At 62.9% G+C, this 55,017-nt stretch carries 59 protein-coding genes and 2 tRNA genes (1 of these 61 running past the window's edge); 35 read left to right on the top strand and 26 right to left on the bottom strand.

All coding sequences use genetic code 11. From position 1 onward, the window contains the following. Positions 1-119: 119 nt before the first annotated feature. Positions 120-1,691, bottom strand: a complete 1,572-nt coding sequence (locus EJ068_RS32765; RefSeq protein ID WP_189512549.1) for a tyrosine-type recombinase/integrase — start codon at positions 1,689-1,691, stop codon at positions 120-122. A 91-nt stretch (positions 1,692-1,782) separates the two neighbouring features. Then, positions 1,783-1,857: transfer RNA gene (locus tag EJ068_RS22850), tRNA-Thr, on the bottom strand. Between the two features lie 222 nt (positions 1,858-2,079). Here EJ068_RS22850 and EJ068_RS32760 point away from each other — a divergent pair. From EJ068_RS32760 to EJ068_RS22800, 11 genes are all read left to right on the top strand, one after another. Beyond that, positions 2,080-2,256 (top strand): hypothetical protein, encoded by a 177-nt coding sequence (locus tag EJ068_RS32760; RefSeq protein WP_189341867.1) that lies wholly within the window; start codon positions 2,080-2,082, stop codon positions 2,254-2,256. 138 nt (positions 2,257-2,394) lie between these two features. Further along, complete coding sequence (murA, locus tag EJ068_RS22845) at positions 2,395-3,687, top strand: UDP-N-acetylglucosamine 1-carboxyvinyltransferase (RefSeq protein ID WP_127251224.1); 1,293 nt, start codon at positions 2,395-2,397, stop codon at positions 3,685-3,687. Between the two features lie 91 nt (positions 3,688-3,778). Further along, the gene (locus tag EJ068_RS22840; RefSeq protein WP_127251225.1) at positions 3,779-4,210 is read left to right on the top strand and encodes a DUF2948 family protein; all 432 of its coding nucleotides are present in this window, start codon (positions 3,779-3,781) and stop codon (positions 4,208-4,210) included. Positions 4,211-4,212: 2 nt separating this feature from the next. Next, entirely contained in the window at positions 4,213-5,505 is a 1,293-nt protein-coding gene (gene hisD / locus EJ068_RS22835) for a histidinol dehydrogenase (RefSeq protein WP_127251226.1), read from the top strand. A 2-nt stretch (positions 5,506-5,507) separates the two neighbouring features. Continuing rightward, positions 5,508-5,993, top strand: a complete 486-nt coding sequence (locus EJ068_RS22830; protein WP_126079133.1) for a UPF0262 family protein — start codon at positions 5,508-5,510, stop codon at positions 5,991-5,993. 214 nt (positions 5,994-6,207) lie between these two features. Beyond that, positions 6,208-6,660, top strand: a complete 453-nt coding sequence (locus EJ068_RS22825) for a low molecular weight phosphatase family protein (protein WP_281058997.1) — start codon at positions 6,208-6,210, stop codon at positions 6,658-6,660. An 87-nt stretch (positions 6,661-6,747) separates the two neighbouring features. Then, complete coding sequence (infA, locus tag EJ068_RS22820; RefSeq protein WP_006200926.1) at positions 6,748-6,966, top strand: translation initiation factor IF-1; 219 nt, start codon at positions 6,748-6,750, stop codon at positions 6,964-6,966. Positions 6,967-6,985: 19 nt separating this feature from the next. Further along, entirely contained in the window at positions 6,986-7,612 is a 627-nt protein-coding gene (locus EJ068_RS22815) for a Maf-like protein (protein WP_126079134.1), read from the top strand. Then, positions 7,609-7,818: a DNA gyrase inhibitor YacG gene (gene yacG, locus EJ068_RS22810; protein WP_126079135.1), complete on the top strand. Its 210-nt coding sequence runs from the start codon at positions 7,609-7,611 to the stop codon at positions 7,816-7,818. Before EJ068_RS22815 ends, yacG begins: the two co-directional genes overlap by 4 nt. Positions 7,819-8,163: 345 nt before the next feature. Further along, a tRNA-Phe gene (locus EJ068_RS22805) sits at positions 8,164-8,239 on the top strand. A gap of 214 nt (positions 8,240-8,453) precedes the next feature. Continuing rightward, the gene (locus EJ068_RS22800; RefSeq protein WP_245463198.1) at positions 8,454-9,296 is read left to right on the top strand and encodes an integrase arm-type DNA-binding domain-containing protein; all 843 of its coding nucleotides are present in this window, start codon (positions 8,454-8,456) and stop codon (positions 9,294-9,296) included. Positions 9,297-9,728: 432 nt separating this feature from the next. Here the strand turns inward: EJ068_RS22800 and EJ068_RS22795 are convergent, their stop codons facing one another. Beyond that, complete coding sequence (locus EJ068_RS22795) at positions 9,729-10,388, bottom strand: TetR/AcrR family transcriptional regulator (protein WP_245463197.1); 660 nt, start codon at positions 10,386-10,388, stop codon at positions 9,729-9,731. A 242-nt stretch (positions 10,389-10,630) separates the two neighbouring features. Here EJ068_RS22795 and EJ068_RS22790 point away from each other — a divergent pair, with 242 nt between their 5' ends. The 7 genes from EJ068_RS22790 (at position 10,631) to EJ068_RS22760 (ending at position 19,453) form a co-directional block, all read left to right on the top strand. Beyond that, positions 10,631-11,743, top strand: coding sequence for a sugar ABC transporter substrate-binding protein (locus tag EJ068_RS22790; RefSeq protein ID WP_127251228.1), 1,113 nt, complete (start codon positions 10,631-10,633; stop codon positions 11,741-11,743). 73 nt (positions 11,744-11,816) lie between these two features. Further along, entirely contained in the window at positions 11,817-12,782 is a 966-nt protein-coding gene (locus tag EJ068_RS22785; protein WP_126079138.1) for an ABC transporter permease, read from the top strand. A gap of 7 nt (positions 12,783-12,789) precedes the next feature. Continuing rightward, entirely contained in the window at positions 12,790-14,295 is a 1,506-nt protein-coding gene (locus EJ068_RS22780) for a sugar ABC transporter ATP-binding protein (RefSeq protein WP_126079139.1), read from the top strand. A gap of 9 nt (positions 14,296-14,304) precedes the next feature. Beyond that, positions 14,305-15,246, top strand: a complete 942-nt coding sequence (locus EJ068_RS22775; RefSeq protein WP_112126082.1) for an ABC transporter permease — start codon at positions 14,305-14,307, stop codon at positions 15,244-15,246. A gap of 8 nt (positions 15,247-15,254) precedes the next feature. Further along, entirely contained in the window at positions 15,255-16,286 is a 1,032-nt protein-coding gene (locus EJ068_RS22770; RefSeq protein WP_127250857.1) for an alcohol dehydrogenase catalytic domain-containing protein, read from the top strand. A 156-nt stretch (positions 16,287-16,442) separates the two neighbouring features. Beyond that, positions 16,443-17,849 carry an aldehyde dehydrogenase family protein gene (locus tag EJ068_RS22765; protein ID WP_245463196.1) on the top strand — a complete coding sequence of 469 codons (1,407 nt, stop codon included), beginning with the start codon at positions 16,443-16,445 and terminating at the stop codon, positions 17,847-17,849. Then, positions 17,849-19,453 carry a GMC family oxidoreductase N-terminal domain-containing protein gene (locus EJ068_RS22760; protein WP_127250856.1) on the top strand — a complete coding sequence of 535 codons (1,605 nt, stop codon included), beginning with the start codon at positions 17,849-17,851 and terminating at the stop codon, positions 19,451-19,453. The genes EJ068_RS22765 and EJ068_RS22760 overlap by 1 nt, the downstream gene beginning before the upstream one ends. A gap of 46 nt (positions 19,454-19,499) precedes the next feature. Here the strand turns inward: EJ068_RS22760 and EJ068_RS22755 are convergent, their stop codons facing one another. After that, the gene (locus EJ068_RS22755) at positions 19,500-20,321 is read right to left on the bottom strand and encodes an aldo/keto reductase (RefSeq protein ID WP_127250855.1); all 822 of its coding nucleotides are present in this window, start codon (positions 20,319-20,321) and stop codon (positions 19,500-19,502) included. Positions 20,322-20,435: 114 nt separating this feature from the next. Here EJ068_RS22755 and EJ068_RS32975 point away from each other — a divergent pair, with 114 nt between their 5' ends. Both EJ068_RS32975 and EJ068_RS22745 read left to right on the top strand, forming a co-directional pair. Continuing rightward, a complete protein-coding gene (locus EJ068_RS32975; RefSeq protein ID WP_129554869.1) occupies positions 20,436-22,007 on the top strand; it encodes an acyl CoA:acetate/3-ketoacid CoA transferase in 1,572 nt (523 codons plus the stop codon). Further along, the gene (locus EJ068_RS22745) at positions 22,004-22,774 is read left to right on the top strand and encodes an enoyl-CoA hydratase/isomerase family protein (protein ID WP_127250853.1); all 771 of its coding nucleotides are present in this window, start codon (positions 22,004-22,006) and stop codon (positions 22,772-22,774) included. Before EJ068_RS32975 ends, EJ068_RS22745 begins: the two co-directional genes overlap by 4 nt. Positions 22,775-22,898: 124 nt before the next feature. On the opposite strand, the gene EJ068_RS22740 is transcribed toward EJ068_RS22745, so the two are convergent. From EJ068_RS22740 to EJ068_RS22725, 4 genes are read right to left on the bottom strand one after another with little or no spacing between them, the layout of a single operon-like run. Next, complete coding sequence (locus EJ068_RS22740) at positions 22,899-23,759, bottom strand: sugar phosphate isomerase/epimerase family protein (protein ID WP_127250852.1); 861 nt, start codon at positions 23,757-23,759, stop codon at positions 22,899-22,901. Positions 23,760-23,767: 8 nt separating this feature from the next. Next, positions 23,768-24,916: a dihydrodipicolinate synthase family protein gene (locus EJ068_RS22735; RefSeq protein WP_126079148.1), complete on the bottom strand. Its 1,149-nt coding sequence runs from the start codon at positions 24,914-24,916 to the stop codon at positions 23,768-23,770. 27 nt (positions 24,917-24,943) lie between these two features. Next, positions 24,944-25,726 (bottom strand): 3-ketoacyl-ACP reductase, encoded by a 783-nt coding sequence (locus tag EJ068_RS22730; protein ID WP_127250851.1) that lies wholly within the window; start codon positions 25,724-25,726, stop codon positions 24,944-24,946. Beyond that, the gene (locus EJ068_RS22725) at positions 25,723-26,868 is read right to left on the bottom strand and encodes an acyl-CoA dehydrogenase family protein (RefSeq protein WP_127250850.1); all 1,146 of its coding nucleotides are present in this window, start codon (positions 26,866-26,868) and stop codon (positions 25,723-25,725) included. The genes EJ068_RS22730 and EJ068_RS22725 overlap by 4 nt, the downstream gene beginning before the upstream one ends. Before the next feature lie 159 nt (positions 26,869-27,027). Here EJ068_RS22725 and EJ068_RS22720 point away from each other — a divergent pair, with 159 nt between their 5' ends. From EJ068_RS22720 to EJ068_RS22710, 3 genes are all read left to right on the top strand, one after another. After that, positions 27,028-28,044: an aldo/keto reductase gene (locus tag EJ068_RS22720; protein WP_127250849.1), complete on the top strand. Its 1,017-nt coding sequence runs from the start codon at positions 27,028-27,030 to the stop codon at positions 28,042-28,044. Then, on the top strand, positions 28,041-28,520 hold the full coding sequence (locus tag EJ068_RS22715; RefSeq protein WP_127250848.1) for a MaoC family dehydratase: 480 nt from the start codon (positions 28,041-28,043) through the stop codon (positions 28,518-28,520). The genes EJ068_RS22720 and EJ068_RS22715 overlap by 4 nt, the downstream gene beginning before the upstream one ends. Before the next feature lie 645 nt (positions 28,521-29,165). Then, positions 29,166-29,789 carry an NAD(P)H-dependent oxidoreductase gene (locus tag EJ068_RS22710; protein WP_127250847.1) on the top strand — a complete coding sequence of 208 codons (624 nt, stop codon included), beginning with the start codon at positions 29,166-29,168 and terminating at the stop codon, positions 29,787-29,789. 239 nt (positions 29,790-30,028) lie between these two features. Here the strand turns inward: EJ068_RS22710 and EJ068_RS22705 are convergent, their stop codons facing one another. From EJ068_RS22705 to EJ068_RS22695, 3 genes are read right to left on the bottom strand one after another with little or no spacing between them, the layout of a single operon-like run. Next, positions 30,029-32,308: a xanthine dehydrogenase family protein molybdopterin-binding subunit gene (locus EJ068_RS22705; RefSeq protein WP_129554868.1), complete on the bottom strand. Its 2,280-nt coding sequence runs from the start codon at positions 32,306-32,308 to the stop codon at positions 30,029-30,031. 2 nt (positions 32,309-32,310) lie between these two features. Beyond that, the gene (locus EJ068_RS22700) at positions 32,311-33,333 is read right to left on the bottom strand and encodes a xanthine dehydrogenase family protein subunit M (RefSeq protein WP_127250845.1); all 1,023 of its coding nucleotides are present in this window, start codon (positions 33,331-33,333) and stop codon (positions 32,311-32,313) included. Position 33,334: 1 nt separating this feature from the next. Beyond that, the gene (locus EJ068_RS22695) at positions 33,335-33,901 is read right to left on the bottom strand and encodes a (2Fe-2S)-binding protein (RefSeq protein WP_245463195.1); all 567 of its coding nucleotides are present in this window, start codon (positions 33,899-33,901) and stop codon (positions 33,335-33,337) included. Between the two features lie 241 nt (positions 33,902-34,142). On the opposite strand from EJ068_RS22695, the gene EJ068_RS22690 reads away from it, so the two are divergent. The 3 genes from EJ068_RS22690 to EJ068_RS22680 are packed head-to-tail and all read left to right on the top strand — an operon-like array spanning position 34,143 to position 36,069. Next, positions 34,143-34,583, top strand: coding sequence for a PPC domain-containing DNA-binding protein (locus EJ068_RS22690; protein WP_127250843.1), 441 nt, complete (start codon positions 34,143-34,145; stop codon positions 34,581-34,583). A 47-nt stretch (positions 34,584-34,630) separates the two neighbouring features. Then, on the top strand, positions 34,631-35,062 hold the full coding sequence (locus EJ068_RS22685) for a GFA family protein (RefSeq protein ID WP_127250842.1): 432 nt from the start codon (positions 34,631-34,633) through the stop codon (positions 35,060-35,062). Beyond that, positions 35,056-36,069 (top strand): ATP-dependent DNA ligase, encoded by a 1,014-nt coding sequence (locus EJ068_RS22680; RefSeq protein ID WP_127250841.1) that lies wholly within the window; start codon positions 35,056-35,058, stop codon positions 36,067-36,069. The genes EJ068_RS22685 and EJ068_RS22680 overlap by 7 nt, the downstream gene beginning before the upstream one ends. A 132-nt stretch (positions 36,070-36,201) precedes the next feature. Here the strand turns inward: EJ068_RS22680 and EJ068_RS22675 are convergent, their stop codons facing one another. Next, positions 36,202-37,413: an FAD-binding oxidoreductase gene (locus EJ068_RS22675; protein ID WP_127250840.1), complete on the bottom strand. Its 1,212-nt coding sequence runs from the start codon at positions 37,411-37,413 to the stop codon at positions 36,202-36,204. A gap of 143 nt (positions 37,414-37,556) precedes the next feature. Here EJ068_RS22675 and EJ068_RS22670 point away from each other — a divergent pair, with 143 nt between their 5' ends. Further along, positions 37,557-37,838 (top strand): hypothetical protein, encoded by a 282-nt coding sequence (locus EJ068_RS22670; protein ID WP_127250839.1) that lies wholly within the window; start codon positions 37,557-37,559, stop codon positions 37,836-37,838. Between the two features lie 3 nt (positions 37,839-37,841). Here EJ068_RS22670 and EJ068_RS22665 read toward each other — a convergent pair whose 3' ends face one another. From EJ068_RS22665 to EJ068_RS32755, 3 genes are all read right to left on the bottom strand, one after another. Next, the gene (locus tag EJ068_RS22665) at positions 37,842-38,591 is read right to left on the bottom strand and encodes a metallophosphoesterase (protein ID WP_127250838.1); all 750 of its coding nucleotides are present in this window, start codon (positions 38,589-38,591) and stop codon (positions 37,842-37,844) included. Continuing rightward, positions 38,584-39,390 (bottom strand): hypothetical protein, encoded by an 807-nt coding sequence (locus EJ068_RS22660; protein ID WP_127250837.1) that lies wholly within the window; start codon positions 39,388-39,390, stop codon positions 38,584-38,586. The genes EJ068_RS22665 and EJ068_RS22660 overlap by 8 nt, the downstream gene beginning before the upstream one ends. A gap of 113 nt (positions 39,391-39,503) precedes the next feature. Next, the gene (locus EJ068_RS32755; RefSeq protein ID WP_189341621.1) at positions 39,504-39,665 is read right to left on the bottom strand and encodes a hypothetical protein; all 162 of its coding nucleotides are present in this window, start codon (positions 39,663-39,665) and stop codon (positions 39,504-39,506) included. A 238-nt stretch (positions 39,666-39,903) separates the two neighbouring features. Here EJ068_RS32755 and EJ068_RS22655 point away from each other — a divergent pair, with 238 nt between their 5' ends. Beyond that, positions 39,904-40,266, top strand: a complete 363-nt coding sequence (locus EJ068_RS22655; RefSeq protein WP_245463193.1) for a DUF982 domain-containing protein — start codon at positions 39,904-39,906, stop codon at positions 40,264-40,266. A gap of 2 nt (positions 40,267-40,268) precedes the next feature. On the opposite strand, the gene EJ068_RS22650 is transcribed toward EJ068_RS22655, so the two are convergent. The 4 genes from EJ068_RS22650 to EJ068_RS22640 all read right to left on the bottom strand — a co-directional run bounded on the left by EJ068_RS22650 (position 40,269) and on the right by EJ068_RS22640 (position 41,921). After that, entirely contained in the window at positions 40,269-40,523 is a 255-nt protein-coding gene (locus EJ068_RS22650; RefSeq protein WP_127250836.1) for a hypothetical protein, read from the bottom strand. A gap of 87 nt (positions 40,524-40,610) precedes the next feature. After that, positions 40,611-40,826 (bottom strand): hypothetical protein, encoded by a 216-nt coding sequence (locus tag EJ068_RS22645; protein WP_127250835.1) that lies wholly within the window; start codon positions 40,824-40,826, stop codon positions 40,611-40,613. Positions 40,827-41,238: 412 nt separating this feature from the next. Continuing rightward, complete coding sequence (locus EJ068_RS32750) at positions 41,239-41,409, bottom strand: hypothetical protein (protein WP_189341984.1); 171 nt, start codon at positions 41,407-41,409, stop codon at positions 41,239-41,241. A gap of 122 nt (positions 41,410-41,531) precedes the next feature. Beyond that, complete coding sequence (locus EJ068_RS22640) at positions 41,532-41,921, bottom strand: response regulator (RefSeq protein WP_127250834.1); 390 nt, start codon at positions 41,919-41,921, stop codon at positions 41,532-41,534. A 107-nt stretch (positions 41,922-42,028) separates the two neighbouring features. Here EJ068_RS22640 and EJ068_RS22635 point away from each other — a divergent pair, with 107 nt between their 5' ends. Both EJ068_RS22635 and EJ068_RS22630 read left to right on the top strand, forming a co-directional pair. Continuing rightward, positions 42,029-42,772: a Crp/Fnr family transcriptional regulator gene (locus EJ068_RS22635; RefSeq protein ID WP_126079162.1), complete on the top strand. Its 744-nt coding sequence runs from the start codon at positions 42,029-42,031 to the stop codon at positions 42,770-42,772. Further along, a complete protein-coding gene (locus tag EJ068_RS22630) occupies positions 42,772-43,860 on the top strand; it encodes an HWE histidine kinase domain-containing protein (protein ID WP_127250833.1) in 1,089 nt (362 codons plus the stop codon). Before EJ068_RS22635 ends, EJ068_RS22630 begins: the two co-directional genes overlap by 1 nt. A gap of 176 nt (positions 43,861-44,036) precedes the next feature. On the opposite strand, the gene EJ068_RS22625 is transcribed toward EJ068_RS22630, so the two are convergent. From EJ068_RS22625 to EJ068_RS22615, 3 genes are all read right to left on the bottom strand, one after another. Next, entirely contained in the window at positions 44,037-44,972 is a 936-nt protein-coding gene (locus tag EJ068_RS22625) for a hypothetical protein (protein ID WP_127250832.1), read from the bottom strand. Positions 44,973-45,369: 397 nt separating this feature from the next. Further along, entirely contained in the window at positions 45,370-45,966 is a 597-nt protein-coding gene (locus EJ068_RS22620; RefSeq protein WP_245463192.1) for an isochorismatase family cysteine hydrolase, read from the bottom strand. A gap of 12 nt (positions 45,967-45,978) precedes the next feature. Then, the gene (locus tag EJ068_RS22615; protein WP_127250831.1) at positions 45,979-46,356 is read right to left on the bottom strand and encodes a hypothetical protein; all 378 of its coding nucleotides are present in this window, start codon (positions 46,354-46,356) and stop codon (positions 45,979-45,981) included. 230 nt (positions 46,357-46,586) lie between these two features. On the opposite strand from EJ068_RS22615, the gene EJ068_RS22610 reads away from it, so the two are divergent. Genes EJ068_RS22610 through EJ068_RS22600 form a run of 3 tightly spaced genes read left to right on the top strand, consistent with a single transcriptional unit; the run spans position 46,587 to position 48,200 of the window. Further along, positions 46,587-47,315, top strand: a complete 729-nt coding sequence (locus EJ068_RS22610) for a DUF4142 domain-containing protein (RefSeq protein WP_126079166.1) — start codon at positions 46,587-46,589, stop codon at positions 47,313-47,315. A gap of 14 nt (positions 47,316-47,329) precedes the next feature. Further along, a complete protein-coding gene (locus EJ068_RS22605) occupies positions 47,330-47,929 on the top strand; it encodes a hypothetical protein (RefSeq protein ID WP_127251942.1) in 600 nt (199 codons plus the stop codon). A 58-nt stretch (positions 47,930-47,987) separates the two neighbouring features. Next, the gene (locus tag EJ068_RS22600; protein ID WP_042647292.1) at positions 47,988-48,200 is read left to right on the top strand and encodes a hypothetical protein; all 213 of its coding nucleotides are present in this window, start codon (positions 47,988-47,990) and stop codon (positions 48,198-48,200) included. Between the two features lie 149 nt (positions 48,201-48,349). Here EJ068_RS22600 and EJ068_RS33905 read toward each other — a convergent pair whose 3' ends face one another. The 4 genes from EJ068_RS33905 to EJ068_RS22580 form a co-directional block, all read right to left on the bottom strand. Then, complete coding sequence (locus tag EJ068_RS33905) at positions 48,350-48,490, bottom strand: hypothetical protein (protein WP_348527533.1); 141 nt, start codon at positions 48,488-48,490, stop codon at positions 48,350-48,352. 229 nt (positions 48,491-48,719) lie between these two features. Continuing rightward, the gene (locus EJ068_RS22590; RefSeq protein ID WP_127251941.1) at positions 48,720-50,834 is read right to left on the bottom strand and encodes a catalase; all 2,115 of its coding nucleotides are present in this window, start codon (positions 50,832-50,834) and stop codon (positions 48,720-48,722) included. 350 nt (positions 50,835-51,184) lie between these two features. Further along, the gene (locus tag EJ068_RS22585; RefSeq protein WP_126079171.1) at positions 51,185-51,373 is read right to left on the bottom strand and encodes a hypothetical protein; all 189 of its coding nucleotides are present in this window, start codon (positions 51,371-51,373) and stop codon (positions 51,185-51,187) included. 235 nt (positions 51,374-51,608) lie between these two features. Next, positions 51,609-52,505 (bottom strand): alpha/beta hydrolase, encoded by an 897-nt coding sequence (locus tag EJ068_RS22580; RefSeq protein WP_127251940.1) that lies wholly within the window; start codon positions 52,503-52,505, stop codon positions 51,609-51,611. Positions 52,506-52,651: 146 nt separating this feature from the next. On the opposite strand from EJ068_RS22580, the gene EJ068_RS22575 reads away from it, so the two are divergent. Together EJ068_RS22575 and EJ068_RS22570 are read left to right on the top strand one after the other, a co-directional pair. Then, complete coding sequence (locus EJ068_RS22575; RefSeq protein WP_127251939.1) at positions 52,652-54,412, top strand: thiamine pyrophosphate-dependent enzyme; 1,761 nt, start codon at positions 52,652-52,654, stop codon at positions 54,410-54,412. Between the two features lie 12 nt (positions 54,413-54,424). Continuing rightward, positions 54,425-55,017, top strand: partial view of a protein-L-isoaspartate(D-aspartate) O-methyltransferase gene (locus tag EJ068_RS22570; RefSeq protein WP_127251938.1) — the start only. Its footprint extends 1,399 nt past the window's final position; 593 of the gene's 1,992 nt are visible here — the first part of the coding sequence; it begins with the start codon at positions 54,425-54,427; its stop codon lies beyond the right edge, outside the window.

Here is a 55,017-nt window from a genome sequence, read left to right as displayed (position 1 = left end):
TCGAGCACTTTCATCTTCTCTCAGCTATTTTTGGCTACGCGGCCGGTTTAACCTCTATTTGGTTCGAACGCGCCACGGGGCGAGCAGCTGTAAGGACCGACCATTACAGAGCTGTGATTTTAGAGTTCATACGGCGGCAACTGAGCCATCGCTGCCGCCTTCGCAGCAATCGTCACGTCTCCATACTCATCACCCGCGGTGCGTCCGGCATGCCCTTGGATTGCATCCAGCGTGCGGTCCGCAATGCCCACCTCGCGGCCGACCGTTTTGAACCGATGGCGCCAACCATGGCTGGGGCTTACGCCGTCAGGAATGACTTTCTGCGCCTGCAACCACTCGCTCACCCGACCGGCGACTGTTCGGGCCGGAAGCGATCCATCCTTCTTTTTCGTAGCGGGATAGAAAAGCGGCCCATCGGCAGCATCACTTACAAAGTCCATAAAGCCAAGGTCCACGAGCTGTTGGTGCAATGGAACGTCACGATAGTTGCCCGCCTTGACGGAACCAGCGTCAGGTGCGATCCGAACTACCGGAACGCCTTTCTCATAACGAAAGTCCTGCTTACGGAGCTGGGTGATTTCGGCAATTCGAGCGCCCGTATGCGCGCACAAGATCGGCGACCACCGTTTGGCTGCGGTCGTTTCGGGCGCTTCGCGCGTCCGCGGATTATCGGAGTGTTTTGGCTGGTAATCCCGAGCCAGCTTCAAAACGGCAACAGCCTCGTCCGTGGTGAAGCCTTGTTCGCGCGAGCGCTGTTTTTTCGAAACCTTGATGCGCACCTTCTCCGCGACGTTTGTTTCGAGCCGATCGTTGTTGACTGCCCACTTCAAGACCGTGCGAACGGAGGTCAGGTAGACGTCACTGACGGTCTTGCTCGCCAGGACTTTCAGGTTCGCATCCTTCCACTCCAGCAAGTTCTGCTTGGTGAGCCTGCGAGCGTCGTCGTGGCCGATGAACTTTGACAAGTTGGCGAAAACGGGTGACCACCGCTTACGTGCCTCCCTGCCCTTCCCGTCGGCAGCGCGCTCATTCAGGTAGTCAGCAAGCAAGCCTTTCAAGGAAACCGGCTCACGGTCATCGGTTGCTGGCTGCGCGGTCGTCAGCAGCGGATGCGAGGGGCTACCAGTGAAGTCTCCCTCGTTTCGCTCGCCACGCCTCGACAACGCCTCATAGCTCGAAACGCAAAGAGCTCTTGCGATTTGGCGCCATTCCGCGCTTCCCTTGGGCGCCGCGTGATTGCCTAAAGTTCGGTAGCGTTCGATTCGATCCCCGATTAGCAGTTCAAGCTGGTCATCAGAAAGCTTTCCTGAATAGCCGTCGCGGAAGGGCTGGCCCTCATCATATCCCACGTCGAAGGACGCATACTGGTGATGGTTTGCACGAATCTCTTCGTCAAAGGTCAGCTGCGCCTGGTAGTCTCGTATCGCGATTTGAGGTGCGGACAGCGGATAGCGCCCGGTGGTTATAGATCGCTCGCCAGCCTCAACTGCCCGGCGCTCGCCGAGTGCTATCTTGTGCTGTAGGGCTGCGACCGCCCCAGGGAGCGTCTTCAACGCCGTCCGGTAGTCAGGCCCGAGGGCCGTTCGCAGCTCCGTCTTGCCTTCCATGTAGGGACGCAGCTCGTTCGGAATGACGAGCCGAGCGAAATAGCGACCATCACGATTTAGGAGATTTCGAACGCGGCCAGCCACTGATCCATCCGGTTTGTTACGGTTTTTGTAACGCCATAATGGACACGAAGCCTTGCATGTCAAGGGCTTCAGCGATTTCAAAGGGATAGGCTGGTGCTGCGAGAGAGGATTGAACTCTCGACCTCTCCCTTACCAAGGGAGTGCTCTACCACTGAGCTACCGCAGCCTGCGATGGCGGCGCTTCTGCCATATCGAACCGGCAAGCGCAAGGCCAAGAAAAACCCAAAGCGTCGCATCTGATTCTTGGCCGCCATTAAGCGGTTTGGGGCGGTATGCGCGGCCGATCCACAGCGTGAAACCCGCCGGACGGCCTGCTTTCATGACATTGCCGGGCCAAAATGCTACCCATTGCGGAATAGCAGCCGGCTGACCGGTCAGGGATTGGACGATGGGCGAGAAGACAAATCCACCGAAAAAGGGCGAAGCCGTGCACAAGGAACGGCTGGCCGAAGCGTTGCGCGCCAATCTGCAGAAGCGCAAGGCGCAGGCCCGCTCGCGCCGCACCGGCAGTGCCGATCAGCGGCCGGAAGGCTTGCCGGCTGCTGGAAAAATGCACAAGGACTGACCAAATCAGCCATACTGCCCGGCCATGGTCGGTCCGGTTTCAGGAAAATCCTATTTCTTGAACCAAGCCGGCCAATGGTCTAAGCCGGGCGCATCAACCGATTGAACCGGCCTGTTCTGGCCGAGGGGACGTTTTCTAATGGATCGCATCAGAATTGTCGGCGGCAATGAGCTGGCCGGTACCATTCCGATCTCGGGCGCCAAGAACGCGGCGCTGCCGCTGATGATCGCCTCGCTGCTCACCGACGACACCCTGACGCTCGAAAACGTGCCGCATCTGGCCGATGTCGAGCAGCTGATCCGCATCCTCGGCAACCACGGCGTCGACTATTCCGTCAACGGCCGCCGCGAGAGCCAGCAGAAAGGCTATTCGCGCACGATCAATTTTTCCGCCCGCAACATCGTCGACACCACCGCTCCTTACGAGCTGGTGTCGAAGATGCGCGCCTCCTTCTGGGTTATCGGGCCGCTGCTTGCCCGCATGGGCGAGGCCAAGGTGTCGTTGCCCGGCGGCTGCGCCATCGGCACGCGCCCTGTCGACCTGTTCCTCGAGGGCCTGCAGGTCCTTGGCGCGGAACTCGACGTCGACAATGGCTATGTCCTGGCCAAGACCCGGAATGGCCGCCTGGTCGGCAATCGTTACGTCTTCCCGAAGGTTTCGGTCGGTGCCACCCATGTGCTGATGATGGCGGCCTCGCTCGCCAAGGGCGAGACGGTGCTCGAAAACGCCGCGCGCGAGCCGGAGATCGTCAATCTCGCCGAATGCCTGATCGCTATGGGCGCCAAGATCCACGGCGCCGGCACCTCCACCATCACCATCCAGGGCGTCGAGGCGCTGTCCGGCGCCCGTGTCCGCGTCATCCCCGATCGCATCGAGACCGGCACCTATGCCATGGCGGTGGCGATGACCGGCGGCGATGTGGTGCTGGAAGGCGCGCGGCCCGACCTGTTGCAGACGGCGCTCGACGTTCTCGTCGAGACCGGCGCCGAGATCACGCCGACCAACGAGGGCATCCGCGTCAAGCGCAACGGCGCCGGCATTGCGCCGGTCGACGTGACCACCGCGCCCTTCCCCGCCTTCCCGACCGACCTGCAGGCGCAGTTCATGGGCCTGATGACCATGGCCAAGGGCAAATCGCGCATCACCGAGACGATCTTCGAAAACCGCTTCATGCATGTGCAGGAGCTTGCCCGGCTCGGCGCCCACATCACGCTTTCCGGCCAGACGGCGATCGTCGACGGCGTCGCCAAGCTCAAGGGCGCTCCCGTCATGGCGACCGATTTGCGCGCCTCGGTGTCGCTGGTGATCGCCGGCCTTGCGGCCGAAGGCGAGACCACGGTCAACCGCGTCTACCACCTCGACCGCGGCTTCGAGCGGCTGGAAGAGAAGCTCTCGGGCTGCGGCGCGGTGATCGAGCGCATTTCGGGCTGACGTACCGCGGCATTCTTTCCCAGCGGTTGCGCCGAGCGGAAAGACCGCATAACAGAACGTTGCATTGTCAACGTTCAGGTGCGTATTCCGCATGGCTCTCAAGCTCATCGCGCTCGACGATCAGGATCTGAGCATCGTCTCGGCGCATGTCCAGGACGCCGTGATGAAGGTCTCCGACCTGGAGTACCTGCCGGCGGCCAAGCGCTTCGTGCTGACCATGAACCGCTTCGTCTGGGAGGCGAAATCGGGCCTCTTTCGCCAGCACAATGAACGGCGGCAGAGCGTTCTGCATTTCGACCGCGTGCTCGGCGTCAAGACCAGCGGCATTCAACGCGACAAGCCCGCCGAAGTGCTGTCGCTGCTGGCGATCAGCTTCATTGCCATCAGCAAGCCGGCCGGCATCGTCGAATTGGTGTTTTCGGGCGGCGGCACCATCATGCTCGACGTCGAATGCGTCGAGGCACGGCTTGCCGATGTCGGCGGCGCCTGGGAAGCCACCTCGCGACCTGTGCACAGAGGCTGACGATGGCCATCACGCTCCGCCAGACCGATACCGATTTCGAGCAGCGCTTTTCGGCCTTCCTCACCACCAAGCGGGAAGTGTCGGCCGATGTCGAGGCCGTGGTGCGCGACATCATCTCCCGCGTGCGCGCCGAAGGCGACAAGGCGCTGATCGACTACACGCTGAAATTCGACAAAGCCGATCTCGGCGCGCTCGGCATCGCCGTGTCGAAGGACGACATCGCCAAGGCCTATGAAGCGGCCGATCCGGCCACCGTCGAGGCGCTCAAATTCGCGCGCGACCGTATCCGTTCGCATCACGAGCGGCAAAAGCCGAAGGACGACCGCTACACGGATGCCGCTGGCGTCGAGCTGGGCTCGCGCTGGACGGCGATCGAGGCCGTCGGCCTTTATGTGCCCGGCGGCACGGCGAGCTATCCAAGCTCGGTGCTAATGAACGCCGTGCCGGCCAAGGTCGCCGGCGTCGAGCGCATCGTCATCGTCGTGCCGGCGTCGGGCGGCGTCATCAATCCGCTGGTGCTGGTGGCGGCCGACCTTGCCGGCGTTTCGGAGATCTACCGCGTCGGCGGCGCGCAGGCCGTTGCGGCGCTTGCCTATGGCACCCAGACGATCAGGCCGGTCGCCAAGATCGTCGGTCCCGGCAATGCCTATGTCGCGGCGGCCAAGCGCCAGGTGTTCGGCACGGTCGGCATCGACATGATCGCCGGACCGTCGGAAGTGCTGGTGGTGGCCCGTGCCGACAACGATCCGGACTGGATCGCGGCCGACCTTCTGGCGCAGGCCGAGCATGATGTCTCGGCGCAGTCGATCCTGATCACCGACAATGCCGAATTCGGCAGGGCGGTCGAGCAGGCGGTCGAACGCCAGTTGCAAGTCCTGCCGCGCGGCGAGACGGCGGCCGCCAGCTGGCGCGATTTCGGCGCGGTGATCCTGGTGCCGACGCTCGATGCCTCGCTGCCGCTGGTCGACAGGATCGCGGCGGAACATGTCGAGCTCGCCTTCGACGATGCCGAGGGCTTCCTTTCCAGGATGCGCAACGCGGGCGCCGTGTTCATTGGCCGGCACACTCCGGAAGTGATCGGCGACTATGTCGGCGGCTCCAACCACGTGTTGCCGACAGCACGTTCGGCGCGTTTCTCCTCGGGCCTGTCCGTGCTCGATTTCGTCAAGCGCACCTCGATCCTGAAGCTCGGGCCGCAGCAGCTCAAGGCGCTGGCGCCCGCCGCGATCGCGCTTGCCAAGGCGGAGGGGCTCGATGCGCATGCCCGCTCCGTCGCGATCCGGCTGAACATGTAGCGATGCCCGGCCGCGACCAAACCCGCCACAGGCTGACCGACGTCGAGCTCGACGAAACGATCGGACGTTCGACGCCCGACGTCGAGCACGAGCGGGCGGTGGCGATCTTCGATCTCATCGAGGAGAACAGTTTTCGGCCGGTCAACGACGACGGCGCGGGTCCTTACAGGCTCAAGCTTTCGCTGGCCGAGTCGCGCCTGGTCTTTGCCGTCAGCCGCGAGAACGGCGCCGAGGTGGTCACCCACATCCTGTCGCTGACGCCGCTCAGGCGCATCGTCAAGGACTATTATTTGATCTGCGAAAGCTATTACGAGGCCATCCGCTCCTCGACGCCCAGCCATATCGAGGCGATCGACATGGGGCGGCGCGGCCTGCACAATGAGGGCTCGCAGACCCTGATGGATCGGCTCGCCGGCAAGATCGAGATCGACTTCGACACGGCGCGGCGGCTGTTCACGCTGGTCTGCGTGCTGCACTGGCGGGGCTAGATCAGGATGACGTTTCGTTGAACCGCCGTCCTGGTCCAGCTCTTTGTTGGAGCATGATCTTTTCCAAAAACCGGTTCCCACTTTTTGGGATCATGGTCTTTTGTTGGCGCATGATCTCTTCCGAAAACCGGTTCCCACTTTTTGGGATCATGGTCTTTTGTTGGAGCATGATCTTTTCCAAAAACCGGTTCCCACTTTTTGGGATCATGCTCTAGTGCCGGCCGCCCTGCCCCACTCGATCCTGTTTTTGTGCGGCATGAACGCCGTGCGCTCGCCGATCGCGGAGCAGCTGGCGCGCCGCATGCTGCCTGCCACCACCTTCGTCGCTTCGGCCGGCGTGCGCGCCGGCGAGCGCGATCCGTTCGTCGATGCGGTGCTTGCCGAGGACGACCTGTCGCTTGGCGAGCGCCAACCCCGGACGCTGGAGGATCTGGAGGATGATTATTTCGACCTGATCGTGACGCTGGCGCCGGAGGCGCACCACGCCGCGCTCGAGCTCACCCGCTCACTCGCCGTCGAGGTCGAATACTGGCCGATGCCGGACCCGACCGACACCGGCGGGACGCGCGAGCACATCATGGCGGCCTATCGCGACGTGCGCGAGCGGCTGAAAACGCGCATAAGCCGACGTTTCCTGCTTCCAGAGGCAGCAAACGCCACGGATTAAGCGTGTTCACAAGCGCACGATTATCATATAGGTTCCGCCGCAATTTCCAGCCGGGTGCTGGAACTACCATCCAAGCAAAGGTATCGAATGCCGAAGGAAGAAGTCCTCGAGTTTCCAGGTGTGGTCACCGAACTGCTCCCCAATGCGATGTTCCGCGTGAAGCTCGAAAACGAACATGAAATCATCGCCCACACGGCCGGCCGCATGCGCAAGAACCGCATCCGCGTGCTGACCGGTGACAAGGTCCTGGTCGAGATGACGCCTTACGACCTGACCAAGGGCCGCATCACCTACCGTTTCAAGTAGCAAATCGGCGTTAAGCACGATGAGCATCCTGCAGAAGCTCGTGCTTGCCTCGGGTTCGCCGCGCCGCATCGAACTCTTGCAGCAGGCCGGCATCGAGCCGGACCGGGTGCTGCCCGCCGATGTCGACGAGACGCCGCAGCGCGCCGAGCATCCGCGTTCGCTGGCCAAGCGCCTGTCCAAGGACAAGGCCGAGAAGGCGCTGGCCTCGCTGAAAAGCGAGGAAGATTACGCGCCCGCCTTCATCCTCGCCGCCGACACGGTGGTGGCGGTGGGGCGGCGCATCCTGCCCAAGGCCGAGACGATCGACGACGCCATCAATTGCCTCGGCCTGCTCTCCGGCCGCTCGCACCGCGTCCATTCCGGCGTCTGCCTGATCACGCCCGGCGGCAAGCTGCGCCAGCGGCTGGTGGAGACCAGGGTGCGCTTCAAGCGGCTGCCGCGCGAGGAGATCGACGCCTATGTCGCCTCCGGCGAATGGCGTGGCAAGGCCGGCGGCTATGCCGTGCAAGGCCTGGCCGGCTCCTTCGTGGTCAAGCTGGTCGGCTCCTACACCAATGTGGTCGGCCTGCCGCTTTATGAGAGCGTGGCGCTGCTTTCCGGCGAAGGCTTCAAGGCGCACAAGAACTGGCACGTCGCGCGGCCATGAGCCTGGACGACAAGGTGACACCGCTTCGGCCGAAGCGGCCCTGCCCCGAATGCGGAAAACCGTCCTCGCGCGAGCACTATCCGTTCTGCTCCGCGCGCTGCAAGGACATCGACCTCAATCGCTGGCTGAAGGGCGCCTATGTCATCCCCGGCCGTGAAGAGGAAGACGAGGACAGCCCGAAGCCTGGCCCCAAGGACGAGGGCTAAGCGCCAGCGGCACGCCCCCTTCTAAACCGCGTCGCGATCTTTCAGATCGCTCCATGCGCTTTAGGTTTTGATTTTACGCATGTCTTTATCCCGAAACCGGTTTCCACTGCGGGAGACATGCTTAGGGTGGTTGCGGGCAATCAGATCCCGGCTTTGCCGGCAAGTGCGATTGCTCCTTTGCCGACATCGTTCGAACCCCATTGCGCGGCTGCGACAATTGCCCCGGAAAATCGCCCGTTAGGCGCTGGACAGCCAAGATTCCCGTGCTATAACCCACGCGCTTTCAAGGGGCGCCGCCTGGTGCCCTCGCGAAACCCGGTGGGCGCATCCCGTTAGCCGGCGCAGGCCCAGATAGCTCAGTTGGTAGAGCAGCGGACTGAAAATCCGCGTGTCGGTGGTTCGAATCCGCCTCTGGGCACCATCCCCTCTTCTCCCGACATTCCCTTTCGCCGAAGCTTCTACGCTGCGGATTCTGCAAGTGCCTGAAATCGTTGATACTTTTCTGTCAAATAGCGCATTTGAGCTGGGCCGGGAGCGCTTCGGGCGCATTTGGTCCAACGAGGCGGGGGGGGATGGTATTTCCGTTGGTATTCGACATCCTGATGGTATCGAAACAGCCAAGAGAGACCTGACAAATGGCCCTCTCCGACGTGAAATGCCGCAACGCCCGCCCCGCTTCCAAGCTTGTCAAATTATCAGACGGGGGCGCGCTGCAACTATGGGTGCAGCCCACAGGCGCTCGCCTCTGGAGGCTCGCCTACCGCTTTGACGGCAAGCAGAAACTGCTAGCACTGGGCGGCTATCCCCTTGTCTCCCTAGCCGAGGCGCGCCAGGCGCGCGATGACGCTAAACGGCTCCTGCTGGCTGGCATAGATCCTGGAAAGGAACGCAGCTTGCGGAAGGCCGATTCGGCAAAGGACTCCTTTCGCTCAATTGCGGACGAATATGTTGAGAAGCTGAAGAAGGAGGGACGTGCCGACCGGACGATCAGCAAGGTCAAAATGGCTCCTCGGCTTTGCCTATCCGACAATCGGCGACAAGTGCATTCGGGAAATCGATCCGGCCACCATCCTTACTGCCTTCGTCGCGTGGAGGTTCGCGGTCGATATGAATCGGCCAGGCGATTACGCTCCACCATCGGTACCGTGTTTCGATATGCAATCGCGACTGCGCGCGCCGAGGCAGATCCGACGATCGCTTTAAGGGGCGCGCTCATCAGTCCAACGGTGACTCCACGTGCCGCGATCACCGATCCTAAGGCCCTGGCCGGCTTGCTAAGGGCAGTCGATGCATTCGACGGACAACCAACAACCCGAGCCGCCCTGAAGCTGATGGCAATGCTGTTTCCCCGACCCGGCGAGCTGCGCGCGGCAGAATGGGAAGAGTTCGATTTCGAAAGCGCGGAGTGGATCATTCCTGAAGCACGCATGAAAAAATGGTTGGCCCGGAGGACGACGTCAAATATTTTATTTTGTTGAGTTTTTCGTGGGCAGAAATCGAGATCTTTCCCGTATCGTCCCGTATGGTTCCGGCGCTCATTCGCTCTAACCCAATTCTCAGACGAACCTACTGGTATCTGGCAGGGCGCCCAAGCCATCCTGACCGGGCCGCGTGCTGGTGCGGTAGCTGCCGCTGCTTGGTGCGGATGTCCGAATTGGGGCCGGAAGCGGAACGACTGTTTTTGGATGGCGGGGCAACGAAGCCGACCTGGCACTGGCCCAAGCAAACCACCGGGCCTGCGGAGTCGTCGTCTGTTTTTTGCCGGAACGCGTGCGCGGCATGTCGGGATACTCCGGATCTGCGCGGGCCGAGAAATATCGCGGTGGGAAGCAAAGTCCTGGAACGGGTGACGCGGTCGGCCGAAATGCGGATGACGCGGCCGTGGGGACGTCAGCGTCCCAAAGGCGATGTCATGTACTCACAAGTCTCAAAATGGTCTCGATGTTGAACTCCAGGCGTTCATTCAGAGCATCCTTATCCATCAGATCACGCTCGAAAATAATCGAACCAGTGAATCGGTTTGTCAGATAATAGTATCCGATCGCCGCGATAGTGATGTTCAACTGCACCGGGTCGATCCCCGCGCGAAAATCTCCGCTTCGAACTCCTCTTTCGAGTATGCCGGAGACCATGGCAACAAATTTTCGGGTCTCCGCCTTAATCAGCTCAGACCTCTTCACATGCTTGGCACGATGGAGGTTCTCGCTGTTTACCAAAGTGATAAACTCAGGATTCCTCAAATAGTATTGCCACGTGAACCGAACAAGGCGCTCTAGCGCATCCTTGGGTCTCAAATCGTCGAGATGAAGCTTCTGCTCGGCCGCCCGAATGTCATGGTAGGCATTCTCAATCACCGCTTGGAATAGATTATCTTTACTGCCGAAATAGTGGTAAATCATACGCTTGTTGGCGTTGGCCTTGGCCGCGATAACATCGACACGCGCGCCGCCGAGGCCGTTCTTGGCGAAATCGCTCTTCGCCGCTTCCAGAATACGAAGCTTGGTCGCTTCGGCATCCCGAAGCCGCTTCTTCTTGGCGACATTGCCTGATTTTCCGGACGTTGCGTCCACTTTGGCCGCTCCCTTGGTTCCAGTTCCAGCGTGCTGTCGACGATCGGTCATGCGCTGAAAGTCATTTCAATTGTCCAAGAAGTCAACAGGCCGTGCGCCGTGCCGCCGCTTGACTCTCACACATTCAGGAAGTAACTAGATGGTGCATTCTGCGACCAAGAGAGCGGTTTGGACGGCCTGGCTTCTCAAGGTTGCTCAATAGACGGCCCGCCCTTGCGGGCTGTCGCCAAATGGGAGGTAACATGTCGACTTTCATCAAGGATTTCATCGAGCGCGAGACCGTCAACCGACGCAATTTCCTGCTCGCCACGGCCACCGGCATGGGGGCGATGGCCGTGCCATTCGCCTTCGGCGGCGGCGCTGCCCGGGCGGCGATCAGTGACCCGGCGATCGCCTGGTCGTACCGCGACCGCGCCTCGGCTTACTGGAACTCGATCGTGTCGGGCGGCGAGGCATTCGTGGAGTCCCTCGGCACGCCCAAGAATTCCCTCGTCTCGCTGATCAACGAAGGGTCTTCCGAAAAGTCGCTGGCCGACATCAAGGCGTTCCTGGCCAAGACCGGCGGCAAGTGCGCTATCGCCTGCGACGCCAATGACAGCCCCAACGCCCGTCCGGTGGTCGAGGCTGTGCGCGATGCCGGCGCCTACATTTCCACCATCTGGAACAAGACCGACGACCTGCACCCGTGGGACATCGGCGACAATTACGTCTCGCACATGACCTGGTCGGACGAGAAGCCGGCCGAGCAGACGGCGCGGATCCTGTTCGACGCCATGGGCGGCAAGGGTGGCGTCGTGCATCTGGGTGGCATTGCCGCCAACAACCCGGCAATCGAGCGTCTGAACGGCTTGAAGAACGCCTTGAAGGACTTCCCCGATATCGAGCTTCTGGATGCTCAGCCCGCCGACTGGGACACGACCAAGGGCACGGAGCTGATGGCGTCTTTCCTGACGCGCTTCGGCGACAAGATCACCGGCGTACACTGCGCCAACGACAACATCGCCTATGGCGTGATCGAGGCGCTACGCGCCGAGGGGATCGAGAATATGCCGATCGTCGCCTATGACGGAAATCCGGAAGCCGTGAAGCTGGTGATGGATGGCAAGCTCCTGGCAACCGTCTTCACCAATCCGCACTGGGGCGGCGGCATCACGGCGGCGCTCGCCTATTACGCCGCGACCGGCGCCTTCAAGCCTTCGGAAGAACCGAAGGAGCACCGCGAATTCTACGGCCCGACGGTCCTGGTCACCAAGAAGGACGCGGCGGACTTCAAGGCCAAATATCTGGACGCCGTTCCTTCGTACAATTGGAAGGATTTCTGGGGACCGAGCAACGGCCAGATCAAGTACAAGTAATACGAAGCTCGATCGAGCGGCCCTGAAACGGGCCGCTCCTCCCTACACGGCACGCTTGGACGGGAGGCCGGAGTTGCCACGCATCCTCACGCGGGAGAACGCGATCCGCTGGGCGCCCTTCATGGTGCTTCTCGCGCTCATAGTGCTGTTCACGGCGATAAACCCCTCATTCCTGTCGCAACGCAACTTCGCGCGCATCGCGATCGCGGCGGCGCCCGCGCTCATGGTAGCGGTCGGGGTGACCTTCATCATCGTGATGGGTTCCATCGACCTTTCCATGGAGGGCGTCGTTTCCCTGACGGCCGTTCTTTTTTGCTTCCTGATGCTGGCGCTCGGCGGAACGCTCGCGTCGGGCGGCTGGATCGCAATCCCGGTCATTCTCGCCGTCGGGGCCGCGATCGGCCTGGTGAACGGTTTCATCCACGTCAAGCTGAAGATACCATCCTTCATGGCGAGCCTCGCGCTCGGATTCATCGGCACGGGCGCCGCGATCCTGCTGACCGGCGGCGACATCGTCAAATTCAACGATCCGACGTTCCGCGCCCTGCTGACCTGGCGCATCCTCGGCTTTCCGCTGATGGTCTATGTCGCGGGGCTCTGCCTCGTCCTCGCCTGGTTCATCCAATCTCAGACCCGCCTTGGGCGTTACTTTTATGCGGTCGGCGGCGGCGAGGAACTCGCCCATGCCTCGGGCGTGCGGGTGCAGCATGTGAGGATGGCCGGCTTCTCGCTTGCCGGCTTCTTTTACGCGATCGCGGCGATCCTGCAGGTGGCGAAGCTCGGCCAGGCCGAATCCGTCACCGGATCGAACTTCATGTTCATGTCCATCACTTCGGTGGTGGTCGGCGGCGTGGCGCTCTGGGGTGGCATCGGCGGCGTTTGGAACACGCTCGTCGGCGTCCTGATCGTCGCCGTCATCAACAACGGCATGGTGGTCATCGGCCTGCCCGATTTCCTGCAGGCCGCCGTTCTCGGGCTGCTGGTCATCATAGCGGTCATCCTGTCGACGGACCGGCGCGCGGTCGCGTTCGTCAAGTGAGGCCGCAATGTATGAATTGAAAGCCGTCGAAAAGAAGTTTCCGGGCGTCCATGCGCTGAAATCGGTCGACTTTTCCATCAGCCGGGGCGAGATCGTCGGGCTGGTGGGCGAGAATGGCGCTGGCAAATCCACGCTCATGAAGGTGATCTACGGCGCCTACCAGCCCGACGGCGGCGAGATGCTCATCGATGGCAAGCCTGTCCGGTTCGGCGGCCCGCGCGACGCCATGGAGCGAGGCATCGGCATGGTGTTTCAGGAGCAATCGCTGATCACCAACCTGTCCGTGATGGAAAACATCTTCCTGGGCTATGAAGACCAGTTCTCGCGCTTCGGCGTGGTCAACTGGAAGGCGATGGCCAAAGCCGCCGGGAAGCAGCTTGCAAAGGTCAAGCTCGATATCGATCCGCGCACCATCACCTCGAGCCTTTCCTTCGCGCAGCGCCAGCTTGTGGAACTGGCCAAGGTGCTGACGCTGGAGGAGCGGGTGCAGGGTCATCTGGTCGTCCTGCTCGACGAGCCCACCTCGGTGCTGGCCGAGGAAGAGGTGAAGCTATTGTTCAAGCTCGTGCGGGAGTTGACGACGCGCGCTTCATTCATCTTCGTGTCCCACCGCATGGACGAGGTGATGGAGCTCTCGGACCGAATCTACGTGATGAAGGACGGCCAGGTGGTCGATGTCGTCTCGCGCGGCGCAGCGACACCGGAGGCGATCCAGCACAAGATGGTCGGCCGCCATGTCGACAAGGAATATTACCGTGAGCAGCGGCAAAAGCCCTACGACGCGACGAGGCCGCTGGTGGAGCTGTCGGGCGTGGACCTGCCGGGACGGGTTCACGATATCTCGCTGACGCTGCATGCCGGCGAGGTCCTGTGCCTGGTCGGCACCGAGGGCTCCGGCCGCGAAGCGATCCTTCGAACAATCTACGGCATGCGCACGCCCACCAAGGGCACGCTGAAGATCAAGGGCGAGACCGTCTCCAGGCTGACCGCCCGCGCAGCGGTGGAGCGCGGCGTCGGCTATGTGCCGCGCGAGCGCAAGATCGAGGGCATCGTGGCCGGCATGAATGTCTACGAGAACATGACGCTCTCGCAAATGCCGCACTACGCGCGGATGGGCTGGCTCGACGTGGCCGACGAGCGTGCCCTTGCCCGGAAATGGATCGGCAAGCTCGCCATCAAGGCAAGCTCCGAATATGCCGACTGCGGCAACCTTTCCGGCGGCAACCAGCAGAAGGTCGTGCTTGCCAAATGGCGGTCGGGCGGCTCCGACATCATGCTGCTCGATCATCCGACCCGAGGCCTGGACATCGGCGCCAAGGAGGATGTGTACGACATGATCAGGGAGATGTGCGACGACGGGGTCGGCGTTGTCCTGGTCGCCGACACGCTCGAAGAGGCGATCGGCCTCTCCCACACCATCGTCGTCATCAAGGACGGTGAGATCCAGAAGCGCTTCGACTGCGTGCCCGGTTCCAAGCCGACGCTCTACGACCTTCTGCACTACATGATCTGAGGGGCCTCCATGGACATCCAACGCCTCAAGCCGCACTTCCCCTGGATTACCCTTCTGGTCCTGGTCACGATCGTCGGCATCGCCGATCCGAGCTTTCTCAAGCCCGCCAATCTGCTGAGCCTCGCAGGCGATATCGTGCCGCTGTTCATCATGGCGCTGGGACTGACCTTCGCGATCTACATCGGCGGCATCGACCTGTCGGCACAGTCGATGGCGAACATGATCACCGTCGTCGCCTCGGTCTATCTGGCGCCGTTGGGGATCTGGGTGGCGGCGCTCTGCATCCTTGCCGGATTCACGCTGGGAACGCTCTCCGGCTACCTGACCACCCGCATGTACGTCCCGTCCTTCATCTCCACGCTGGCCGTCGGCGGCATCTGCTTCTCGGTGGCGCAATGGCTTTCCGGCAACCGCGCCCTGAACATGGACGCCACCCAGCGCAACGAGACGTTCGGCTGGATGATCGGTCGAACCGGCATCGTGCCGCACGAGCTCTTCATCGCCATCGGCCTGCTGGCGATCTGCCTGCTCATAGAACGGCGCACGGTCCTCGGCCGGGCGCTGAAAGCCGTGGGCGCTGGCGAACTGGCTGCAGCCGCGTCCGGTCTCAACGTCGCCCGCTACAAAATCCTCGCCTTTGCGATATCCGGAGGGCTGGCCGCGGTGGCCGGGCTGCTGTTCTCCGTCAAGCTGTCGGGCGGCGCGCCGACGATCGCCAACGGCTTCCTGCTGCCGGCCATCGTCGCGGTGCTTGTCGGCGGAACGCCGCTGACGGGCGGCGTCGGCGGTGTGCTCAACACCGCGATCGGCACGCTGATCGTGGCGGTCATCCGCGCCTCGATGCTCTATTTCGGCATCGCGGCGACGCAGCAACAGATGGTGTTCGGCCTGGTGCTGATCGCAGCCATCGCCTTGACCATCGACCGCTCCAAGCTTCGCACGGTGAAGTGAGACAAGCCATGGCAACAATGCGCGCCGCCGTCCTGACCGCTCCGCACCGTTTCGATCTGCGCGAGGTCGCCGTTCCGGAAGTGGGATCCGACGATGCCTTGATCCGTGTCCAGCGGACCGGCATATGCGGCACGGACATTCACATGTTCAACGGTCACTATGCGGCCGATCGGCTGCCGTTGGTTCCGGGCCACGAGTTTGCCGGGACGGTCGCCGCGACAGGCGAGCGTGTGAAGCATATCAAGCCGGGCACGACCTGCGTTGCGGACATCAATATCGGCTGCGGCCAGTGCTATTGGTGCCGCCGCAACGAGATCCTCAACTGCCCCTCGATTACGCAGGTGGGCATCGGGCGCGACGGCGCCTTCGCCGAATATGTGTGCGTGCCGGCCAGGCTTGTCATACCGGCTCCGGACGATGTGCCGGTCGAGGTGCTTGCCCTGACGGAGCCGGTGTCCTGCGTGGTGCGCGCCGCGCGCAAGGCGCAGGCGAGTTTCGGCCAATCCGTGGTGATCCTCGGCGCCGGGCCGATCGGTAACCTTCACGTCCAGATGATGCGCCTGTGCGGCGCCGCGCCAATCATCGTCGCCGACCTGTCGGAAGACCGTTGCCGCCTTGCCCTTGAAGCCGGTGCGGACGCAGCCGTCGCCGATCCCGCCCGGCTTAAGGCGGAGGTGCTGAAAAGGACCGGCGGGCGCGGCGCGGATCTCGTGATCGAGAGCGTCGGTTCGCCGCGGCTTTACGCGCTCGCTTTCCAGCTCATCCGCAAGGGCGGTCATGTCGCTTTCTTCGGCCTCAGCGGACCCAACGACACAGTGCCGGTCGACATCCTTCGCACCATCCTCGAGGAGAACAGTCTCAAGGGCTCGGTCGCCGGCATGGGCGAAGACATGCACGATGCGCTGACGCTCTTGTCGCATGGCCGCTTCCGAACCGAGGCGTTCACACGCGCGACCTTTCCGCTCGACGACATCCAGCGCGCCTTCGAGACCCTGGCCGAGCGGCCCCGGGATCTCAAGACGCAAATCATATTGAACTAGGCGCCGGCGCGACCCGCTTGCCAAGAGCAGCGGGCGGCCGGCGCACCGCCAGAACGGAGGCATTCCATGCTCGATTTCACCGACCGCGCACCCCTGCCGGATGCACCACGCGAATTCGGGTTCTGGTCGGACGGGTCCTGGCGCTAGGGCGGCGCTTTGTTCGAGCGCCGGTCGCCGGGCCACGGTGTGCCGGTGACGCTCACGCCCAGATGCACGGTGGACGACCTCAATGCCGCCGTCGCGGCGGCGCGCCGCGCATTCGAGGATCGCCGGTGGGCCGGACTCTCAGGCGCCGACCGCGCGGCAGTGCTTCTGAGGACAGCCGAAATCCTGCGCCGCCGCCGCGACGAAATCGCCTATTGGGAAGTCCTCGAGAACGGCAAGCCGATCTCCCAGGCGCGCGGCGAGATCGATCACTGCATTGCCTGCTTCGAGGTCGGCGCGGGCGCCGCGAGGCTGTTGCATGGCGACAGCTTCAACAGTCTCGGCGACGGTCTCTTCGGCATGGTGCTGCGCGAGCCGGTCGGCGTGGTCGGGCTGATCACGCCCTGGAATTTCCCATTCCTGATCCTGTGCGAGCGCATTCCCTTCATCCTTGCCAGCGGGTGCACTGTCGTCGTCAAGCCTTCGGAGGTCACGTCGGCGACCACGCTGCTGCTCGGCGAGATCCTTTCCGAAGCCGGCGCGCCGGACGGCGTCTATAACGTCGTCACCGGATCTGGCCGGACGATTGGCCAGGCTCTGAGCGAGCATCCCGATGTCGACATGCTGTCCTTTACCGGTTCGACATCCGTCGGACGCTCATGCGTCCATGCGGCGGCCGATTCGAACTTCAAGAAACTCGGCCTGGAACTGGGCGGCAAAAATCCGATCATCGTCTTTGCGGACAGCGACCTCGAGGACGCGGCGGACGGCGCGGCCTTCGGCATAAGCTTCAACACGGGCCAGTGCTGCGTGTCGTCGAGTCGCGTCATCGTCGAGCGCTCGGTCGCCCGCGAGTTCGAGGAAATCCTTGCCGCCAAGATGGCCAGGATCGTCGTCGGCGATCCGCTGCAGACGAAGACGCAGGTGGGAGCCATCACCACCGATGCGCAGAATTCGACCATCCTGAGCTATATCGACAAGGGCAAGGCCGAAGGGGCAACGCTTGTCGCCGGCGGGCAAGCGCTGGATCTCGGCGGCGGTCAGTATATCGCGCCGACACTGTTTTCCGGGGTTAGGCCCGCAATGTCGATTGCCCGCGACGAAATCTTCGGGCCCGTCCTGTCGTCCTTCCATTTCGACACGGTCGAGGAAGCCATCGGCCTCGCCAACGACACGGTGTATGGCCTGGCTGCCAGCGTGTGGACAAAGAACATAGACAAGGCGCTGGTGGTGACGCGGCGCGTGCGCGCCGGGCGGTTCTGGGTGAACACGATCATGGCCGGAGGCCCGGAAATGCCGCTCGGCGGCTTCAAGCAGTCCGGCTGGGGAAGAGAGGCCGGAATGTACGGCGTGGAGGAGTACACACAGGTGAAGTCCGTCCACATCGAGATCGGCAAGCGTGCGCATTGGATCAAGTGATGACGACAGGTTTCGACTATGTGATCGTCGGCGCAGGCTCTTCGGGCTGCGTTCTTGCCGCGCGCCTGTCCGAGAATCCGGCAGTCCGCGTCTGCATAATCGAGGCCGGAGGCAAGGACAGCCATCCGCTGATCCATATGCCGGTCGGCTTCGCCAAAATGACCACCGGACCGCTCACCTGGGGCCTGGTGACGGCTCCGCAGAAGCACGCGGACAATCGCGAGATCCTCTACGCGCAGGCAAAGGTGCTGGGCGGCGGCTCGTCGGTCAATGCCGAGGTCTACACCCGGGGCCACGAGACCGACTACGACCGCTGGGCGAACGAGGAAGGCGCGGACGGCTGGGCGTTCAAGGACGTGCGCAAGTACTTCCTTCGTTCCGAGGGCAACAGCATATTCTCCGGCAGGCTCCACGGCACCGACGGACCGCTCGGGGTGTCGAACATACCCGATCCGAACGTCGTCTCGCGCGCCTTCGTCCAGAGCTGCCAGGAATACGGGCTGCCCTATAATCCGGACTTCAACGGCGCGAAGCAGGAAGGCGCCGGCATCTACCAGACCACGACGCGCAACGCCCGCCGCTGCTCGGCCGCCGTGGGCTATCTCAAGCCTGCCCTGGCGCGCCCGAACCTCACGCTGATCACGGGGGCGCTGGTCCACCGCGTCGTCTTCAAGGGCCGCCGCGCCGTTGGCGTCGAATGCTCGGTCGGCGGCTCGCTGAAGGTCATAAATGCCGACAGCGAAGTGCTGGTCACCTCGGGAGCGATCGGAACGCCGAAGCTGATGATGCTGTCCGGTGTCGGCCCTGCGGATCACCTGCGTCAACATGGTATCGAGACGATCCAGGACCTCCCGGGCGTCGGGCAGAACCTCCAGGATCATTTCGGCATCGACATCGTGGCCGAGCTGAAAGGCCACGATTCACTCGACAAGTACAACAAGACGCACTGGATGCTGTGGGCCGGCATTCAGTACATGCTGTTCAAGACCGGACCGATAACGTCGAACGTCGTCGAGGGCGGCGCCTTCTGGCATTCCTCGGGGAATCATGCCGGAGCGGTTCCCGATCTGCAGTTCCACTTCCTGGCCGGAGCCGGCGCGGAAGCGGGCGTTCCGTCGGTCCCGAAGGGATCGTCCGGCATCACGTTGAACAGCTACACGCTGCGCCCGAAATCGCGTGGGAGCGTGACGCTCCGTTCGCCGGATCCGCGCGACAATCCGGTTGTCGATCCCAATTTCCTCGCGGACCCGGACGACCTCAGAGTGTCGGTCGAAGGCATCAAGATCAGCCGGGAGATATTCAATCAGCCTTCGCTGCGAAAATTCATCAAGGAACTCCGTTTCCCTGACACAAATGTGCGCTCGCAGTCAGACTATGAAGCCTATGCGCGACGCTACGGCCGCACCTCGTATCACCCGACCTGCACCTGCAAGATGGGGAATGATGCGATGTCCGTGGTCGACCCTCAACTGCGCGTGCACGGGTTGGATGGCATCCGCATCTGCGATAGCTCGGCAATGCCGTCCCTGGTCGGCTCGAACACCAATGCGGCGACTATCATGATCGGCGAGCATGCGTCGGACCTGATCCGAGGCAACCGCTAGCATTTGCGGGTCACCTCGGATCTGCTCGCTCTTCCTGTTCGCGCGCTCAGGCGTCGAAATCCGGCGCATAGGGGATCAGCCGCTTGCCGACAACGCGATAACCGACGGCATTCATGGCGTCGATGCGCCCCATGTCGATACTCGACAAGGTGAAGTCCATCACGTCGAAATTGGAGCGGATGTTGTCCGGCTTGGTGGACATCGTGTTGATCGGCAAACCCTTCTGCAGGATCCAGCGCAGCACGACCTGGGCGGCCGACTTGCCGTATGCGGCGCCGATATCGGCGAAAAGCGGATGCTTGAAGACCTCGCCGCGCGCGACCGAGCAGTAGGACGACAAAGGGATACCCGTTTCACTCGCGGCCGCCAGCAGCTTGCGCTGGTCAAGCAGCGGATGGAATTCCACCTGATTGGTCACGAGCGGCACGCCGGTGATCTGCCTCGCCTGGCGCATCATCGCCGCTGTGTAATTCGAAACGCCGATGGTGCCGGCGAAACCCCGCTCCTGAGCTTCCTGAAGCAGTTCCAGGGAAAGCTCGATATCGCCTCCCGGCGTCGGCCAGTGAAGCAAAAGGATGTCGACGCGATCCAACCTCAGATCCCGCAAGGACTGTTCGACGGACGGCATGAACCGTTCCGGCGAGAAGTTCTCCACCGTGACCTTTGTCGTGATGCAGAGCTCGTCCCTGGCTATGCCGCTCTCGGCCAAGGCCAGGCCCGTGTCGGCTTCATTGCCATAGCCCTGAGCCGTGTCGAACGCGCGGTAACCCGCATCGATCGCAGCCGCGATCGCCGCGCGCAGCGTATCCCCCTTAAGAGGGAAAGTTCCAAACATCCGCTGGTTCGCCTTCTGGAACATGATGTTCATAAAAATCCTCCCGCTGGTTGCCGTCGGCGCGGAGCTTGCCTTGCAAGCCGCAGGCGGCTATATCACGTTTATAACTATCTAGTTACTTATTGCCAAGCCTTATGGAGAGGTAGCGTGAGCAAGGTCAGGTCCGCAGCGGAGGCTGTCGCCGCGATAGGCGACGGAGCGGTGGTAGCGGTCAATTCGTCGTCCGGTCTGCTTTGCCCGGATGCCGTGCTGGAAGCCCTTGGCAAACGTTTCGCGGCCGAAGGGGCGCCGCGCAACATCACCACCATCCATCCGATTGCCGCCGGCGACATGTTCGGCACCAAGGGGGTCGATCACATCGCCCTGCCGGGCTTGATCAGCCGCATCATCGGCGGCTCATATCCCTCAGGACCGACCAACGCCGAGCCGCCGCTGATCTGGCAGCGTATCCTTGCCGAGGATGTGGCGGCCTGGAACTTCCCCTCCGGGATCGTGTTCGACATGCTGCGCGAGGGCGCGGCGCAGCGTCCGGGTGTGTTGACCAAGGTCGGCATGGAGACATTTGTCGATCCGATGCTCGAGGGCGGAGCCATGAACGCTTCGGCCCGGAAGGCGCCGATCGTGCGGCGCGTCGAGTTCAACGGCGAGACCTGGCTTCACTTCCCTCCCCTCCGGCCGGATGTGGCGATCATCCGCGCGACTACCGCCGACGAGAAGGGAAACCTCACCTTCGAGCAGGAAGGCGCGACGCTTGGCGCCATGGAAATGGCGCTTGCGGCGCGCAACTGCGGCGGCATCGTCATTGCCCAGGTCAAGCGCGTCGCGGCTCAGGGCACGCTGCGGCCGCATGATGTGCATGTGCCCGGTATCCTGGTGGATTTCATCGTCGAGGCGCCGGACCAGCTGCAGACCACGGCGACCGCTTATGACCCGGCCATATCGGGAGAACTGTTCCGGCCGCTGCACACATTCCGTACCCCGGAATACAATGTCTCCAAGGTCATCGCGCGTCGCGTCGCGCAGGAGCTTCGAGCGGGCTGGGCAGTCAATATCGGCTTCGGAATCTCGGCCAACGTGCCTCGCATCCTGATCGAAGAGGGCCTGCACGGCGCCGTCACCTGGGTGATCGAGCAAGGGCCGGTGGGCGGCGTGCCGTTGCTCGACTTCAAGTTCGGCTGCGCCTCCAACGCGGAAGCCTTCGTCGCCTCCCCGCACCTTTTCACCTACTTCCAGGCCGGAGGCTTCGACTGCTCCTTGCTGTCGTTCCTCGAAATCGGCTCCGACGGATCCGTCAACGTCTCGCGGCTTTCCTCGACGCCGCATCGCACCGCCGGCGCCGGCGGCTTCGTGGACATCACCTCGCGGGCGCGCAAGATCGTGTTCTCCGGCAACTTCAACGCCGGCGCGAAGATGCGGCTGGAGAACGGCAAGCTGGTCATCGACAAGGAAGGCAAGGTCGCAAAGATCGTCCCGAAGGTGGACCAGGTCAGCTTCTCAGGCGCGCGCGCCGTCAGCCAGGGCCAGGACGTCACCTATGTGACGGAAAGATGCGTCATCCGCCTGACCGCCGACGGCCTGGTCGTCACCGAAATAGCCCCCGGGCTCGACCTCGAGCGCGATGTCCTGCGGCAGGCGGCGGCTCCTCTCGTGGTCTCGCCGGCACTGAAGCTGATGGAGGCGGCGCTGTTCCTCGACCAGCCGATCGGGTTGCGGCTGTGAGCGATCCCCGCCTCGACCTCAGCTTCGACGGAGCGGTCGCGCGAGTGACCATCCGCCGGCCTGAGAAGCTCAACGCCCTCGATGCCGCGATGGTCGATGCGCTCGTGCCGTTGTGCAGGGCGGTGGAGCGTTCCGCGGCGAAGGTGCTGATCCTGACCGGCGAGGGCGAGAAGTCGTTCTGCGCGGGCGGCGACGTCGCCGCCTGGAGCGCGCTCGATCCGGCGGAGTTCGCGCGCCATTGGATCCGCGACGGCCATGCCGGCTTCGACGCTCTCGCCAGGCTTTCGCAACCGGTCATTGCCGTCCTCAACGGCCATTGCCTTGGCGGAGGCCTGGAGCTTGCGGCCTGCGCCGACTATCGGATCGCCGAGGCCCACGCCCGCATCGGTCTGCCTGAAACCGGCCTTGGGATCACACCGGGCTGGTCGGGCACCCAGCGCACGGCTCGCCGTTTCGGCACCCAGTTGATCCGCCGCATGTCGCTCTTCGGCGAGGTCTATTCCGCCGACGAGGCCTTGAGATTGTCGCTTGTCGACAAGGTCGTCGGCAAGGGTGACGGCCTCGCGGCGGCCGAACAACTTGCCGCTATCGTCGCAGGCCGGTCCGCTACCGCCACGGAGCTCGCCAAGATGCTAATCAACGCTGCCGAAGGCGAGGAACGGGAGCGTGTCCTGGATGCGTTTGCCGGACGTATCGCCGCCGGCAGCGACGACCTACGGGCGGGCCTGGCTGCCTTCCGGGAAAAGGGCCTCCGGTCGAGAGATTGATCTCGAGCCCGATCTGAACGCAGTAGAAATCTGTTTCGCAGGGCGGCGGTTGACCACTCAACAGCCCTCGAACGTGGCATATCCGTACGGTTGCGAGCGATGCCCCGCTGTCCAGCTTCTGTCTTCAACAAACGGATCGGAAACGCTCCACGCAAGTGTCCAGCACGTCCCCGGGTTCACGCTTCCACCAGTTCTGCGCCGAGAACACCTCCACCTCGCACGGCCCGTCGTAGCCGGCCGCTTCCACCGCCGCGCGGATCGCCTTCAGGTCGGCCACGCCCTCTCCCATCATGCCGCGGTCGAGCAGCACGTCGCGTGTCTGAGCCAGCCAATCGCACAGGTGATAGCCAAAAATGCGTTTCGGCCCGGCCCGCAGCAATTCGCCGGCGAGCGCGCGATCCCACCAGACGTGGTAGACGTCGACCGCGACGCCAACGTTGGGCGCATCAATGGCAAGGCAAAGATCGACCGCGTCGCGCATCGTCACCAGGCAGGAGCGGTCGCCACCATAAACCGGATGCAGCGGCTCCAGAGCCAGGCGAACGTTGCTGGCCGCCGCGTAGGCTGCAGCTTCGGCGACACGGTCAGCGACCAGCTTGAGGCTTTCGCCGATGCCTTTCGTTCCCGGCTCGACCCCACCGCAAACGATGGTCAGAACAGGCGCGCCGAGACCGGCGGCCATGTCGATCGCGGCGCGGAAATCGTCCATGATCGCCGCGCGGCCGGGCAGCGCAAGCGGGCCGGTGAGGTAAGGCGCGCGGCACAGTCCGACGACACTCAGGCCGGCCGCGCGAACCCGCTCGCCGATCTCGACGGCGCGGTCGCCGATTTCGCGACGCCAGAAGACAATGCCGGGTATGCCGCGCTCAGCGCAGGCATCAAGCACACGCTCGATAGGCCAGCCCGCGCCGTGCCCGTCCAGATTATGGCCGAGCGTCGCCGTATTGAGCGCCAGCGCGGAATGGTTCGCCGTGAAGTCGCGCATGTTTCCGGTCAGAGCCCATAAAGGGCAAGCAGCTTGCGCATGCGTGCGGCCGCCAGCTCGGGATCCGCCAGGAGGCCGCAGCCGTCGGCCAGCTTGAACACTTCCACGAAATAGGGCAGCGGCCGCATCGACTGGGCGCCCCCGAGCATGACGAAATGATCCTGGAACCCGTTCAGCCAGGCGAGGAACACGACCCCCGTCTTGTAGTATTGGGTGGGCGCTCGAAAGATCAGGCGCGCGAGCGGCACGGTAGGATCCAGCGCGGCGTGGAACCCCTGGCTATCGCCCCGGCCGAGCCGATCGATGGCGTAGGCGGCGGCCGGCGCCAAGGGATCGAAGATACCAAGCAGAGCGTGCGAGAACCCCTGTTCGTCACCCGCGATCAGCTCCGGATAATTGAAGTCGTCGCCGGTATACATCTTCACGCCGGCGGGCAGACGGCGGCGCATCGCGATCTCCTTCTCCTTGTCGAGGAGGGAAATCTTGATGCCGTCGACCCTAGCGGTGTTGTTTCCGATGATCGCCAAGACCGTCTCGAGCGCGTCCTCGAAGCGGGCGGCTCCCCAATAACCCTTGAGGGCCGGATCGAACATCTCTCCCAGCCAGTGCAGGATCACCGGCCTGTCGCAGCGCGCGAGCACATCGCCATAGATCGAAACATAATCCTCGGGCGAACGCGCCACGGCCGCCAATGCCCGGCTGGCCATGACGATCAATCTGCCGCCGACCTTCTGGATGGCCTCGAGCTGCTCGAAATAGGCTCGGCGAACATCGTCGAGCGTGCGTGCATCGGCCGGTCCGAGCTGATCGGTGCCGGCGCCGTTGAAGACGAGCGCGTCGGGCAGCTCGCTCCTGGTCCTGCGGATCAGCTCCAAGGCCGAAGGCCAATCGAGGCCCATGCCACGCTGCGCGGTGTCCATCGCCTCGGCGATGCCGAGGCCGAGGCCGTGAAGATGGCACCTGAATGCCATCGTGGCCTTCCAGTCGATGGCGGCGGGACCGCCGGGATCGTTGAAGCTGAAAGGATCCGCCACAACATGGGCCGCCGACAGCACGGTACGTGGCGCATCAGAGGGCAATCGCGCGGCCGGAATCGTCTTGCCTTGAAGCCGGTAGTCGGAAAGTCTGCCCGTGTTATCCGGCAGTTGGATGATCATGGCGTTCTCCCTGACGATACGCCGCAGTCAGAACCGCGGCACCAGCATGCCCGCGTCGACGGCAATGACATGGCCGGTCGTATAGGGCAGCTCGCCCGTGGCGAGCGTCGCCATGACGCGACCGACATCTTCCGGCTTGCCGAGGCGGCGGATCAATGTCAGCCCCTCCTCGTCGATGCGGCGCTGATAAGTCTCGCTGACCGCCTTGGTCATGGCCGTTTCGATCAGGCCAGGCCTGATGTCGAAGACAGCGATGTTCTCGCGACCAAGGCGGACGGCGAAGACCTGGCTGACCATCGCGGACCCGGCCTTGGACACGCAATATTCGGCGCGCGGCTCCGCCACCGCCGTGGCATTGGAGGAAGAGACGTTGATCAGGCTGTAGAAGCGGCCGTCATCGCGCTCGCGGGCAAGCAGCCGCCTGGCCCAACGCTGCGACAGGAAGAACTGCGCCTTGGTGTTGATTGCCTGGCAGCGGTCGTAGCTCTCCTCCGTCACGTCGAGCGGGTCGCCGCGAGAAATGACCGACACGCCGGCATTGTTGATCAGCGTCGACAGGGGACCGATGGCGGCCTCGGCGGCTTCGAGCATGCTTTCGTGGCCGCCGAGATCGGCAACGTCGCCCGCGACACGCGCGACCGGGCGGCCGAGCGCAGCGACGGCGGCTTCGGCGGCTTTCAATTCCTCGTCATCGGACGGACCGTTGAGCGCCACGCCGAATCCGCGCCGGGCGAGCTCCAATGCCGTCGCAAGCCCGATGCCGCGGCTCGATCCCGTGACGAAGGCTGCATGACGCGATCCGGCACTCACGCCCGGGCTCCATGCTTGAGGAGCTCGCGGGCGATGATCATGCGCTGGATCTGGTTGGTGCCTTCATAGATCTGGGTGATCTTGGCATCCCGATAGAGGCGCTCGACCTCGAAGCCGCGTATGTAGCCGGAGCCGCCGAAGACCTGCACGGCATCGGCGGTGCGCGCCACGGCTATGTCTCCCGCGAAACATTTGGCGATCGAGCAGGCCTTGGTTGCATTCTCCCCCGCATCGATCTTCTCGGCGGCGCTGCGCACGAGCAGACGGGCCGCCTCGATGTCCTTCGCCATGTCGGCAAGCAGCCACTGCACGCCCTGGAAATCGGCAATCGGCTTGCCGAACTGACGCCGCTGCTGGGCATAGTCGACCGCTGCCTCGAGCCCGGCCTGCGCTATGCCGACGGCCAGCGAGGCGATGCCGACACGCCCCTTGTCCAGCACGCTCATCATCATGTGGAAACCGCGACCTTCTTCGCCCAGCAGCGCTTCGGGACCCAGGACGACATCGTTGAAATTGAGCGCGCCGACCTGGCTGGCCCGCTGACCCATCTTATGTTCCTTCGGACCGCGCTCTATTCCCTTGGCGTGCAGGTCGACGATGAAGATCGACATGCCGCGATGGCCCGCATCCTTGTCGGTGCGCGCCAGCACGAAACCGACGTCGGCGACCGGCGCGTTGTGGATCCAGATCTTGCCGCCGTTCAGCCGCCATCCGTCCCCGTCGCGCGTCGCGGTGGTGCGTATCCCGGAAACATCGGTCCCGGCTTCAGGCTCGGTGATGCAGTAGGCAGCCTTCTTCTCGGCGCGCATGGCCGGACCCAGCCACTGCTGCCGCTGCGCCTCGCTGCCATGCTGGACAAGCAAGGTGCTGATCAGCTCGACGAGGCCGCATTGATCGGCGACGGACGCATAGCCGCGCGACAGCTCTTCCATCACCAGCGCATAGGTAAGCGTGTCGAAGCCGGGACCGCCCATGGCCTCCGGAACGCCGATACCGAAGAGACCGAGCTCGCCCATCTGCTCATATATCTCGCCAGGAAAGCGCTCATCCCGATCAAGCGCCTCGGCAACTGGACGAATGACATCCTCGGCAAACTGGCGCGCCATCTCGCGCACCTGCTGCTGCGTTTCGCTCAGCGGCACGGCCGACCTCCCTATGTAACTATCTAGTTACTCCTACGCTGGAATCGTCGGCGGCGTCAAGCGGCGGACTTCGCATCGCCATGCGTTGCCGTTACAAGTGCTTGCGGCTTCGGTCGAACTTAACTAGAAATAACCAGATGGTTACTAATGGAGGATATCATGAAGCCATCTGACAAGCGCGTATTCGGCCGGTCCGGCCTCAACGTCACGGCCTTCGCGTTCGGAACCGCTCCCATCGGCAATTTCCTTCATCCCATAGACGAGCAGACTGCGGATGCCATGATTCAGACCGCATGGGACGCGGGCATACGCTTCTACGACACGGCGCCGATGTACGGCCACGGCCTCTCGGAACTGCGGGCCGGGCATTCGCTGCGCTGGAAGAAGCGCCACGAGTTCGTCCTCGCCAGCAAGGTGGGCCGGGTGCTGAAGCCCGCGAAGCGCTCCGAGATCGACTTCGCGCCGTGGTCAAACGCCGCGCCGAACACCATGAATTTCGATTACTCCTACGACGGCACAATGCGGTCGTTCGAGGATTCGCTGCAGCGCCTGGCGCTTGAACACATCGACATGCTGTTCATCCATGACATCGATCGGTTCACCCGTGGCGACGAGCAGCCGGAAGTTTTCCGGCAGGCGATGAATGGCTGCTGGCGGGCATTGGAGAAACTGCGCTCCGAAGGCGTCGTGAAGGCGATCGGCGTTGGGGTCAACGAATGGCAGGTTTGCCACGAGGCGCTGAAGCAGCGCGACTTCGACTGCTTCCTGCTGGCGGGCCGCTATACGCTGCTCGAACAGGAAGCCCTCGACGAGTTCCTGCCGCTTTGCGTCGAGCGCGGCGCGGCGGTGCTGGTCGGCGGGGGCTTCAATTCCGGCATCCTGGCCACGGGCGCCGTTCCCGGCGCCAAGTACAATTATTCACCGGCGCCAAAGCCCGTCATGGAGAAAGTGGCGAAGATCGAGGAGGTCTGCCGCGCGCATGGCGTGCCGCTGCCGGCCGCCGCCTTGCAGTTCGTGGTGGCGCATCCGGCCATCCCGTCCTTCTGCGCCGGCACTCGCACCGTCCAGCAACTCGAGCAGAACCTTGCCTGGTTCAGTTACCCGATCCCCGGCGAGTTCTGGCAAGACCTGAAGAAGAACGGGCTGTTGCGGGAAGACGCGCCGGTGCCGGCATGAGTGTCGACGTCCGAGGGAAACCGCTCACAGGCCTCGGGTTGAGCTACGAGGGCGTGGAGATCGGCGACCATTTCGAAACGCCTTCCACAGAAGTGACCGCGGCCATCATAGAAGCGTTCGCGGAAATGACCGGTGACCGGTTCGAAATCCATATGAGCGACGAGGCGGCACATCGGCACGGCTTCCCGGCGCGTGTAGCGCATGGTCTGCTTGTGCTGTCCCTTGTCGATGGTCTGAAGAACAATGCCGTCGCCCGGTTCCGAGCCGTGGCCTCGCTCGGCTGGAGCTGGAGGTTTTCAGCCCCGGTGCTCGCCGGCGACATCATCAAAGCCGAGGTGACGGTCGCGGAAAAGCGGGCCACTCGCAATCCGGCCCGCGCGATTGTTCGTCTGCGGTTCGTCGTTTGCAATCAGTGGGGACGGACCGTACAGGAAGGCGAGAACGAGTTGATGATTTATCGACGTGACATGGCTTGAGAGAATTCGCTCCTGCCTCCATAGAGGCAAAGCACGCGATCTGTTTTCAGGCAACGACGGAGCTTGACTCTACGCCTGAGATGAGGCGCAAGGCTGACATTCCTTGCGCATGACTTTCGAATATCGCCTAAGATTGAAGATGCTCACTCCGCCAGTCCCAAGATGATGACGGTTTCAATCTCCGATACGCTGCCTCCGCGTAGCGAACCCTGAGGCTCGATCACCGCGCCATCCGAGATACAGTGGCAAGGGACGCACAGGTTCTATTGGGGAACCGAACCTATCCATTTCTGTTGGTAGCAACTGCGGCTGACCTTCCCTACGCATCTGAAAGCAAACGAGGATTTTTTTCACTTAGATTCCGCCTCTGGCACCAGCGACTTAAGGTTGTGCGTATCTGCACCTAAACCTTTGTTTTTCAATGCGATGTTCTTTCGTTACTATCTTCAACAGCCTAACCGCAACATTCGGCTCCGTTAGCCGGAACCGAACTGGCGCTTGAGGCGCGTGAGGTCGCGACGGCATTCTGGCCACGCCCACCTTGCCAATGAAAACACCTGACTCTTTCCGGCTGGCTGTTGCGCAGAAAGAGGCAACCAGTGGCTGCCCTTCGCGTTGGTCATCATATTCAGCCGGGAACATTCGATGCCGCTCACCGCTTTTGCCTTGAATTGCACACTCAAGATTCCTCGGGACGATGACGAGTCCTCGACCGATCGAATGCTTGCCGAGTTGACCAACGCTTTGGCGGCACATGACGTCGGATGCGAAACGGCACGTGCGCTCGCCCACAATATCAAGCCCGGCGTGCTCTCCGACCTGGGCGAAGCCGACGACTGGCCGAAGCTGCGGGAAAAGATCCTGGCCGCCGACATCTTCATCCTTGGCCTGCCAATCTGGATGGGGCAGCCGTCGTCCGTTGCCAAGCGCGTGATGGAGCGGATGGACGCATTCCTGTCCGAGACCGACGACAGCGGACGCATGCCGGCGGCAGGCAAGGTCGCGTTGGTGGCGATCGTCGGCAATGAGGATGGCGCCCATCACTGCCATGCCGAGTGCTATCAGGCGCTCAACGATGTCGGCTTCACCGTTCCCGCCAATGGCGGCGTTTACTGGGTTGGAGAAGCGATGGGCGACGTCAACTTCGTCGATCTTCCCGGGACACCGGAGAAAGTCGTCAGCATGATCAAGATGGCGGCTTCCAATGCCGCTCATCTGGCCGGGCTCTTCAAGACCAAAAACTATGCCGGCGTGCCTGCCGGCGAGTGACATCGTACTCTTATCGCCCGGCCAGGACATCGGCATTTCCGCCGATGCCCGCACCGGCAAAGGAAGAATGGCGCTTGGACCGAAGGTGCGGGACAACGCCTATAGCGCCAACTGCCGGGGGCGTCGCCTATGTTGCCTCTCCAGGCGCTAATGCCGACCAAGTCCGCGTGCCGAGGATCATCTTCGGGAGCTGGACGCACGGCTGAGCGCCTTGCCCGTCCGAAGGAGTAGCAGGACTGTTAGACGAGCAGTTGCTCGATCCTGATCGGCAGGTCGCGGATACGCTTGCCGGTGGCGTGATAGACCGCGCTGGCGACGGCAGCGGCCGTGCCGACATTGCCGAGCTCGCCGAGGCCTTTCACGCCGGCGGGATTGACCGCATGGTCGACCTCCGGCACCAGGATCACCTGCAGGTCCTTGATGTCGGCATTGACGGGCACAAGGTAGTCTTGCAGGTCGCGATTCACATAGCGCGCGTAGCGCCTGTCGACCTCGGTCGCCTCATGCAACGCCTGACCGATGCCCCAGATCATGCCGCCCATCAACTGGCTGCGCGCCGTGCGGGTGTTCATGATGCGGCCGGCGGCAAAGGCGCCGACGATGCGCGGCACGCGGACTTCCCTGGTATAGCGGTTGATGCGGACTTCGACGAACTCGGCGCCGAAGGCGTATTTCACCGAATCCTCGTCCTGCTCGCCGCCATGGAACTCCGGCTTTCCGGCATAGAGCTTCTTCAGCGCCTCCGGCGTCGCGCCCTTGGGGGCGAACTCGGCATATTCCTCGATCGCGCCGACCTGCATGGCTTTCAGGACATCCCCGACCTTGGCCGAGGCGCCGCTCTTCGCCACGATCTTGCCGTCGGCAAGCTCGAATTTCTCATTATGGGAGCTGGCCAGCGGACCGCCTTCCGCGGTCGCTGCGGCGTAGAGCTTGGTGCGGATAGCGTCGCAGGCCATGAGCACCGCCGAGCAAACACTTGCCGTGGAGATCGACCCGCCCGAGACCGGAGCCGGAGGCAGGCTGCTGTCGCCCATTTCGACGCTGATCCTATCGATGCTCACGCCGAGACGCTCCGACGCCATCTGGCCGGCCACCGTGCGAACGCCTGTGCCGATCTCGTGCGAACCGCATTGCAGCCGCACATCGCCGTCGACCGTCAGGCGCACGCGCGCCGCGCATGGCGCGACGGCAGTGGGGTAAATCGCCGTTGCGCAACCCATGCCGACCAGCCAGTCCCCGTCGCGCATCGCGCCGACCTTCGGATCGCGCTTGGCCCAGCCGAAGGCCTCCGCAGCCTGGTCGTAGCACTGGATCAGCGAACGGCTGGAGAACGGCTTCTTGCCAATCGGCTCCGCCTTCGGTTCATTGATCCGACGGAATTGGACCGGATCCATGCCAAGCGCCACTGCCATCTCGTCCATAGCGTTTTCAAGCGCGTAAACATAAGGCGTCTCAGGCGGTGAGCGCATGTAGCCCGGCGTGTTGCGGTCCGCCTGCACCAGCGAGACATGGGTCAGCACCGAGCCGTAGCCGTACATGCGGCCGGTGGCCGACGTGCCGCCGACGACATAGGCGTCCGGGCGCGACGTCACCTCCCAGCCTTCATGCGCGAAGGCGGTGATGCGGCCGTCCTTGCCGGCGCCGATGCGGATGCGGTGCCGGGTTTCGGCCCGGTAGGTCTGCGTGCCGAATGCCTGCATGCGGCTGGTCACGCAGCGCACCGGACGTCCGAGGCGCTTGGCGGCCACCGCCACGATTGCCGTGCGCGGAGTCATCGGCCCCTTCGAGCCAAAGGCCCCGCCGATGAAGGGGCTGACGATGCGTACCTTCGCAGGATCAATCTTCAACTGCCTTGCCAGCTCGACCTTCCAGCCGGTCACATTCTGCGACGGCTCGTGAACGGTCAGTTGGTCGCCTTCCCAGAAGGCCGTCGTTGAAAACAGCTCGATCGGGTTGTGATGCTGCGTGGGTGTCGAATAGCGCTGGTCGATCTTGACCGCGGCATCGGCATAGGCCGCATCGAAGTCGCCCGCCTTAACATCTTCCTTGAACAGAGGGCTCTTTCCGGCGGCAGGGATGGTCGCCGTCCCCGGGCTGTCGAAAGTCGCAGTCGGCTTCTCTTCCTCGTATTCGGCGCGGATCAGCCGCCCCGCTTCTTCGGCCGCCTCGAATGTCTCAGCAACCGCGAGCGCGACGATCTGACCGTCATGGAAGATCGTCCGATCGTGCAGCGGTCCGATAGAAGTCGCGCCGGAATTGCCGAATTTCGGTTTGTCGACCTTGTCCATGTCGCCATAGGTGACGATGTCGAGCAGGCCGGGCACCGCGCGGGCGTCGTCGAGACGAAGCTTCGTCACTTTGCCCTTGGCAATGCTGCTGGTGGCCAGCGCGCCATAAGCAATGTTGGCGGTGGGCAGATCGGCGGGGTAGTGGGCTTGTCCGGTGACTTTCAACCGTGCATCGACGCGCGGCAGCGGTTCGCCCATGTTCTCCTTGGGTCTGGGAGCGGCAGCGTCCATGGTCACACCTTCATGTCTCGGGTTTCAAGCAGCGCCCGCACCAGCGTTCGTTTTCCAAGCTCGATCTTGAATGCGTTGTGCTGGCGCGGTTGGGCTTGGGCGAAGGCGGCGTCGGCCGCCGCTTCTGCCGATGTCTCGTCGAGTTTCTTTCCTTGCAGGCTTTGTTCGGCCGCGCCGGCACGCCAGGGCACGGTCGCCACACCGCCGAGCGCAATGCGTGCCTCGCGCACGGTCTCGCCGTCCAGGTCGAGCGCGACGGCCGCCGAAGCCAGCGCAAAGGCATAGGATTCGCGGTCGCGGATTTTCAGGTAAAGCGAGCGCCGTGCCCACGGCAGAGCCGGCACTTCGATGGCGGTGATGATCTCCTCGGCGGCGAGATCGGTCTCGATATGCGGGGTGTCGCCGGGCTGCCGATGCAGCTTGGCGAACGGGATCTTTCGTGCGCCGCGCGAGCCTTCGGCATGGACGACAGCATCGAGCACGATCAACGCCTGGGCGAAATCGCCATGGTAAGTGGCGATGCATGCATCGCTGTCCCCCAGAACCGCATGCTGCCGGTTGAAGCCTTCCATCGCCGCGCAGCCGGAGCCAGGCACACGCTTGTTGCATTGCCAAGACGTCTCGCGAAAATATTCGCAGCGCGTGCGTTGCAGGATGTTTCCGGCCAGGCTTGCCATGTTGCGGATCTGGCCGCTTGCCGCCAAACGCAAACTGTCGGCAATGACGGGATAGCGCTCCTTGACCTCTCGGTGATCCGCAGCCTCGCCCATACGCACCAGGGCGCCGAAGCGGATGCCGTCATCGGTTACCCGGATTTGCCTCAGTTCAGACTCCTTGAGCCGGTTGAGATCAAGCAGGCGGTTGGGTTCCGCCACGCCGAGTTTCATGTAGTCGGCAAGGTTGGTACCCCCCGCGATGAACTGCGCATTTGCTCGCGTGGGTTGATCGTCGTTGGTCGTGAACCGGGACGCGATCGCGACCGCCGCGGAGACGTCGGCAGGCTGTTCATAGACGAACGGACGCATGTCAGGCTCCCTTCGTCTCGTCGCGCGCCTGCAGGATGGCGGCGACGATGTTGGGATAGGCGGCGCAGCGGCAGATATTGCCGCTCATATATTCGCGGATGTCATTCTCGGATTCGGTGTGACCTTCATTGACGCAACCGATCGCCGACAGGATCTGGCCCGGCGTGCAATAGCCGCACTGGAAGGCATCGTGGTCGATGAAGGCCTGCTGCATCGGATGCAGCTTGCCGTCGCTGGAGGCGAGCCCTTCGACCGTCGTGATGTCCTTGCCTTCGTTCATCACGGCGAAGCTCAGGCAAGACAGCACCCGCTTGCCGTCGACCAGCACCGTGCAGGCGCCGCACTGGCCGTGGTCGCAGCCCTTTTTGGTGCCGGTAAGGCCGGCATGATCGCGGAGGGCGTCGAGCAGGCTGGTTCGGGTGTCGAGCGAAAGTTCATAGGGCTGCTCGTTGATCCTGAGCGACGTTACGACCGGCTGCCTCAATTTTGTTTGGGGGATGACTGGCGCCTCAGCCCGCGCGGTCGATGCTAGCAACGGTGCTGCCGCCGCCGAAACAGTACCTGCCATGAACCTTCTTCGACTGAACCCGTTGTTTGATGTGGAAGGCTGGGACATGGCTCGCTCCTGGCTGGCTGGTCTTGTGCGCTAACCTTTCGATGGTTCCATTGTTCCGGCGCTGAACGCAGAACCGCGACACTTCACCAAACTGTGAGGCTCCTGCTCAACCGGAGTGCCGCGAGGCTTCGCCGGGAACATGCAGCGTGGCGAGGCGTTCTGTGCCAGTCCATCTCTCCGTCAGTAGGGCATCATGAAATCGAAGCTGGTCACTGAAACCTCTGGACAACGAATATTTGTGGTCGTGCTCGATCCGGGCGAGGAAGCCTTCGCCTCCCTCACGGCTTTCGCGGGGCAGAAGGGAATTACCGGCGCCTCGCTGACGGCAATCGGCGCTTTCGAAAGAGCAACGGTCGGCTGGTTCGATTTCGGCTCGAAATCCTACCGCAAGCTACCGGTCGACGAGCAGTGTGAGGTGCTGAGCGCCATCGGCGACATCGCCGTCGACGACAGCGGCAAGCCAAGCCTGCATCTGCATGCGGTGCTGGGCCTGAGCGACGGATCCACCCGCGGTGGGCACCTGCTGGAAGGCGTGGTGAAGCCGACCCTCGAAGTCACGGTGACGGAATCCGTCCATCTGCGGCGTACGAAACGACCGGGCCTCGGCATCGCCCTGATCGATCTCGACGCGTAAAATCTCGCGCTATCGAAACCGCATCTTCGATCGAGCGTTCAAGCTTGATGGAACATGCGGACGTCTTTACGCGAAACGCAGCCCTCGAGCGATACGGCGGATGCCTGTGCGGCAACATCCGCTACCGCCTGACGGGGGAGCCGCGCGTGCATTACTGCCATTGCGATATGTGCCGGCGCACGACCGGGAGCGCCTTCGCCGTGCTTGGCTGGACGCCTGTCGCCGGCCTCTCGTGGCTGACCACGGAACCAACCTACCGCCGCTCCTCGCCGATTGCCCGCAGAAGCTTCTGCCAGTCCTGCGGTACGCCTCTTACCCTTGCCTATGACGCGAACCCGTACGAGGTCGCGATGCATATCGGGACCTTTGACGATCCGTCCGGGCTTGAGCCGCGTCACAATTACGGTTCCTCGCAACGGCTCGGCTGGGTCTGCTGCGGCATCGACCTGCCGCACCATGACACGGAAGAACGATGGTAGCGGCGCGCCGGAGCGACTTGCCGTTGCCATCGGAAACGCCGCCGATGGAAGCGCGAACGGCGGAAGCCTTGCCCGAGGGAAATGGTTCCTGGCAATACGAGCCGAAATGGGATGGCTTCCGCTGCCTTGCCTTCAAGGACGGCAAGGCCGTCGATCTCAGGGCGAAATCCGGAAAGCCGCTTGGCCGTTACTTTCCCGAATTGGTGGCGACGATGCAGAGCCTCGATGCGGAGGATTTCATCGTCGACGGCGAGATCGTCATCGAGATCGACGGTCGCGCTTCCTTCGATGCGCTGCAGATGCGGCTGCACCCCGCGGAGAGCCGTATCCGCAAGCTCAGCATCGAGACGCCGGCGCGGCTGATCCTGTTCGACATGCTGGTCTCCCCGGGAGGCAAGATCATGCTCGAACGACCCTTGCGGGCCCGGCGCGAGGCTTTGGAGGCCTTTCTGTCCAAGGCGACCAATCCCGGCCTCCAGCTGTCGCCATCGACCACCAATGTCGCCACCGCCAGGCAATGGCTGCAAGGCGCCGGCCACGGCCCGACCGATGGTGTCGTCGCCAAGATGCTCGACGAGCCATATCGGCCAGGCGAGCGCGCGATGGTCAAGGTCAAGCGGCTGCGCACCGCCGACTGCGTGGTCGGCGGTTTCCGCTATCTGAACGGCAAACGACAGGTCGGATCGCTTCTGCTCGGCCTCTACAACGACAATGGGCAGCTCGATCATGTCGGCTTCACATCGACCATCGCCAATGAAGACCGCGCGGCGCTCACGGCGAAGCTCGAGGCGTTGCGCGGAGGGCCGGGCTTCACCGGCAAGGCGCCGGGCGGTCCGAGCCGCTGGAGCACCGAGCGCAGCGGTGAATGGGAGCCGGTGAAGCCGGACCTGGTCGTCGAGGTTCGTTTCGACCATGTCACCGGTGAGCGCTTCCGGCATGGCACGAGGTTGCTGCGCTGGCGACCGGACAAGGCGCCGCGGCAGTGCACGTTCGAACAGATCGCGTAGCCTCTAAAGCGCGTCGCGTTAAACCGGATTCATGCGACGCGCTTTAGGTTTTTGTTTCATGCATGTCGTCTTCCCAAAACCGAGATCACTTTTGGGCGACATGCATTAATCTGTCGGAGACAGCCTGGAGGATCATCCCTTGAACTCGAAGAGGCTCGCATCCGCATCCTCCTTGCCGGCGATGGAAGCCGAGACGATCTCGGACGCGATCTGTGAAAACGTGATTCCGTTTCCGCCGTAGCCCATCACCGCATGAACGCGCGCGTGGCCGGACACACTGCCGATAGTCGGAAGTCCGGTGTCGGTGGCTCCGAACGAGCCGGTCCAGGCGAATTCCGCCGCGGTGTCGAGTCGCGGGAAGATTTTGCCGAGTTTCTCCTCAAGTCGGTCCCTCTTTTCCGCGATCAGGGCGTCACGCCTCTCCTCGTCGGTGAACTCCTCGTCTTCGCCGCCGCAGATCACGCGACCATCGGCTGTCGCCCTGAGATAGAGATAAGGGTCCGAAGCTTCCCAGATCAGGGCGGCGAGCGGCCAGATCTTCTCCGGCTGCGGCCGGGTGGCAATCGCCCATGTCGAGATGATGCGATGGCGTATCTTCGGCACGATATCGAGCAGCTCGTAGCCGGTCGTGAGCACAAGATGGCGAGCATGGATCCTCGGACCCTGGCGCGTCGCCACCGTCACGCCGAGGCGGGTATCTTCGATCGCCGTCGCTTCCGTCGGCGCATAGAACCGCGCTTTGCCTAGCAGCGCCCTCATCAGCAGTCCGGACGTCAATTTGCGTGGATCGAGCGCCAGATTGCCATGGCTCAGAATCGCTGCGGCGCGCTCTATCCCGAAATCTTCTCTCAGCTTCTTGCGTGGCAGGAAGGACGCTCCAATGCCTGCCTCACGACGCGCTTCGGCCTCGCTGTGCAGCTCCGGTGCATCGAGCCGATTGCCGGCCAAATAGAGCGACGGCGTCTCGGCCGACCGGCAGCGAATATCGAGTTCCGCGATGCGTCCGCGCAGGTTGAGCAGCGACAGCCGCGAGCGGATCCAGGCCTGCCGCGCGGCATCGCCTCCAATCATCCTGGACAGCCTTGTCAGCGGTTGATCGATCTCGAACGCGACGAGCGCCGTCGTGGCAGCCGTCGAGCCCTGCAACGGCCCACGCCTGTCGATGCAAATGACGGCGTGGCCGTCGCGGGTCAAAGCTTCGGCCATCATCGCGCCGCTAATGCCCATGCCGACGATCAGGACATCGGTCTTTGCATCTCGGGTCAGGCGTTCCGCCGGCACCGCGGGCGAGCGATAGGCAGACCAGACAGGTTTGCCGCTTCTGAGATCGAGCTGGCGAGGCATGAAAGTTCCCGGTTCCGCACGATAAGTCACAAGGCGCCGTGCTGTTCCCGGGCAACCGCGCCAACCATCCGTGATTGGATATGAAGCGGAACAACTGTTTCGGCGAGAGGTTCTTCAGTTGAAGCTCAGAAATGGAGAACCTCATGGACCCGCGCGACAAACAGCGGCCTGCAAAGACCGACGAAACCGAAGCGCCGACCATCGAACAGCAGGACTGGGACGCTCTGGAGGGCAGCAGGATCCTGCCTGACAGCGTCGCGGTGAACGGTGATCCGCAGGACGATGCCGAAGCCGAAGGGGACCTTCCGGAAGAGGATGACGACAACCCCTTCCAGGACAGCGACGAAGCCTTGCCCGACGATGAAGAGGAGCGTGTCCTGTCGAAGGACCCTTCCAAGGAGGGCAGCCGGTTCGACGAGGTGTAACGTTCAGATTTCGAGCAGCGCGTAGGGACGGCCCGTCGGCTTCGTGATGTGCATGGCGACGTTATAGACTTTGGCGCCACCGGGGGTCTGGCCTTCGAAGGTGCCACGATGGGCATGGCCGTGCACGACCGCGCTCACCTTGAACCTGTCGATCGTTTCGGCAAGCCGCGACGATCCGAGGAACGGAAAGATTTCCGGCGGCTCGCCGGCGACCGTCTCCGCGATCGGCGCATAGTGAAGCACCACCAGCGTGCGCTTGGCGCGGACCTGCCGCATGGCGTTCTCGAGCCGCATCGCCTCGTTGACGCTCTCGGCCACCATGGCCTTGATCGCCGGCTCGCCGAAAGAGCCAAGCATCCGCGAGCCGAAGCCGCCGACAAAACCCTTGACGCCGACAAAGCCGACTTCCATCAGCTCCGTCGCTTGCCCATCGAGGAGATAGACACCGGCCTGGCGGAGCGTCGCCGCGATCTGGTCGACGCAGCCGGATTCGTAATCGTGGTTGCCGAGCACCGCGACCACGGGAATGGAGCAGGCGCGCAAATCCTCCGCGAGGAGCTCGGCCTCCTTCGGCTTGCCGAGATTGGTGAGATCGCCGGTGAGCACCAGGACGTCTGCTTCTCGGGAAACCTCGCCGAACAGGTCGCGGTAGGAAGTCTGCGCATCTTCCTGAACATGCAGGTCGCCCATGGCGGCAATCTTGACCTTGCCGTTGCCGCTCGCTTTGCGGCCCGTCCTGCTTTGTTCAGCCATCGCGGAATTCTCCAACGCCGCCGACGCCGGCGAAGCCCCATTCCTTGACGTCGATCTCGTAGTCGACCTGCGACAGAAGCCGGCCGCGACAGATCTTCATCCGCGGCGAAGGCAGTTGCCGCTGCGTGGCGAGCCGGTCGAGCAGATTGTCGAGCAACCAGTCGGGAATGTGGTCGCGTTCGCTGGGATAGATCCATCTGAAATTCAGCAACTGCATCAAGAGCACCTCCCAGTGGGTGTCGAGATAGGAGAGCAATCTTTGCCAGTCGATCTGCTCATGCGCCTTGAGTATGGTATGGGCGATGTCGGCGCCGTCATGCCGGCCCCTGTCCTGGATGAAGCATTTCGACCAGATAAGCTCGGTCGGGCCGATGATCCTGACCCGGCTGCCCAGCAGCTCGACCTGGCGGGCATGCTCCAGCCACTGGTCCTTGACCTGCATGGTCCCGTTGGCGGACGCAAAGATCACGTCGAAGAAATGCGGGCCCTGGAAGACCTTGCCCAGCCAGCGGTCATCCTCGATCACGACGGCGTAGCCGATATCCTTGAAATGGGTGAGGATGCGTGGGCAATCGCCGGGCTTGCAGAAGATGTCGAGGTCCTTGGTCTGGCGCACGACACCGGTATAGGCGCTGACGGCATAGGTCCCGGCGACCAGAAAAGGAATGTCGGTGGCGGTGAGCTCGCGGATTGCATGCGTGTAGAACGCTTCCGCCTCCGCGCTCTTCAGCGTCGGCTCCGCCTTTGCATCGATAACCGGCAGCGTCGCCAGCACTCCCGGCAACTCGTCATTGGCCATCAACCGTTGCTCCGGCCTTCGATCTTCATTCCCATGTTTCGGTAAACAGCGGCAGACCGGCGTTGTTCCGCGCTTGACGTCACGCTTTGACGAGCTTCGCCAGGACAGAGGCGCTAGTCGCCTTCGTCCCGGTACAGACGCTGGGTTGCCCGGTCGCTCTCGCGCCGCTCTGCCGGTCCGCGGCGGCGGCGGGTAAGGAGAACGTAGACGATCACGAGCATGAGAATGAGGGGACCGCCCGCGACGACGATGAACCACAAGTCGGTGCCTGACATTGATCTTCCTTCCCGGATTGAAGGCTGTGCTCCCGCAAGCAGAGGCGCAGGTGGTGCGCTAACCGGTGAAAGGTTCAAATGTTCCGCTGTCGGAACGGAGACCGCACATCAGTCGTTGGTGGCTTGAACACGCTGGCAGCTCACCATGACCCGTACGGATGAAGCCCGACCTGCGTTTTCGTCCGTGACACAGGATTGCAGGCCGGGCCTGGCCTAAGTGAGGGACAAAGGCCAACCTATGTTGCACGATGATTGCGCCGCCGCCTTAAATAGGTTGTTGATGGCGGCGGGGATTGAGCGCTTCTCTTTGGGCGAATGGTCAGCGGCAAAAGCGATCATGCGCTCAAAACGCATCAAACGTTTTCGCAAACCGGTTATCGTGCAGCCCGGCCGGATCGATCGTGATCGGGTGGTGGTCACTGTGCTGGATGCGGCCGACGTCCTTCTGCATACCTGGCCGAAGCCCAACTCCCGCGCCCGGCATCACGCCATCAGGGCGTGCCTTGCGGTGTTGCGGGACGAGAAGCCGCCACGCGTGGCGCGCCAAGCTTTCGTAGACGCCGCAAAGGACGCCAGGATTTTCCTGGGCGACCAAGCCTGACGCTATTTCTGGCCGCGCGCATCTGGCCGGGCGCCTTGAGCATTTTGCCAAGGCGGATCAAGGCTTCTGTCCCGCCCGATCTTGGCCAGCAACTGTCGGGACTGCTGCAGCAAAATCCGACTTCTGGCGATAGCGGAACCGGTTTCGCCGATCAGACGCTCCGCGCGTCGGCGGGTTTGGAGAAGATGTTCCAGGTCGAGCTGGATGCGAGGCGAGCGCAGATCATCCATGATGCCGAACACCGGGGGAAGCCGCATGTTCCCTTCAGCCGCCAAACCGCTCCAGCGCTGCCATGATAACTCTCAGCGGCCGATGCAGCTCAGGGCGGACAAGAGCGGCGCACATCAGGTACCACCTGCGCCTGTTTGCCCGCTGGCCGGGTGCTGCAACGCTTGCTTGACGGCTTCAATCAACGCCGGCGGGCAGGGTTGGCCTTCGTAGAGATCTTCGTAAAGCGAGCGGACTATGTCCTCTATCGCCACGGACGGATCGGACTGCACGAGCTCGCGCGCAACAGCCTTGATGTCGGAAAAGTCATAGCCATTGGCAGCGGAGACCATTTTGTTCTCTTGTTGCTTGGCTGAGCGCCTCGCGGGCGACCCCAGGCGCCACTCAACCGGGTCCGCCGGGTGACGCTGAAGATATCTGCGCCCGGCTCAGGCCCCCGACAATAACGCAGGTTAAAGCGACTCTTTGCGGGCTCGGATAAATTTCGGCCCTGGCTTACAAGACGGTGGCAACCAAAGAGAGCCGGAGGGCCCGCCTAACTCTACCCCCAGGCGAGGCGGGCCCTTTTGCGATCGGGTCCTGACCGCGCTGAAGTTTCCAAAGAATTTCCGCCTCCCTCGCATGGGTTAATGCGCGGCCCGAGGCCGGCGCAATTATCAAATGCAACACAACAAAAGCGCGGCTAAGGGAGGTTGCGGCTTTGATCAAATATCATCCTGTGCGGCTGAACGAACTCATCGAACACTACATGGAAACGCGTTCCTCGCAGCGCTCGCCGGTGTCGGTCGCCGCGGCCACGAGGGCCATCTTGACTGTCATGCCGGATTGCTCGGTCGAGAGGCCGCAATTGAGCAACATGATCGCGCGATCGGCCGTCAGGCATGGCCATGCCGTGAGCTTCGATTTGACGGCCATCTAAAGCGCGTCGCGACCTTTCAGATCGCTCCATGCGCTTTGGGTTTCGATTTTTACGCATGTCTTTATCCTGAAACCGGTTCCCACTTTCGGGAGACATGCTTTAGTCCGGCACCAACCCATTATCGATCGCAAGGGAGCGGCAGCGACTCGCGCGTCATGTCCACAATGTGGCGCGCCAGTTCCATTGCGTCGCAAGGTTTTTCGAACCTGCGAATCTCAGCAAAGCGTGGGGGGATGGCAGCAGCGTCATAGCCGGTGGCGAACACAAACGGAAGCCGTCTTTCCAGCAGCGCGTCCGCCACGGCAAAGTCGATGCCACCGGCCAGATCGAGATCAAGTATGGCGGCGTCGACGCAATCCAGGTCAAGGGAGTTCAAGGCCTTGTCACGGGTCGCGAAGGGACCGATGACCGTCAGCCCGAGCCCCAAGAGGGCTTTTGTGATATCCTCAGCCAGAAAATACTCGTCTTCCATGACCAGAACACGAGCGCCGGCGAATTTCTCGTTCATGGCAAGCCTCCCGAGGGGAGTCATTTGGACCGTCTTACGCGGTCCGACATTAACATAGGTAAGGTCGCCACCGCATCATTGTGTGTATCACGGGAAAGAGGACTGGGATGAGGCGACCTCTGATCCGCAAGCTTGAGAAATTCACGCGGCTTTCGCAGGCCGACAAGGAGATGCTGGTCAGAATTGCGGCGCAACGCGTCCGACGCTTCGCCGCGCGCGAAGACATCATCCACGAAGGCGAGAAACCTGAGTTCATCAACCTGATCAACGAGGGCTGGGCCTGCCGCTATAAGACCCTCGAGGACGGGCGGCGGCAAATCATTGCTTTCTTCCTCCCCGGCGATCTCTGTGACCTCAACGTCTTCATCCTGAAAGAAATGGACCACTCCATCGGCGCCATCACGCCAGTCGCGGTCTCGGAGATTTCGCGCGCCGCCTTCGACGAGATGATGATCGGACATCCGCGCATCACTCAGGCTCTGTGGTGGGAATCGCTGGTCGCGGCGGCGATCCAGCGCGAGTGGACAGTCAACCTCGGCCAGCGCGATGCGCTCGAGCGGATGGCGCATCTGTTGTGTGAGCTGTTCATCCGGCTGGAGGCCGCCGGCTGCACAAGCGACAGCAGTTGCGAATTCCCGTTGACGCAGACGGAACTGGGCGAGACGCTGGGCATGTCGACGGTTCACGTCAATCGCACGCTGCAGGAGCTGCGCGCCTCGAACCTCATCGTGCTGAAAGACAGGACGCTGACCATTCCCAACCTCCAGGCACTGCAGGATGTCGCGCTGTTCAATCCCAATTATCTGCATCTCGATCGCGAGGGCAGGCATCTCGACGCCAACGAGGAGTGATGTCCAAGGGCCCGCCCAACAAGCCGCTTGAACGCGGTCTGGCAGATGTCAAGACGGCCTTGCGCGGGCATGGGCGCGCCGAAGCCCGGCTGCGTGAGAGCGACGAGACCCTGCGGGATTTCGCCGAAGCCGCCTCTGATGTGCTCTGGGCCCGCAATGCCGACACGCTGCAGTGGGAATACCTGACGCCGGCCTTCGACGCCATTTACGGGATGAGCCGCCAAAAGGCCCTGGCCGGCGACAATTTCGCCACCTGGATCGACCTTATCGTGCCCGAGGATCGCGAGCATGTGCTGGGCCAGATCGCGCGCATACGCGACGGCGAACGCGCAACCTTCGAATACCGCATCTGCCGGCCGGCCGACAGCGAGATACGCTGGCTGCGCGATTCCGGCTTTCCGATGCGCGATGAGGCTGGAAAGGTCGCCCATATCGGCGGCGTCGGCCAGGACATCACGCGCCGGAAGCAAGCCGAGGAACAGCAGCAGGCTCGCTTCGCCGAGTTGCAGCATCATATGCGCAACACGCTGGCCGTGATCCGCTCGATCGTGCGGCGTACGATGGAGAAAAGCGAATCCCTGGACGAAGCCGCGGCTCACCTGGAAGGGCGCATCAACGCTTTCGCCCGCGTGCAGGCGGCGATCACACGCCGTCCGTCGATCGAGATCAACCTGGCATTAATCGTCGCCGAGGAATTGCGCGCCGCCGGGGGCCGGGAGGGCGATAACCTGACGATCGAGGGGCCGCCATTGACGCTCGCCCCCAAGGCTGCCGAGACGATGGGCTTGGCCATCCACGAACTGGCGACGAACGCGTTGAAATACGGGGCGCTTGCCAGCTCCAACCGGGCTGGCCGCATCGACATCGGATGGCGTTTGGAGGAAGATCTGCTCCGCTTCGTCTGGGCTGAAAGCGGTGTTGACGATTTGGAGCAGACCGAGCGGCGCGGGTTCGGTTTCGAGGTGCTCGAGCGGACCTTGCCTTACGAGCTCGGAGCGACGGTGGAGTTGCGGTTCGCTCCGAGCAGTCTCAATTTCACGGCTGCCGTCCCGCTTCGCGCCATTAGAGCAATTGCAGGAAAAGTGTGAGCGGCTTCCGCTGGAAATTGCGAGAAAACAAAGAGATAGAGTGGTTCGCCGCTTCGGTGAAGCGGCGAACCACTCTAAAGCCGTCGCAATCTTTCAGATTCGCTCCATGCGCTTTAGGTTTTTGACTTACGCAGGTCTTTATCCCGAAACCGGTTCCCACTTTCGGGAGACATGCTTTAGCCGACAGCGGTCGTAACCGTCCGGGAGTCGCTGCGCAAATAGCCCGCCTCGTCTTCGTCTCTTTGCCTGCCGCCTAGCGCTGCCGCGACCGCAGCAATGAACGCGCCAATCACCAGCGACAGCGCGCCAACCAGTGCAGCGGCGGCGCTCGCCTTGCGGGCCTTGTCGGCGGCTGCCTTGGCTTTGTTCTTGGCGTCCTCGGCACGCGCCAGGACCTCGTCGACCCGCTTCTGCGCCTCCGCCTGGGGAAGGCCCGTGCGGGATGCCACGAGTTGGGCAAGATAGGCCTTGTCATCCGCGCTCATTTCGCCGTTCGCAGCGCTGATTGTCAGTATGCGCGCGGCCTGTGCCGCGGCGTCCGCGTTGTTTTGGGGCGTTGCCGCCGCTGTAGGCGCGGCCGCGTTGCCGGCCGGCCGGAAGAGCGCGTCCACGAAATAGCCGGCGAGATCGTTAGCGGACGGAGTTTGCGCCGACGAAGCCTGCGAAGCCGCACCGGCGGCCGCGCCGCTCAGCAAACCAGTCGCCGCCTGGGCGCCCGTCCCCGCAATTCCGGAGACCGCCGAGCCGAGGACCGTGGCCACGAGCAGCGTAGCCAGGGCCCAGGCCAGGAACCCATGCGCGGTGTCGCGGAAATACACCTCGTCGGTATGCACGTTGACCCACTTCGTGCGGAGCCGCCCGGCGACATAGCCGCCTAACGCAGATGACAGCCATTGCACGATAACGAGCCAGACCGCGGTCGACACCGCAAATGTCGTCAGGGAAGGGCTACCCCATGGCGACATCATCGCCAAGCCGAGTCCGGAACCGACAAGCATGAGGATGACGGTCAAGGTGGCTGCCGCAAAAGCGCCGGCCACGATCGGCCCCCAATTGACGGCGGAGGATGATGTCTCAATCGTTGCCGGTTCGTCGGCCGGGGAAAAGGTCATCGTGGGCTCCTAACGTGCAAAAAGCATCAAAAGGATGATGATCGGAATTGGAACGCCGAGCAGCCAGAGCAGAATACCTCGTCCCATTTCGTCCTCCTATAAGTAGTGTTCGAATTCTTGTATTTAATTCCTGGATCTCGCTTTCGTTCCGCCTGATCTACTTCTTTCAATCAGCTGTTAAACTCAGGGCCTGACGCAAACGCCATCACGGCCCACAAAATCTTGGACCAACCGAAGGCTCGCCCGCAAAGGGGGTGAACGGGCGAGCCTTTCGATAGGACGCCTGCCCAAGACCGCGCATTCGGGACGCGGAACGCGCCGGCGCCGACCGAACTAAGAAAGTAGCGAGATGTTCCGAACGAAAAGCAGTCTGCTGGTCGGGGGCGCCGCCTCTCCGCTATCGCCAGCATTCGAGAATTGCCTCCACCGGCGCGACCTCGACATGGTGGGAGTACCGCTTGGTGAAGAGTTTCAGGATGTTCTCATAGGCCTCATCGGACGCGCTGCAGATGGCGTCCTCCGCGAGGATCGTTCGATAGCCAAGATCGATAGAGCCGAGCAGGGTCGCCAAAACGCACATATCGGCCTCACCGCCGCTGACGATGACCTCCTCGACGCCTTCCGACTGAAGCACACCAGCGAGTTCGCCGCTCAGCCACGGCGAATAGATCGGCTTGTCGAACACGCGCGCCGGCGGGATATGGACGGCAAGCTCGGGCAGAAGGTCCACCGCCTCCTTGCCGGCCCTTGCGATCGTCATGTCCGCCCAATGCTCATAATATTGTTTCCACTGGCCGTGGCCCTCGCCCGGATTTCGCGCGGGGATGAACCTGGTGAAGATCGTGGCTTCTGGTCGCTTGCGCACCAGCCTCTGAACTTGTGGCAGGATCACGGGCAGCCAATCGACCGCCCATGGCCACGGCGGCGTGAACATCTGCTGCATGTCCACGCAAATATGGACGGCTTTCGCCGAGATCGGTGAGAGCGCGCTCAAAGCATATGACCCTCAAATCGCGGCGATATCGCGAGAAGCAGTTCGCGTGTCGAATTCCTGTGTCAGGCCGGACTCTTTGATGCGGCAGGCCAAGGCGCGCATTGCGCGTGCCACCGGATACATCTTGATGCGTTCAAATTCCCTAGCTTGCGCCTCGGCCATGGCCGCGCACCGTTCCCGTTCGGCGATTTCAGGACAAAGATTTTCGGCAGCATATTCCATGTTGGATTTCTCCATCGCGTTGTCTGCCGCTAAACTCCGACTAAAGTCCTCCGTTCCATCAAGGCAGGCGCTTGCCACATTTTTCGAAAAGCGCTCGCGCCGACCGGCCTCGATTTGCCAAGTCGCAATAACAAATGATGTTTTTGGCCAGTGCGCCGGAAAATTCATCGAACGATTGGCCCGATACGAGGTTTGTTGCCGTCATCGGCTGCAGAGCCAGCGTGGCGGCTGACGCTGCCGGATTTGTCGTCCAGGCACCTTCGGCACCCAAGCGGATCCAACCCAAGATCCGCCCCGCCACGGCCGGGCGATTTTTTACGTCATGGAAACGAGGTCGTTGGGGAACAAAGGGCCGGAACGGTGGTTCGGTGCCACCAAGACCAAAGGAGCCTTGCCCCATGAGCATGCGGATATTCCTTATCCCATCGGCGACCGCCGCGCTGATGCTTGCCCTCCCTGCCTTCGCGGCCGACGACGCGCAGACCTTCGTCAACAAGGCTGCGATAGGCGGGATGTTCGAAGTGGATTCGAGCAAGATCGCGCAGGACAATGCGAAGGATCAGCAGATCAAGGATTTTGCCAAGCGCATGATCACCGATCACGGCGCGGCGAACGCCAAATTGCAGAAGATCGCCGGCGAGCAGAAGCTGCAGGTGCCGGCGCAATCCGATGCCGCTCATAAGAGCGATCTGGAACGATTGCAGAGCACGACGGCTTCGCTGGACCAGCCTTACGTCGAGATGCAGCGTAAGGCGCATGCCGACGCCGTCGGCCTATTCGGGGCCTACGCCAAGGATGGAGACAATCCCGCCCTCAAATCTTTCGCGGCGGAGACGCTGCCGACGCTGAAGATGCATCAGGACATGATCGAGAAGATCGCCGGCGCCAGCGCGAGCACGCCGGCGGTCAAATCGGCATCGACGCCCAAACCACCCGCGCCGGTCCCCGGCGCGAACAGCTTCACCGAAGCGCAGGCGAAGAAGCGCATCCAAGACGCCGGCTATGCGGACGTGTCCGCCCTCGCCAAGGACGAACAGGGCATCTGGCGCGGCCAGGCGACGAAGGACGGCAAGGGCACCTCCGTCGCGCTCGACTACCAGGGCAACGTCTTTGCCGGCCAACAATAGACAGGAGAACCGACATGCAAACGATCACCGCCCTGTTCGACGACTATGACGATGCCGCCGACGCCGTGGGCGCGTTGGAGTCCACCGGCGTTCCGTCATCCGACATCAGCATCATGGCCAACAATGCCCGCGGCTGGCATACGAACACGCAATCCCCCGCAGCCGAGGATGCCGCCAGCGGCGCAGGCATCGGCGCGGTCGTGGGTGGCGCCGGCGGCCTGGCAACGGGCCTGGGCGCCATGGCGATACCGGGCGTCGGGCCGGTGGTCGCGGCCGGCTGGCTGGCGGCGACGGCCGCGGGCGCCGTCGCCGGGGCGATTGTGGGCGGCGCGGCCGGCGGCATCATCGGCAGCCTGACCGACGCCGGCGTGCCGGAGCAGGACGCGCATGTCTATGCCGAGGGCGTCCGCCGCGGCGGCACGCTGGTGACGGCTCGTGTCGAGGACGACCTCGCCTCGGAAGCCCGTGAAATTCTCCGCAGCTCCGCATCGGTCGACATCGCCGACCGCCGCAGTGAATACCAAGCGGACGGATGGACAGCATTCGACCCGGCCGCCGGCGATTATTCGGCTGACGATGTCGAGCGCGAGGCGGCGCGACGGCGGGGAGCCTGAGCCGATACCCAGACACTCGGATCGGGTTTCCCTCGACAAAGGCCATGAAGGAATCGGCATGCGACGCGTTGTTTTGCCGCTCATACTGACTTTGGTCGTGCTGCTGGCATGTTACTGGGTCTTCATTCGTGTCGACAGCGGCTCGTCTTCCGCGCCATGGAAACGCACGCCCGAACAAAACCAGGGCGGGAATGCGCCGCAGGATAGCTCGCCAGCTGCCGGCATCACGAAGAATCCACAGGACGCCAGCAAAATGCCGGGGGCTCAGTGACAGTCGAAATCCGTTGCTCCCGAATGGCTACTCGCGCGGCACGAACTTATTGAAACGGCTTGTGCTGCCCTCCGCGGTCATGTCCTGGTGAACGAACGCCAGGTTGTTGTCGTCCAGCACCTTGAAGAAATCCTCCCATTCGATCGGCCTCAGATCTTCGTCGCCGGCGCCGAAATCGACCCGCAGCGTTGCAGCCTTCCCCGGCGTCGCGACAACTGCAGGTCGGCCTTCGCGCGCCTCGATCCAAGCTCGGATACTTCGTGATTTGAGGTGGTCATGGCCTCGCTCATTGCGGCCTCCTGCTGACAGTTCCCTTCTCTCGAAAGCAACCCCGCAGGCATCCGCTTGTTCCCGTCGGGCCCGGTTTTGTAGGCTCGCCGCAACCGAATATCGGCAGACAGAGAAGGCCCGCTGCCTGCATGCGGCAACGGGCCTTGTCAGGTCTTGATGGGACCTTGGATCGCTGGAGGGAGGGCGATCTCTTTCGAACCGGCAGGCGCTCGAAATGTTCCCGCACAATCAGAGTTTGACGGCACTTTCCCTCGCCCAAAGCCGCAGCTTGCGGCAAGCCTCGACGAATGAGCGCGCGGAGCCGCCGCCTTTGAGCTCGATGAGCCCCTCATCCGCATCGGCCGCTACCCCGGCGCTTGCCAGCAGAGGTCCGGCACCCGCGACGAAGCCGATGAACTTCAGATGCGCAAAGGCGTCCGACACGAAGTCCTTTGCCGCAGCATCCCTGGACAGCATCTCGGCGCCTTCCTCGGAAACGAGCAGCACAACCGCATCGAAGAGAACGGAAGGACCGCCGTCGATCATGTGATTGGCTTCGATCCAGCTGCCATCGCCTGCCTCGACACCGCCCACCCTGCGCGCCACGACTTCCACTTTGGCGCCTTCGGCTTGCGCCGCATCCCGCACCGCTTGCAGCAGGCCGGAATCGATGCCGTCGCTGACGAGCATGCCGATCTTGCGGCCCTTGAAGCTGTCCGGCCCGTTGTTGATGATGCTGAGCGCGGGCGACGGCTCGAGGTCATCCCGTGTCGGCACAGCCGCGTCGGCAGGCGCCGGCATCGTGTTGATGCCGAGCTTGTCGGCGACCGTGGTCGCCAGCGTCTCGTCGATGTTGAGCAGATGGGAGATCATCCGCTCGCGGATGACCGGCGTCTCGACCTTGCTCAGTTCGAACGTCAAAGCCATTGCGATATGACGCTGCTCAGGCTCGGTCTGGCTGATGAAGAATTGCCGGGCCTGGCTGTAGTGATCGGCGAAGCTCTCCGCCCGCAGCCGGACCTTCTGCCCCTCCTCCGCATCGGCAAAGGAGCGGAAGCCCCGCTCGGGTGACTCACGCGGCCCCTCGCCCCAGGAATTCGGCTGATAGTTGGCGCGGCCGGCGGGATTGCGCATCGCCATTTGACCGTCCTGCTGGAAATGATGGAAGGGACATTTCGGCGCGTTGATGGGAAGGTGGGTGAAGTTGGGGCTGCCCAGGCGCTTGAGCTGCGTGTCGAGATAGGAGAAGTTGCGTCCCTGCAGCAGGGGATCGTTGGAAAAATCGATGCCAGGCGGCACGTTCTGCGTCATGAAGGCAACCTGTTCGGTCTCGGCGAAGAAGTTCTCAGGCATGCGATCGAGGACAAGCCGCCCGACCGGGATCGGCTCGATGATCTCCTCGGGAATGATCTTGGTCGGATCGAGGATGTCGAAGTCGAAACTGTCGGCGAAATCCTGGTCGAAGAGCTGGACGCAGAGCTCCCACTCCGGAAAATCGCCCGACTGGATGGCGTTCCAGAGGTCGCGGCGGTGGAAATCGGGATCGGCGCCGTTGATCTTCACGGCTTCGTTCCAGACCACCGACTGCATGCCCAGCTTCGGCTTCCAGATGAATTTGACGAAGGTCGATTCATCCTTGGCGTTGACGAGACGGAACGTGTGCACGCCGAAGCCCTGCATGAACCGGAACGACCGGGGGATGGCGCGATCGGACATGATCCACATGATCATGTGCATCGATTCCGGCGTGAGCGAGATAAAATCCCAGAAATTGTCATGCGCGGATTGGGCCTGGGGGAACGCCCTGTCCGGTTCCTCTTTCACGGCATGGACCATATCCGGAAACCTGATCGCATCCTGGATGAAGAAGACCGGGATGTTGTTGCCGACGAGGTCCCAATTGCCCTCCTTGGTATAGAGCTTCACGGAGAAGCCCCGCACATCCCGCGCCAGGTCGAAGGACCCCTTGCTGCCGGCGACGGTCGAGAAACGAACGAAGGCGGGTGTCTTTTCGCCGGGCCGCTGGAAGATATCGGCCTTGGTGTACTTGGCGAGCGACTCATACGTCTCGAAGAAGCCATGGGCGCCGTAGCCGCGCGCGTGGACGACGCGCTCGGGGATACGCTCATGATCGAAATGGAAGATCTTTTCGCGGAAATGAAAATCCTCGATCAGCGTGGGACCGCGGTCGCCGATCTTCAACGTGTTGTGGTCATCCGCGATCGGCGCGCCAAGCGCCGTCGTCTGCACCTCGACCTCGCCTTCGGCCACCTGATGCAGCTCGCCGCCACTGCCGCGGACAAGTTTCTGGTCATGAATCTCAGCCACGGCTGTAGCGTCGGCCGGGGAAGCTTTCTTCGGCATTGTCGGTGTCCCTTGTGCTCGCTGAATGATGTTGCCGAACGAGCAATCAGGGCGAATGTTCCAGCCGGTGGAGCGGGCATCCCCAGCTCGAACTATTTTTGAACGGCGTCCGACCCATCCCCTGCCCCGCTTTCCTGGGAACGGTCCGGCGTTACCCGCGACGATGCACGCACGGGCATCTCTCGCGGCGCAGGGATGCGAGATTTTCGGCGCCACCAGCGCGGCAGGAACTCGGCCATCAGGCTTTGAATCAGGCTTTTCATCCGATTGCCCATGGAGGGTTTCACAGGCGAACGGATGCCGGCCCTGATTGTTCCGGGTCGGCGCGATCAGAGCGTCGTCAGTTGAAATCAATTGGGACGGGCCTTGCGCGCACGCAACGCGATCGCGGCGTCCAGCTTTCGCGCCAATTCCAGCATTCGGGAAGGCGCTTCCTTGGATCCCAGCGCCTCCAACGCGACGGTCGTCTCGCGTTCCGGCGTTGTCGTCTCGGACAGCGTCTGTTCCGATCTCAGTGCTTCACGAACCTTCCGTGCCACGGCCGCGCCCTAACATGGGTTAATGCCTCCACTAACCCACTGACAGAAAAAAGGTTCCTGCTTCGCTTCTCCGCCGGACCGACGAACCTCCCTTCGATGCAGCTTTCCCGAACCCGGAAGTCGACGTCGCCTAAAGCGCGTCGCGATCTTTCAGATTCGCTCCATGCGCTTTAGGTTTTTTGATCTTACGCATGTCTTTATCCCGAAACCGGTTCCCACTTTCGGGAGACATGCTTTATTGCCTGCCGAAGTCGACCAGGAATCTCTCCAGCCTCTCCCGGACCTGGCTAGGAGCTTCCCTCGTCGGGAAATGACCGACACCCGGCAGGAGCACACGCTCATAACCGGCGGTAAAATACGGCTCCTTGCCTTCGGAGGAATCCGGCAGAACGATGCGATCGTCGTCGCCATGAAGGACCAATGTCGGCACCGAGATGACCTCCGCCTCAATTTGCTTGCGCGCAAGTTCAGCATAGCGCGGGTCGGGATCCGCCTCGCCCCAGCGCACGCGATAGGAATGCAGCGTGACATCCGGCCAGTCGGGATTTTCGAAGGACCTCGCCACCCGTTCGAACAGCGCGTCGTCGAACCAGCCTGGGGGACTCCAACTGTCCCACTGGAAACGCGCGAAGGAGCGACCGTGCTGCCGCACGAACTCTTCGCCGCGCCCGGTCGCCATGAACCACTGATACCAGAAGGCTTTCGTCTGCTCCAAAGGCGGCGTCGGAGGCGGGCCGGGCTGCCACCCCAGCGAAAGCGCCGCGCAGCATGTTATGCGCTGCGGAAAGACGGAGGCGAGCAGATAGGCGATACGCGCGCCCCAGTCATGGCCGACAACCGCGAACCGTTCGAGGCCGATGGCGTCGGCAAAGTCGAGCGCGTCCTGCGCCATGGCGGCGATCTCGCCTGAGCGCATCGTTTCATCGGAGTGGAACGAGGTCTTCCCAAATCCGCGCAGCCATGGCGCGAAGGTTCGGAAGCCCGCGGCCTGAAGCGATGGCGCCACATCCGCAAAAGTCGTCGCATCATCCGGCCAACCATGGAGGAGCAGCACAGACGGTCCATCCTCGGATCCACCGCTCAGATAGGCGACCCGCAAAAGCGAAGTATCGCAGAAAACAGGTTCTTCCATGGACGCCTCCTCAGGGCCATCACACTGCCGTGGCGGCCCAACCCTGCGCAATCGGGTTCATTGCTTTTGGCCATGAGCCGCCTCGATCCGGCGAGGGAACCAACCGCAGCCTCGCTGGTTCGGAAAGCCAACAGCGGAGCCTCGCCATGCAAAATGCAGCCGAAATTCTCGTCGACACCTTGATTGCCTGGAACGTCGAAGTCGTGTTCGGGTTGCCTGGCGACGGCATAAACGGCGTCATGGAAGCGCTGCGCAAGAACCAGGACAGGATATCCTTCGTCCAGGTGCGGCACGAGGAATCGGCTGCGTTCATGGCTTGCGCCTACGCCAAATGGACAGGGAAGCTCGGGGTGTGCCTCGCAACATCCGGGCCCGGCGGCACGCATCTTCTCACCGGCCTCTACGACGCCAAGCTCGACCAGGCGCCGGTGCTGGCGATCACCGGCATGCAGTTCCATGACCTGATCGAGACTTTCACGCAGCAGGATGTCGATCTTACCCGCGTCTTCAACGACGTCAGCGACTACAACGTCCAGGTCTCGGACGCGGCGCATATGGAAAACGTGGCAAGCCTCGCCTGCCGCACGGCGCTCGCCCGCAAGGGCGTCGCGCATCTCTCGATCGCCAGCGATATCCAGGAACAGCCCGCCGACGCGGCCAAGCGATCCAAGCGCAACCGGCCGGCGCACACGCCGCAAGACATGTTCGCTCCGCATTGCCTCGCGCAGGATGTGGAGCTGGACAAAGCGGCGGCAATCCTCAACGACGCGCGGCGCGTGGCGATCCTGGCGGGGCGCGGAGCGATCGGGGCGGCGGCCGAGCTCGAAGAAACGGCCCGGTTGCTGCAGGCGCCGATCGTCAAGGCCTTGCTTGGCAAGGCGGTGCTGCCGGACGACCATCCCTACACCACGGGCGGCATCGGCATTCTGGGCACCTTGCCATCGCAGGAGGCGATGGAGACGTGCGACGCCGTCCTCATCGTCGGCTCGACCTTCCCCTATATCGAGTACTATCCGCAGCCTGGCAAAGCCCGTGGCGTCCAGATCGATTGCGACGCGCAGCGCATCGGCCTTCGCTTCCCGGTCGAGGCCGGTCTGGTCGGCGATGCGGCGGAGACCTTGCGCGCCCTCAACAAGCGGCTGAAGCAGAAGGGCGACGGCGCATTCCTGGCGACCGCGCAGAGCTCGATGCAGAAATGGCGCGAGATGATGCGCCAGTCGGAAGATGGCTTGGCCCATCCGCTCAAGCCGCAACGCGTCGTGCGCGCCTTCGGCGAGCGCCTTGCCGAGAATACGGTGCTGGCGACCGATTCCGGCCAGAACACGGAACTTGCCGCGCGCCATGTCGATCTCCGCGCGGGACAGGCTTTCGGCGTTTCGGGCGCGCTCGCCTCCATGTCCTGCGGTTTGAGCTATGCGATCGCGGGCGGCATCGCCTTTCCGGGCCGGCCGGTCACGGCGATCGTAGGCGACGGCGGTCTCGCCATGCAGCTCGGCGAGTTTTCCACGGCGGTGCGCTACGGCATTCCGCTGAAAGTCCTGGTCATCAAGAACAACATGCTGAACCAGATCGCCTGGGAGCAGATGATGTTCCTCGGCAACCCGCAATTCGGCTGCGAATTGCAGCCGATCGATTTCGCCAAGGCCGCCGAGGCGATGGGCGGAAAAGGCTTCAGCATCGAGCGGGCGGAGGAGGTCGAGCGCGTGCTCGACCAGGCTTTCGCCACCAGCGGGCCGGTGATCATCGAGGCGCTGGTCGACGCCTACGAGCCGATGATGCCGCCAAAAATGCCGCCCGATTACGCCAAGAACTTCCGCAAGGCGCTGCCGCAGACTCCAGGCCACGATGAGATCGAGGAAAACGTCGCTCGGGAGCCTGCCAGGACGATGATGGAGGCGGGCGAATAGAAGGGGATTGCGATGCTTGATCTTTCCCGTGAGCGTCGACGGATGGTCGATGTGCATCTTGGCCGGCGCGGCATCCATGATCGGGAAGTCCTGGCGGCGATGCGGGAGGTTCCGCGCGAAGTCTTCGTGGGCCCAGGCTATGAGGAATTCGCCTATGAGGACGGACCGCTGCCGATCGCGGAAGGACAGACGATATCGCAGCCTTACATCGTTGCCTTCATGCTGGAGATGTCGGAAATCGGCCCAGGCGACCAGGTGCTCGAAGTCGGCACGGGATCAGGCTACGCCGCCGCCGTCATGAGCCGCGTCGTCGACCATGTCTACACGATCGAACGCCACGCACCACTGGCCGAGGACGCACGGCGACGCTTTCAAAGACTAGGCTACGGCAACATCGAAGTGCGGATCGGCGACGGCACCAAAGGCTGGCCCGAAGCAGCACCCTTCGACGCCATCGTGGTGGCGGCGAGCGGACCGGGCGCACCGCTGGCCTTGCAGCAGCAGCTCGACGTCGGCGGCAGGCTGGTCATTCCGGTGGGCGACGATCCCGACGAGCAGCGGCTGCTTAAGGTGACCCGCACGGGCGCATCGACCTATAGCGAGGA

This window comes from Mesorhizobium sp. M2A.F.Ca.ET.043.02.1.1 (genome assembly GCF_003952405.1).
Classification (GTDB): Bacteria; Pseudomonadota; Alphaproteobacteria; order Rhizobiales; family Rhizobiaceae; genus Mesorhizobium.
This window is presented reverse-complemented; position numbering and strand designations above follow the sequence as displayed.

Bases quoted from the DNA above. Each gene is read 5' to 3' on its own strand.
- EJ068_RS32760 (WP_189341867.1), top strand. From the start codon at position 2,080: ATGGGCGAGAAGACAAATCCACCGAAAAAGGGCGAAGCCGTGCACAAG.
- murA (WP_127251224.1), top strand. From the start codon at position 2,395: ATGGATCGCATCAGAATTGTCGGCGGCAATGAGCTGGCCGGTACCATT.
- EJ068_RS22840 (WP_127251225.1), top strand. From the start codon at position 3,779: ATGGCTCTCAAGCTCATCGCGCTCGACGATCAGGATCTGAGCATCGTC.
- hisD (WP_127251226.1), top strand. From the start codon at position 4,213: ATGGCCATCACGCTCCGCCAGACCGATACCGATTTCGAGCAGCGCTTT.
- EJ068_RS22830 (WP_126079133.1), top strand. From the start codon at position 5,508: ATGCCCGGCCGCGACCAAACCCGCCACAGGCTGACCGACGTCGAGCTC.
- infA (WP_006200926.1), top strand. From the start codon at position 6,748: ATGCCGAAGGAAGAAGTCCTCGAGTTTCCAGGTGTGGTCACCGAACTG.
- EJ068_RS22815 (WP_126079134.1), top strand. From the start codon at position 6,986: ATGAGCATCCTGCAGAAGCTCGTGCTTGCCTCGGGTTCGCCGCGCCGC.
- yacG (WP_126079135.1), top strand. From the start codon at position 7,609: ATGAGCCTGGACGACAAGGTGACACCGCTTCGGCCGAAGCGGCCCTGC.
- EJ068_RS22800 (WP_245463198.1), top strand. From the start codon at position 8,454: ATGGCCCTCTCCGACGTGAAATGCCGCAACGCCCGCCCCGCTTCCAAG.
- EJ068_RS22790 (WP_127251228.1), top strand. From the start codon at position 10,631: ATGTCGACTTTCATCAAGGATTTCATCGAGCGCGAGACCGTCAACCGA.
- EJ068_RS22780 (WP_126079139.1), top strand. From the start codon at position 12,790: ATGTATGAATTGAAAGCCGTCGAAAAGAAGTTTCCGGGCGTCCATGCG.
- EJ068_RS22775 (WP_112126082.1), top strand. From the start codon at position 14,305: ATGGACATCCAACGCCTCAAGCCGCACTTCCCCTGGATTACCCTTCTG.
- EJ068_RS22770 (WP_127250857.1), top strand. From the start codon at position 15,255: ATGGCAACAATGCGCGCCGCCGTCCTGACCGCTCCGCACCGTTTCGAT.
- EJ068_RS22760 (WP_127250856.1), top strand. From the start codon at position 17,849: ATGACGACAGGTTTCGACTATGTGATCGTCGGCGCAGGCTCTTCGGGC.
- EJ068_RS22755 (WP_127250855.1), bottom strand. From the start codon at position 20,321: ATGAACATCATGTTCCAGAAGGCGAACCAGCGGATGTTTGGAACTTTC.
- EJ068_RS22740 (WP_127250852.1), bottom strand. From the start codon at position 23,759: ATGCGCGACTTCACGGCGAACCATTCCGCGCTGGCGCTCAATACGGCG.
- EJ068_RS22735 (WP_126079148.1), bottom strand. From the start codon at position 24,916: ATGATCATCCAACTGCCGGATAACACGGGCAGACTTTCCGACTACCGG.
- EJ068_RS22720 (WP_127250849.1), top strand. From the start codon at position 27,028: ATGAAGCCATCTGACAAGCGCGTATTCGGCCGGTCCGGCCTCAACGTC.
- EJ068_RS22715 (WP_127250848.1), top strand. From the start codon at position 28,041: ATGAGTGTCGACGTCCGAGGGAAACCGCTCACAGGCCTCGGGTTGAGC.
- EJ068_RS22710 (WP_127250847.1), top strand. From the start codon at position 29,166: ATGCCGCTCACCGCTTTTGCCTTGAATTGCACACTCAAGATTCCTCGG.
- EJ068_RS22705 (WP_129554868.1), bottom strand. From the start codon at position 32,308: ATGGACGCTGCCGCTCCCAGACCCAAGGAGAACATGGGCGAACCGCTG.
- EJ068_RS22700 (WP_127250845.1), bottom strand. From the start codon at position 33,333: ATGCGTCCGTTCGTCTATGAACAGCCTGCCGACGTCTCCGCGGCGGTC.
- EJ068_RS22695 (WP_245463195.1), bottom strand. From the start codon at position 33,901: ATGGCAGGTACTGTTTCGGCGGCGGCAGCACCGTTGCTAGCATCGACC.
- EJ068_RS22690 (WP_127250843.1), top strand. From the start codon at position 34,143: ATGAAATCGAAGCTGGTCACTGAAACCTCTGGACAACGAATATTTGTG.
- EJ068_RS22685 (WP_127250842.1), top strand. From the start codon at position 34,631: ATGGAACATGCGGACGTCTTTACGCGAAACGCAGCCCTCGAGCGATAC.
- EJ068_RS22680 (WP_127250841.1), top strand. From the start codon at position 35,056: ATGGTAGCGGCGCGCCGGAGCGACTTGCCGTTGCCATCGGAAACGCCG.
- EJ068_RS22675 (WP_127250840.1), bottom strand. From the start codon at position 37,413: ATGCCTCGCCAGCTCGATCTCAGAAGCGGCAAACCTGTCTGGTCTGCC.
- EJ068_RS22670 (WP_127250839.1), top strand. From the start codon at position 37,557: ATGGACCCGCGCGACAAACAGCGGCCTGCAAAGACCGACGAAACCGAA.
- EJ068_RS22665 (WP_127250838.1), bottom strand. From the start codon at position 38,591: ATGGCTGAACAAAGCAGGACGGGCCGCAAAGCGAGCGGCAACGGCAAG.
- EJ068_RS22660 (WP_127250837.1), bottom strand. From the start codon at position 39,390: ATGGCCAATGACGAGTTGCCGGGAGTGCTGGCGACGCTGCCGGTTATC.
- EJ068_RS32755 (WP_189341621.1), bottom strand. From the start codon at position 39,665: ATGTCAGGCACCGACTTGTGGTTCATCGTCGTCGCGGGCGGTCCCCTC.
- EJ068_RS22655 (WP_245463193.1), top strand. From the start codon at position 39,904: ATGTTGCACGATGATTGCGCCGCCGCCTTAAATAGGTTGTTGATGGCG.
- EJ068_RS22650 (WP_127250836.1), bottom strand. From the start codon at position 40,523: ATGCGGCTTCCCCCGGTGTTCGGCATCATGGATGATCTGCGCTCGCCT.
- EJ068_RS22645 (WP_127250835.1), bottom strand. From the start codon at position 40,826: ATGGTCTCCGCTGCCAATGGCTATGACTTTTCCGACATCAAGGCTGTT.
- EJ068_RS32750 (WP_189341984.1), bottom strand. From the start codon at position 41,409: ATGGCCGTCAAATCGAAGCTCACGGCATGGCCATGCCTGACGGCCGAT.
- EJ068_RS22640 (WP_127250834.1), bottom strand. From the start codon at position 41,921: ATGAACGAGAAATTCGCCGGCGCTCGTGTTCTGGTCATGGAAGACGAG.
- EJ068_RS22635 (WP_126079162.1), top strand. From the start codon at position 42,029: ATGAGGCGACCTCTGATCCGCAAGCTTGAGAAATTCACGCGGCTTTCG.
- EJ068_RS22630 (WP_127250833.1), top strand. From the start codon at position 42,772: ATGTCCAAGGGCCCGCCCAACAAGCCGCTTGAACGCGGTCTGGCAGAT.
- EJ068_RS22625 (WP_127250832.1), bottom strand. From the start codon at position 44,972: ATGACCTTTTCCCCGGCCGACGAACCGGCAACGATTGAGACATCATCC.
- EJ068_RS22615 (WP_127250831.1), bottom strand. From the start codon at position 46,356: ATGAATTTTCCGGCGCACTGGCCAAAAACATCATTTGTTATTGCGACT.
- EJ068_RS22610 (WP_126079166.1), top strand. From the start codon at position 46,587: ATGAGCATGCGGATATTCCTTATCCCATCGGCGACCGCCGCGCTGATG.
- EJ068_RS22605 (WP_127251942.1), top strand. From the start codon at position 47,330: ATGCAAACGATCACCGCCCTGTTCGACGACTATGACGATGCCGCCGAC.
- EJ068_RS22600 (WP_042647292.1), top strand. From the start codon at position 47,988: ATGCGACGCGTTGTTTTGCCGCTCATACTGACTTTGGTCGTGCTGCTG.
- EJ068_RS33905 (WP_348527533.1), bottom strand. From the start codon at position 48,490: ATGAGCGAGGCCATGACCACCTCAAATCACGAAGTATCCGAGCTTGGA.
- EJ068_RS22590 (WP_127251941.1), bottom strand. From the start codon at position 50,834: ATGCCGAAGAAAGCTTCCCCGGCCGACGCTACAGCCGTGGCTGAGATT.
- EJ068_RS22580 (WP_127251940.1), bottom strand. From the start codon at position 52,505: ATGGAAGAACCTGTTTTCTGCGATACTTCGCTTTTGCGGGTCGCCTAT.
- EJ068_RS22575 (WP_127251939.1), top strand. From the start codon at position 52,652: ATGCAAAATGCAGCCGAAATTCTCGTCGACACCTTGATTGCCTGGAAC.